The sequence below is a fragment of the Gemmobacter sp. genome (genome assembly GCF_046292685.1).
GTDB lineage: Bacteria > Pseudomonadota > Alphaproteobacteria > Rhodobacterales > Rhodobacteraceae > Wagnerdoeblera.
The window spans coordinates 1-52,255 of record NZ_JBKBQM010000013.1 but is presented as its reverse complement, the minus strand read 5'-3'; the positions used below and the strand labels follow the sequence as shown (position 1 = coordinate 52,255).

The following is a 52,255-nucleotide window of genomic DNA, read 5'->3' as shown; positions in this document are numbered from 1 at the left end:
GGGTCGAAATCGGGGCGGATCAGCCCCTTGGAAGGGCTTGCCTTCTTGATTTCGGCGATCAGCCCCCAGCCTTGCGCGGCAGCCCGGGTCAAGGCGGCGGCAAAACCCCGGGGCGCCGGTGCCGCGGCTGCCTGGGCCTGCAGGTCCGACAGCGGAAGCGCGGCCTTGGCGGCGGCGATTTCCTCCAGCTTGTAGGCCTTGATGCGGTCGAGGATGGTGGTCATGGCGGGCCTCCTTTCGATCAGTCGTAACCCGGGCGCCGAGCGAAGGAAAGGCGCGGTCGCCAGGCGTTTTCCCGGCAGGCTCAGGCCGACCAGTCGATTTCGGCTTGCCCGCGCGCGGCCAGCCAGCGGTTCGCCGCGCTGAACGGGCGCGAGCCGAAAAAACCCCGCCGGGCCGACAGCGGCGAAGGGTGCGCGCTTTCCACGAACAGGTGGCCATTGCGCGGCAAGGCACGGCACAGCCGCTGGGCCGGCGCCCCCCACAGCAGAAAGGCCCGCGGCCCGGTTGCGGCCAGATGGTGCAAGACCTGTTCGGTCAGCGCCTCCCATCCCCAGCCCTTGTGGCCATGCGCCTGCCCTAGCGGCACGCTGAGCACGGTGTTCAGCAGCAGCACGCCTTGCCGTGCCCAGCCGGTCAGTTCCGGGTTCGGGGTGGCGCCGGTGTCGGCCGCGGCCTCGATCAGGATGTTGCGCAGCGAATCGCGCGGCGGTGTGCCGGGCGGGAAGGCAAAGGCCAGCCCGGTGGCGCGCCCCGGCGTGTGATAGGGATCCTGGCCCAGGATCACCACGCGGACCGCGGCAGGCGGGGTCAGCGCCAGCGCCCGAAACAGCCGGTCGGGGGCAGGGGCCCAGGGCGGCGCCGCCTCCAGCCGTTGCCAAAGCGCGGGCCAGGTGTCGTGAAAGAACGGCAGATGCGCCCAGGGTGCAGGCGGCTCGGGCCGCGTCATGCCGCTGGCGCGATCTGGCGCAACAGCTCCAGCCGGCTGCGGGCCGCACCCGAATCGAGGGACTCGCGCGCGATTTCGACCCCTTCCTTCAGGTCGCCGGCGCGCTCGGCCACCACCAGCGCCGCCGCGGCATTCAGCAGCACCGCATCGCGGTAGGCGCCGGTCTGGCCTTGCAGCAGCGCGCGCAAGGCGGCGGCGTTCTCTGCCGGCGTGCCGCCCAGCAGGTGTTCGAACGGGTGCCAGGGCAGGCCGGCGTCGTCGGGCGCAACCGTGAATTCCCGCACCACGCCGCCGTGCAGTTCCGCCACATGCGAGGGCGCGGCAATCGACAGTTCGTCGGTGCCGTCGCCGCCATGCACGATCCAGACCCGGACCGACCCGAGTTGCCCCAGCGTTTCGGCCATCGGACGAATCAGCTCGGCCGAAAACGCGCCCGACAGCTGGCGGCGCACGCCGGCCGGGTTGGTCAGGGGGCCGAGAATGTTGAAGATCGTGCGCGTGCCAAGCTCCAGCCGAACCGGGGCGACGTGGCGGGTGGCAGGGTGGTGCATCGGCGCCATCATGAAGCCGATGCCGGCCTCGCGCAGGCAGCGTTCGACCACATCGGGGCCGACCATCACGTTCAGCCCCAGCTCTGTCAGCGCATCTGCCGCGCCGGATTTGGAACTGAGGTTGCGATTGCCGTGCTTGGCCACCGGAACGCCCGCCCCTGCCACCACCAGCGCGGCCGCGGTGGAAATGTTCAGCGTGCCCTTGCCGTCGCCCCCGGTGCCGACGATGTCGATGGCGTCTTCGGGCGCGCGTACCGGCACGCATTTGCTGCGCATCACATGGGCGGCGGCGGCGTATTCGTCCACCGTTTCGCCGCGGGTGCGCAAGGACATCAGCAGCCCGCCGACCTGCGCCGGCGTCGCCTCGCCGCCGAACAGGATGGTAAAGGCCTGCTCGGCTTCGGCGCGCGACAGCGGGCGGGTGCAGGCGGCGGCGATCAGCGGTTTCAGGGCAAGGCTCATGCCGGGATGCTCGTCTGGGTCAGGAAATTGCGCAGCATGGCGTGGCCATGTTCCGAAGCGATGGATTCGGGGTGGAACTGCACGCCCTCGATGGGCAGGTTGCGGTGGCGCAGCCCCATGATGAGCCCGTCGCCGGTTTCGGCGGTGATTTCCAGACAGTCGGGCAGGCTGGCCCGTTCGACGACCAGCGAGTGATAGCGGGTTGCGCGCACCGGCGTCGGCAGGCCGGCGAACACGCCCTGGCCCTTGTGGTGCATCAGGTCGGTCTTGCCGTGCACGATCTGCGGCGCGCGCACGACCTTGCCCCCGAAGGCCTGGCCGATGGTCTGGTGGCCAAGGCACACGCCCAGCAAGGGCACCCGCGCCTCGGCCGCGGCCAGCGTCAGCGGCAGGCAGATGCCGGCCTGGTCGGGGTCGCACGGCCCGGGCGACAGCACGATGGCGTCGGGGCGCAGGCCCATGGCCGCCTGCACATCCAGCGCGTCGTTGCGCACGACGCGCACCTCGGCCCCCAGTTCGCCGAAATAATGCACAAGGTTGAAGGTGAAGCTGTCGTAGTTGTCGATCAGCAGGATCATGGACCGGGCCCCGTGGTATGGCCGCCTTGCGCGGCGTTTTCGGGGGGTGAACCCCGCAACATGACGCGCTATAGATGCGCGGAGCGCGGGGCGGGCGTCAAGACCGGCCGGCACCGAACCCGGCGGCATCGACCGGGCAGGCGGGCAGAAGGAGTGCAGGGTGATCCGGGGTGTGCTGTCGGGGGTATTCTGGGGACTGGTTTCCTTGGTCGTCGTGGCGGCGTCGGCCTCGTTGCTGACACCCTTGCCCGGCGCCAGAGGCCCCGCCCCCGAAGCCGCCACGGCCCCGGCCTCCGGGCAACCTGTCGCACCCCCCGCGTCTTCGGCGCCGGAAGCGCCCGAAGCCTCGGCACCCGAACCCGCGGGCGCAGAACCCGAGGAAACCGAGGCCGCCGTAACCGAGGCGCCCACGGCCCCGCCACCCGTGGTCGCGGCGCTGCCCGAACCCAGGCCGGAACCTGCCCCCCCGGCCGAAACCGCGGCGCCCGATCAGGGGCCGCAGCCCACGCCCGGCACAGCACCGGCGGTGCTGCCCGGGCCCGATGCCCTTGCGGCGCCTGCGCCGGCTGCCGCACCGCCCACGGCGCCTGTTGCCGAGGCCGTGCCTGGTGCGGCCGAAGCGCCCGGTCTGCCGGCGCAGGCGCAGACAGCGCCCGAACCGGCACCGCCCGCGCCGCAATCCCCGCCTGCGCCCGCGCTGCCGCGGCCCGATGCCGCAACCGCCCCGACGCTGCCGGCGGTGCCGCCTGCCGTTGCGGGGGCCGATCCGGCACCGCGCGGGCCGCAAGTCCTGCCGCCGGCCCCCGAATCTGCGCTGCCCGAAACCGCCGAAGCATCGCCGCCCGCCGAGGCCCCCGCCCCCGCCTTGCCCCCCGCACGCCCGCAACCGGGGTTCGGGGGGGCGGTGGATGGCGTGCGTGCCGACCGCCTGCCGCGGATCGGTGCCAGCCCGGCCTTGCCCGAAGGTGCTGCGCCGGAAACCGCCGAGGTTTCGGCGGCGCTGGTGCGCAATGCCCGCGCGTTTTCCAACCCTGATGGCAAGCCGCCCTTCGCCATCCTGTTGCTTGACGACCCGGGCGCGCCGGTCGATCTGCCGGCGCTGGCCGCTGGCGACCTGCCCATCACGCTGGTGATCGACCCGACGGCCCCCGATGCGGCGGCGCGCGCAAGCCTGTGGCGCGCGGCGGGGCAGGAGGTCGCCTTGCTGGCCAGCGCCTTGCCGGCGCGCGGGCGACCCGGCGATTACGAGGTCGCGCTGGAGGCGCTGGGTTCTGCCTTTCCACAGGCGCTGGCGCTGGTCGATCCCGCCACCGGCGGCCTGCAAGGCGACCGCAGCGCTGCCGCGGCGCTGGTGCCGGCGCTGCAGGCACGCGGCTTCGGGCTGGTCACCTGGGATCGCGGGCTCAATGCCGCCGACCAGGTGGCCCGGCGCGAAGGCCTGCCCGCCGCCACGATCTTTCGCGATCTCGACGCCGCGGGCGAAGCCGTGCCGGTGATGCGCCGCTATCTGGACCGCGCCGCGTTCAAGGCGCAGCAAGACGGCCTGGCGGTAGTGATCGGCCGGTTGCGCCCCGAAACGGTTACGGCCTTGCTGGAATGGGCGCTGGAGGGGCGCGCAAGCCAGCTGGCGCTGGCGCCGGTTTCGGCGGTGCTGGCCGCGCGCTGACGCTCAGCGCCAGAAGGCCGCCCATTCGACCAGATCGGCGAACCGCCGCGCCAGGAACAGCGCGATGCCCAGCCCGAAGGTCAGGTCCAGCACCAGCCCGCCGAGGATCAGCAGGCCGAGGATGATGGCAAGTCGGTCGGTCATCAGGGCAGCCCTTTGCCGGCGAAATCCTGCCCGAGTTAGACCGCAGCGAAAAGGGGGCCGCAAGGGCCCCCTTCTTCCGTGGATGCGGAAAGGTTCAGATCAGCCGGCCCATCGCGGCGGCCACATCGGCCATGCGCGCCGAGAAACCCCATTCGTTGTCGTACCAGGCCAGCACGCGCACGGTGCGCTTGCCCACCACCTTGGTCTGGTCGGGGGCAAAGATCGACGACTGCGTGGTGTGGTTGAAATCGATCGAGACCTTGGGTTCGGGGTCATAGGCCATCACCATGCCCATGTAGCCGGACGCCGCCTCGCGCACGATGCTGTTCACATCCTCGACCGTCACGTCCTTGCCGGCGACAAAGGTCAGGTCCACCGCCGAGACGTTCGGGGTCGGCACGCGGATCGCGCTGCCGTCCAGCCGGCCGGCCAGTTCGGGCAGCACTTCGCCCAGGGCCTTGGCCGCGCCGGTCGAGGTCGGGATCATCGCCATCGCGGCGGCGCGGGCGCGGTACAGATCCTTGTGGCGACGGTCCAGCGTGGGCTGGTCGCCGGTGTAGCTGTGGATCGTGGTCATGATCCCGGATTCGATGCCGATGGTGTCGTTCAGCACCTTGGCCAGCGGGGCAAGGCAGTTGGTGGTGCACGACCCGTTCGACACCACCAGGTGTTCGGGCAGCAGCTGGCGGTGGTTGACGCCGTAAACCACGGTCTTGTCCGCGCGCTTGGCCGGGGCCGAAACCAGCACACGCTTGGCGCCGCGGGTCAGGTGAACGGCGGCCTTGTCGCGGTCGTTGAACTTGCCGGTGCATTCCAGCACCACATCGACGCCCGACCAGTCGAGCTCTTCGGGGTTGTAGGTCGACATCACCCGGATCGGGCCACGGCCGAGGTCCAGCGTGTTGCCCTCGACCCGGACGGTTCCGGGAAAGCGGCCGTGCACGCTGTCGTATTTCAGCAAGTGGGCGTTGGTCTCGATCGGGCCGGTGGCGTTGATCGCCACCACCTGCACGTCGTTGCGCGCGGCTTCGGCGATATGCGCCAGGGTGCAGCGGCCGATGCGGCCAAACCCGTTGATCCCGATGGTAATGGTCATGCGCGACTCCGACGGCTTGTGGAACCCGCATCGCATACACCGGAACACCGCGCGCCGAAAGGCCGAAAACCGCACGTTTTCATGGCGTTAACGCAAACAGTTCCGTTGAGGCTGCGGTTTGCGCTAACGTTCGTGCGCTAACATCGGGCGCCTTCGCCCGGGTCAGTTCTTGCGGCGCTGGCCTTCGACGATCTGGCGCATGCCGTCCAGCGGCACATAGCCGCGCACCATCGTTTCCTTGATGACGAAGGTCGGGGTGCCGTTGATGTCCAGCTTGCTGGCCAGTTCGTGGTTGGCACGGATGATGCCGGCCACCGCCTCGCTGCCCATTTCGGCGCGGACGGCCGCCATATCCAACCCCTGCGCCGCGGCCAGTTTCGACAGCGCCGCATCGTCCACCGGGCCCTTCAGCGCGATCAGCACGTCGTGCACCTGCTTGTAGGCATCGTCGCCCGCCAGGCGCCGCACCGCGATGGCAAAGCGCGACGAGGTCAGCGAATCCTCGCCCAGGATCGGAAATTCCTTGAGCACGAAGCGGATGTTGCCATCGCCCGCGACCAGTTGCGCCACCTCGTCATGCGCCTTGCGGCAATAGCCGCAGCGGTAGTCCACGAACTCGACGACGGTGATGTCGCCGGCCAGGTTGCCGCCGGCCCAGTCGTCGGTGCTGTTGAAGATGGCCTGCGCATTGTCGCGCAGCAGCGCAAGGTCGCGCGCGGCGCCATCGGCCTCGCGCTGCTGTTCCAGAACGGCGATCGCCTCCATCAGCACGCCCGGGTTTTCCAGCAGATAGCTGCGCACCGCTTCGCCGAAGGCCGCGCGCTCGGTATCGGACATCGCCGAAAGGTCCAGCGCCGCGGCGGGGCTGGCAAGACCAAGGCACAAGGCGGCGGCGGGCAACAGACGCATCGGGAAACTCCGGCAAGATGTGCGGCCCTTGACCCGCACCCGCGGTGCAGGCAGGAAGCCGCCGTTGCGCGGCACCATGGGAGAAGTCGATGCGGGTTTCAAGCCGGGGCGAAGTCGATCCCTTCATCGTGATGGATGTGATGGAGGCCGCGCGTGCGCTGGAGGCGCAGGGGCGCCGGATCATCCACATGGAAGTCGGCCAACCCGGCACCCCGGCGCCCGCCGGCGCCCGGGCCGCCGTGGCCGCGGCGCTGGAGCGCGACCCGCTGGGTTATACCGTGGCGCTGGGGTTGCCGGCCTTGCGGCAGGGCATCGCGCAGCTTTACCGCCGCTGGTATGGCGTGGACCTGAACCCCGACCGGGTGATCGTCACCGCCGGGTCGTCGGCGGCCTTCCTGCTGGCGTTTTCCGCCTTTTTCGACGCCGGCGACGCGGTGGGGCTGGGCCTGCCGGGGTATCCGAGCTATCGCCACATCCTCAAGGCGCTGTCGGTGCAGGCGGTCGGCATCCCGACCGGGCCGGAAACCCGGTTCCAGCCGACGCCCGACCTGCTGCCGGCAGGGCTGTCCGGGCTGATCGTGGCCTCTCCGGGCAATCCGACCGGCACGATGCTGGGGCAGGCGGAACTGGCGGCGCTGGCCGGTGCCTGCGCCGCGCGCGGGCTCGCGCTGATTTCGGACGAAATCTATCACGGCCTGCATTACGGGGCGCCTGCGGTTTCGGCGCTGCAGGTTACCGACAATGTCTGCGTCATCAACTCGTTCTCGAAATATTTCTCGATGACAGGCTGGCGGATCGGCTGGATGGTGGTGCCCGAGGCGCAGATCCGCCGGATCGAGCGTCTGGCCCAGAACATGTTCATCTGCCCGCCGCACGCCAGCCAGGTGGCCGCGCTGGCCGCGCTGGACTGCACGCCCGAGCTGGAGGCGAACCGCGCCGTCTATGCCGAAAACCGCCGCCTGATGCTGGAAGGGCTGCCGCGCGCCGGGTTCGCACGTATAGCGCCGCCCGACGGCGCGTTCTACATCTATGCCGATGTTTCGGACCTGACATCCGACAGCCGCGTGCTGGCCGCCGATATCCTGAACCGCGCCGGCGTCGCCGTGACCCCGGGGCTCGACTTCGACCCTGCCCGGGGGCGCACGACCTTGCGGTTTTCCTATGCGCGCAGCACTTCGGACATCGCCGAGGGGCTGGAGCGGCTGGCCGGCTTCATGCAGCGGCGCTGAGCGCCGGCGCGCGGCCCCACGACGCTTACAGGCCCTGACGCACGAACTGCCCGGGGTTGAAGCGGCCCAGGTTGCCCATCAGCTGCCGGATCAGGCCGATGCCCTTGATGTTGGTATCGGTCACGCGACGCGACAGCGCCACAACCTGCCCGTCGGCCAGCCCGAACCGTTCGATGTTGCTGACGCGGCCGCGCGGATCGAAGCTGACGGCGACGACCTGACGGTCGACCTCTTTCGGGGCGCTGGCACCGCGATGAGACCAGCGGCTTTGCACGTAATACCAGCCGCCATCCTGCATCAGCCCACCGGCGGAAGGGCGCCCGACCTTGAAGGCCACCGTATCGCGCGTGTCCTTGCCCACGGCGATCGTAGCCAGGTCTTCTTCCGAAGGGGTGTAGCCGTGGTTCCGCACGATTTCCGTGCAGGCGCCCAGGGCGACCAACGCAAGCCCAAACAGTGCCATGCGCACACGCGGTGCCGCCGATCCCATTGCGTCCTCTTGCCTTGCCCGCCGAAGCCTCCTATCCGGCTTACAGAAGGATGCGCCCTGGTTCAAGCCGCCGCCGCATGACAGCGCAGGACACCGCCACAGCGAGGCCCCCGCATGACCGACCCGACCCTGATCCGCACCGCCGAGCTTGCCGGGAACCGGCGCCGCAGGTTCGACCTTGCTCCCGATGCGGCGGCGCGGGCGGCACTGGCGGAGGATCTGGGTTTGCTGGCGCTGGACTCGGTGCGCCTGGCGGGCGAGCTGCGCCCGGTCGGCCGGTCGGATGTGGCGCTCGACGCGCGTCTGCAGGCCGAGGCGGTGCAGGCCTGCGTGGTGACGCTGCAGCCGGTTCCGGCGCGCATCGACGTGCCGGTGACCCGGCATTATGTCGCCGACTGGGTCGAACCCGAAGGCGACGAAATCGAGATGCCCGAGGACGACACGCGCGAACCGATGCCCGAGGTGCTGGACCTGAACGCCGTGCTGGCCGAGGCGCTGGCCCTGGCGCTGCCCGATTACCCGCGCGCACCCGGCGCCGAACTGGGGCAGGCGGTCTTTGCCGCCCCCGGGGTCGAGCCCTTGCGCGACGAGGCGTTGAAGCCCTTTGCCGGCCTGGCCGCCTTGCGCGGCAAGCTTGGCGGAGGCGACGCGGATTAGGGCTTGCGCCCGGCCAGAATCCGGCTATTTTCCGCGCCTCGCAAGACAGGTCGCACCGGCCCCGTCCGACTCGGGGCCTGGTGTGATTTTCGCAAGAAGATCAGGGGCGTGTCCCTGACAAGCCCGAGGTTGTAAAATGGCCGTTCCGCAGAACCGTACCACCCGCTCGCGCCGCAACATGCGCCGCGCCCATGACGCGCTGGTCGCCGCGAACCCCAACGAATGCCCGAACTGCGGCGAACTGAAGCGCCCGCACCACGTCTGTGGCGCCTGCGGCTACTACGATTCGCGTGAAGTCGTGGCCTCGGCGACCGAAGTGGACCTGGACGAGGACGCGGCGTAAGGCGCACGTGCCCCGCGCCTGCTGACCGCGTTGCATCATGGGCCCTGCCGCACTGCAAGTCCCCTCACCTGCCGCTGACCGGCAGCGGGTGGTGATTTCGGTGGATGCGATGGGCGGGGACCGTGGCCCGGCGGTCGTGGTTGCTGGAGTAGCGGCTGTTGTCGCCGCGAACCCGGACGTTCACATCCTGTTGCATGGCGACAAGTCCGTTCTGGCTCCGCTTCTGGACAAGAAGCCGGAGCTTTCGGCTTTTGTCACCCTGCGCCACGCCGAACGCGTGGTCACGATGGAAGACAAGCCCAGCCACGTGATGCGGCATGGCATGGGCACCTCGATGTGGTCCTGCATCGATGGCGTGCGCAGCGGCGAGGCGTCGGCGGCGGTGTCTTGCGGCAATACCGGCGCGCTGATGGCGGTCAGCATGCTGCGGTTGCGGCGGCTGCACGGCGTGGCGCGGCCGGCCATCGCCTGCCTCTGGCCCAGCCGTAACCCGGGCGGCTTCAACGTGATGCTGGACGTCGGCGCCGATGTGAAGGCCGACCCTGAGGATCTGTTGCAATATGCCACGATGGGGGCGTCCTACGCCCGCAACGGCCTGGGGCTGGCGCGGCCGCGTGTGGGCTTGTTGAACGTCGGCACCGAGGAACACAAGGGGCGCGCCGAACTGAAGGTCGCGCACGACCTGATCGCCTCGGCCACCGGGCCGGGCGGCTTCGATTTCGTCGGGTTCGTCGAAGGCGGCGACATTCCCTCCGACCGGGTCGATGTAATCGTGACCGATGGCTTCACCGGCAATGTTGCGCTCAAGACCGGCGAAGGCACCGCAAAGCTGGTCGGCGAGTTTCTGAAACAGGCGTTCAACGCCACCTTCCTGTCCAGGATTGCGGCTCTGCTGGCGCTCAATTCGCTCAAGCGCCTGCAAGCCCGCATCGACCCGCGTCGGGTGAACGGCGGCGTGTTCCTGGGGTTGAACGGCACCGTCGTCAAGTCGCACGGCTCGGCCGATGCCACCGGGGTCGAGGCTGCGATCCATCTGGCGACCCGCCTTGCGCGGGCCGGGTTCATCGAGCGGTTGGCGGCACGGGTTGCATCCGCGCAAGGCGCGGGGCAGGATACCCCCGGGCAGGGGGAAGGAGCCGGGGCACAACCATGACAATCCGCGCCGTGGTCCGGGGCGTAGGCCATTGCCTGCCCGACCGGATCGTCACCAACGCCGATCTGGAATCGCTGGTCGAAACCACCGACGAATGGATCCGCTCGCGTTCCGGGATCGAGCGGCGGCATTTCGCGGCCGAAGGCGAAACCACCTCGATGTTGGCCACCAAGGCGGCTCGGGCGGCGCTGTCCGATGCCGGGCTTGACGCGGGCGATGTCGATGCGATCATCGTCGCCACCTCGACCCCCGACCTGACGTTTCCTTCGGTCGCCACGATGGTGCAGGCCGGGCTCGGCATGACGCGCGGCTTCGGCTACGACGTTCAGGCGGTCTGCGCGGGCTTCGTGTTCGCGCTGGCCAATGCCGATGCGATGATCCGCGGCGGGTTGGCGCAACGGGTGCTGGTCATCGGGGCGGAAACCTTCTCGCGCCTGATGGATTGGTCCGACCGCAGCACCTGCGTGCTGTTCGGCGACGGTGCCGGGGCGCTGCTGCTGGAGGCCGCCGAAGGCGTGGGCACCGCCGCAGACCGTGGCATCCTGTCGGTGGACCTGCATTCCGACGGGCGGCACAAGGATATCCTGTATGTCGATGGTGGCGTCTCGACCGGGGTCACCGGCCATCTGCGCATGGAGGGCAAGGAGGTGTTCCGCCATGCCGTCGAAAAGCTGGCGGCAACCGCGGGTGCTGCGCTGGACAAGGCCGGCCTCGGCCCCGGCGATGTCGACTGGATCGTGCCGCATCAGGCCAATATCCGCATCATCGAAGGCACCGCCCGCAAGATGCAGTTGCCGATGGAACGGGTGGTCGTGACCGTGCAGGATCATGGCAATACTTCGGCGGCCTCGATCCCGCTGGCGCTGTCGGTGGGCAAGGCGCGCGGCCAGATCCGCCGAGGCGACCTGCTGGTGACCGAGGCGATCGGCGGCGGTCTGGCCTGGGGTGCGGTGGTTCTGCGCTGGTAGGCGCGAAACGCGGGCACAAGCCGTTGATATTGACTCGGAAATTGCCCTGACGCATGCTTGCGGGCAAATCCGGGGGGACAGAATGGGTGAAAAGACGCTGACGCGCATGGACCTCAGCGAGGCGGTGTTCCGCGAGGTGGGGCTGTCGCGCAACGAATCTGCGGCATTGGTCGAATCCGTGCTGCAACACGTGTCCGACGCGCTTGTGGCCGGCGAGACGGTGAAGATTTCGTCCTTCGGCACGTTTTCGGTCCGCGGCAAGGCCGCGCGGGTCGGGCGCAACCCCAAGACCGGCGAGGAGGTTCCGATCAGCCCGCGCCGCGTGCTGTCGTTCCGGCCCTCGCACCTGATGAAGGATCGTGTGGCCGCCGGGGCCAAGGGCTGAAAGGCGAAGGGCGGATGGAAAAGTCGCCCGAGGCGTTTCGAACGATCAGCGAAGTCGCCGATCTGCTCGAAACGCCCGCGCATGTGCTCCGGTTCTGGGAAAGCCGGTTCCCGCAGGTGCGCCCTGTCAAGCGGGCCGGTGGCCGACGCTATTACCGGCCCACCGATGTTGCCTTGCTGGCCGGCATTCGCCTGTTGCTGCACGAGCAAGGCATGACGATTCGCGGGGTGCAGAAAATCCTGCGCGAACACGGTGTTCGCCACGTCTGCGCCTTGGTCGAGGCGCGCGATCTGGTGGCCGAGGCGCAGCAGGAATGGGCCGGCGAGGATGCGCTGGACCTGTCGGCCGTGGTGCCTGCCGAACCGGCCGAACGGGTGATCGCATGGCCCGGCCCCCGGCCGCGCGCAGCGTCCGATGCGGTTTCTGCATCCGAGGGGGCCGGGGGCCCCATCGCCGCTGACCCGCCGGTTCAGGTGCCGGAGGTGCCGCAGGAAACCGTTGCCACAGCGGCCGTCGCGGGTGGCCCCGGCGGGCCAGAGGCGGTTCCTGACGCGTCGCCAGCGTTCACCCCCGCAGCAGAACCCTCGCCGCCCCAGGAGGCGCCGCCGGCGCCCGATGCCCTGGACGGTTTGCCACTGTTCCAGTTTGTGGCCGACAAGCCGGCCAAGGGGCCCCTGCCGCCCGACGAATCGCAATCGCAATCGCAAGCGCCTGAGCCGCAGCCGATGGCGTTGCCCGAGACCCCCGGAGCAGCGCACGCGCTGGCCAGGCGGTTGCGCGCCCTGCCGCCGGGTCGGTTTGCACCTGCGAACCTGCTGCCCCTGGTGGCCGCCTTGCGCGGGCTGCGCCATCGGCTGCATGCAATGCCGAACAGCGCGCTTTGATCGCAGGTCCGATGCGTTTTCGCGCTTGCCCCGGCCCGGAATATGGGTATGTATCCGCCTCGTCGGGCCGTGGCGCAGCCTGGTTAGCGCGTCCGTCTGGGGGGCGGAAGGTCGTGAGTTCGAATCTCACCGGCCCGACCAACACCGAAATCGCCCGCCTGCCGCATGGCAGCGCGGGCGATTCCGTTTCCGGGAGAAGGCTCATGGCTGACGGTGTTTTGCCGGCACAGGCGATTCGCGCGATGCTGGCACAAGGCATCATCGCGGCCGAGTTTTCTGCGGTGGCGGGTCAGGTGCAGCCTGCCAGCCTGGACTTGCGGCTTGGAACCGTGGCCTATCGCGTGCGCGCCTCGTTTCTGGCCGGGCAGGGGCGCCCGGTGGCCGACCGCATCGCCGAGTTCGAGATGCACCGGGTGGACCTGACGCAAGGGGCGGTGCTGGAAAAGGGCTGCGTCTATGTCGTGCCGTTGATGGAGCGTTTGGCGCTCCCGCCCGATGTGTCGGCGGTGGCCAATGCCAAATCCTCGACCGGGCGGCTCGACCTGCTGACGCGCACGATCACCGATGGCGGGGTCGAGTTCGACCGCGTTCCTGCAGGCTACCGGGGGCCTCTCTATGCCGAGATCTGCCCGCGCAGTTTTTCGGTGCTGGTCCGGCCTGGAATGCGATTGAACCAGCTGCGTTTGCGCCGCGGCGATGCCATGCTGGACGATGCGGCGCTGGCCGCCTTGCACGCGCGCGAGCCGTTGGTGGATGGCGTGCCGCTGATTGCGGGGGGCTTGGGCTTTTCGGTGGACCTGCGGCCGCAATCGGGCGACCTGGTGGGGTACCGGGCCAAGCCGCATGCCGGCGTCATCGATCTGGACCGGATCGGTGCCTATGACCCGGCCGAGTTCTGGGAGGATGTGCGCAGCGCGCATGGCCGCATCATCCTCGATCCCGGCGCCTTCTACATTCTGGTCAGCCGCGAGGCGGTGACGATTCCGCCCGACCACGCGGCCGAAATGGCGCCCTACCTGGCGATGGTCGGCGAATTCCGCGTGCATTACGCGGGCTTCTTCGACCCCGGTTTCGGGCATCGGGCGGCCGGCGGCGCCGGCAGCCGCGGTGTGCTGGAGGTGCGCTGCCACGAGGCGCCCTTTGTGCTGGAGCATGGGCAGGTCGTGGGCCGGCTTGTGTACGAACGAATGGCCGAGGTGCCCGATACGCTGTATGGCGCTGGCATCGCCTCGAACTATCAGGGGCAGGGGCTGAAACTTTCCAAGCACTTCCGGGCCTGACCCGGAATGCCGAAAGCGGGCCCGATGCGGCCCGCCTTCTGGTTTCGACCCGGCTTCGGTCAGTTGGTGCAGGGGATCGGGATTTCCACCACTTCGCCGCCCTTGCGGGTCTTGATGGTGCAGACCTTGGCGGCTTCGGCCGGCGCGGCCTCCTGGGTCACGATGCCCAGCAATCCGCGCTTGTCCACGTCGATCGCGGCGGCTTCGGTATCGTCGGCGATCCCGACCAGCGACAGGGCCAGACGCCCGGTGACCTGCGCCTGCGCCAGCCGGGCGACCTGCTGCGGCGTCGCCTCTACCGTCACGGTGCGCGATGCGCCGATGCTGTCGCTGTTGGTCGAGGAGTCGACCGCCGCAACGCTGATGCCCGACTCGATCAGCTTGGTGATTTCGCCTTGCACCGAGTCGCTGATGCCCGAGGCGCTGCCGGTCCAGTAGATATCCACCCGGTCGCCGGCGCGCAGGAAGCCGGAAATGCCGGTCGAGGCATCGACCTTGAAGGTAAAGGCGCGCATGCCGCGCCCCAGCCGGGTGTTCAGCCCGGCATCCTCGCCCGGTTCGGTGACCTTGGAGGCCAGCAGGGGCTCGAACTTTTCCATCTGGCGGATCACGGTCCGCTGCCCGCGCGCGCCTTCGGGGAACAGCAGCGCCTTGTCGATGAAGGCGCTTTCGGGAACGGCGGCCTTGGGCCAGGAAATGGCAACCACGTCGTCGGGGGTCAGCACGTGGCCGAAGGGAAGCGGCTTGTTGGCGACAAACACCTCGACTGTCGGCACGATGCGTTTCAAGGCCGCCTGTTCGCGGGCCTTGGTGACCGAGATGTATTCCGACGTCTTCATGGCCCCGAAACCGGCAAGGCCCAGGCCAACGGCTGTCACCACGATAGCAATCAAGCGCATCTGCGTTTTCCTTCAGGTGCCGACCAGCCCCCATGGCCGCGGCCGTATTCGTTACACTCGTCTCAGTTGCCGAGATTGCGCGAGGCAAGGTCGGCAATTGCCTGGCCCCAGTTCACCGCCTCTGCCAGCACCGGCAGGATGAACAGCATGGCCAGACCGATCACGCCGGCGGTCAGCACCACGAAATCGACGGTGACGGCACCGTCTTCGCGCGACAGAAAGGACTTCCATTTTCCACGCATACCGCACTCCGCTTGGTGTGGTTTGGTTGATGCCCGCCCAGTCTGACCCTGCGCCGCGATTGTGGCATTTCGTGGGTCGTCCAGGGGAAGATTGAAGGCACCGCAAGTCCTTGTGCGCCGACGACAAAGGCCGCGCCTTGCGGGCGCGGCCTTGCCGGTTCGGCGCTGGCGCGACCGATCAGTTGCCGTAGCCGACGGTGGTGGATTCGATCTTGGTCGCCATTTCGCCGGCGACAGTTTCGATCGAGCCGCCCACGACGTTCATCACGACGACGCCCAGGCCGACGATGGCGGCGGTCAGCACGACCCAGTCCACGGTCACGGCGCCGGATTCGTCGTTGCGGAACTTCTTGATCAGCGAAAACAGTTTCATGGTCTTGTCCTTTGCTTGGTCTGCGGGCTGATGGTCAGGCCGCGGGGTTCAGGTTGTCAGGCAGCGATCAGTTGCCGTAGCCGACGGTGGTGGATTCGATCTTGGTCGCCATTTCGCCGGCGACAGTTTCGATCGAGCCGCCCACGACGTTCATCACGACGACGCCCAGGCCGACGATGGCGGCGGTCAGCACGACCCAGTCCACGGTCACGGCGCCGGATTCGTCGTTGCGGAACTTCTTGATCAGCGAGAAGAGTTTCATTTCGTGTCCCTCCATAGGGTTTGCTCGGTTCGTTTCGCCGCTTCGGTCCGCATCATCCCGGCCTCTGTTCCGGTCCGCCTTCCGTCCTGACTTGAGGATATATGGCCCCCGAATCGTGGCAGCACTTGGGCGGGGTCGGGGTATTTTCAGTTCTTTAAGGAATTGTCGGAACGGATTTAAGTATCTGAAAATCAATAATACTTTTTCTCCGCCTGCCTGGTGTTGCAACCGCATCGCGGCAGTTTTGCCGCGATTCGCCTCCAATTCGGCCCGGGCGCGCGCATTGCTTGGGAATGCCGGCGTTTTCTGGCAAACTGCCGCAAAAGCCGGATCACAAGGCAGAGCAGACATGCAGGATCATCGACCGAACCGGGCGCCTGGCGCGGCCCGTGCGTTGGGCGCGGCGCTGGCGCTTGCTGCCGGCCTGCTGGCCACCCCGGCGGCCGCCGAGGCGCCGGCCAACGATTTCAGCTTCAAGCGCGTCAAGGCACCGGCACGCGGCGAACGGCCGACCATCGTGCAGATCGACCCGGCGGAACAGGCACGGCTCCTGGCCATTCCCGCCGCACGGCCCATGCCCGAGGCACCGGCTGCGCCCGGCGCCCCCGCAGGGCCGCCCCCTGCCCAGACCGCAAGCCTGTTCGACTGGTACTGGGCCGAGGTTTCGCCCGGTCTGGGGCCGGTGTCCGGCCGGTTCGGCAAGGCGCTGGAGATGCTGAGCAAGGGCCCCGAGGGCGCCCGGGTGCCGTCGCCCCGCATGCAGACGATGCAGGACATGGCGAGCCGTTTCGGCACCGAGATCCTGAAGGCCACCATCGGCACCCGCGTTTCGCCCGCCCTGGTTCTGGCGGTGATGGGCATCGAAAGCGGCGGGCGGGCCGATGCGGTATCCAGCGCCGGGGCCGTCGGGCTGATGCAGCTGATCCCGGCCACAGCCGCGCGGTTTGGCGTGACCGACAGCAAGGATCCGGTGCATAACCTGAAAGGCGGCATCGCCTATCTCGATTGGCTGATGAAGGAATTCGACGGCGACCCGGTCATGGTTCTGGCCGCCTACAACGCCGGCGAAGGCGCGGTCAGAAAGAACGGCGGCGTTCCGCCCTATGCCGAAACGCGCGCCTATGTGCCCAAGGTGCTGGCGGCCTGGCAGGTGGCGCAAGGGCTGTGCCAGACCCCGCCGGAACTGGTCAGCGACCCTTGCGTGTTCAAGGTGATCGCTGCCGGCGGCTAAAGCTCGACCTCGCCTTCGGGGGGCTCGGGCGGCGGGCCCGGCTTGCGGCGGATGAGGATATCGCCGTTCGGCAGCTTTTCGGGCGTGTCGTAGTTGCGGATGTCGCCGATCATTTCGGCCAGCGACCGCAGCATCGGCTCCATCGCCTTCAGCTGTTGGCCCATGTCCTGCAAGGCCGGTTCCATTTCTGCCATCAGGCCGCGAAACAGCAATCGGGCGCCTTCGCCCAGCAGATCCAGCCCTTCGCTCAGGTCCGACGGCGGGTCGGCCTGTTCGGCCTGCTGCGCTGCGGCCGGGGCGGAAAGGGCCAGACACAAGACAAGGGTCAAGACACGCATGGTGCCAGTTTAGCGCCGGGGCAGGGCGCCTGTCACGCGGCTTGTCACGGCGTGAAATCCAGCGTCACCGGGAAGTGATCCGACGCATCCAGCAAGGCCTGGCGCAGATCGGGCGTGGACCAGCATTCCGGGTCGTCGAACGGGTGCCAGATGCGCCAGCGGGGGCCCTGGGCCGCCAGATCGGGCGATACCAGCACGTAATCCAGCAAGGCCGGAAAGAACCGCCGTTCTCCGGCGTGATAGAACCGTGCCGTGCTGTGCCCGCCGCTGAGCGGGTGGCGCAAGGCGGCGATGGCATGCGGGTCGCAAAGCCGCAGCGCCGGGTCGCCATCCAGCCCCATCACCACCTCGACCCCGGAGCGGCCGAAGGGCCCTTCGAAACTGTCCAGCCCCGGGCCATCGTTCAGGTCGCCCAGCACGACCAGCCGGTCGCCGCGGCGCAAATGATCCTCGACCCTCAGCCGCAGCCACTGGCACTGCGCCAGCTGCTTTCGCCGGTTTTCCAACGTGATCTGGTGCACCTGTTCGGCGCTGCGGGCGCCATGCGGGGCCTTGGACTTGGCGTGCACGCCGATCAGGCGGAACGGTGCGCCGGTGGCCGGGGTGACGGCCAGTTCCAGCGGCGGCTTGGAAAACTGCGCCCGTTCGCTGCCGGCGCCATTGCCCAGCGATACCTCCATCGTGCCATCGAAGCGGGGCACGCTTGCGCTACCTTGCGGATCGTGCCGCACCATCATTGCGTCGGGGTCGTAAAGCAGGGCGATTTCCTGTTCCGTGTGGCTGGCAAAGCCGATGGTCGCGCGACGGGTGCGCAGGCCGCAGGCGTCGGCGAAGCCTTCCAGCGCCTCGACCGTGCTGCGCCGGCGCCCTTCGTCCGGCGCCTCGACGATCAGCACGGCATCGGCGTCCAGCGCGGCCAGCACGCGCCCGATGCCCAGCAGTTGCGCGCGCTTGCTGACGTTGTAACGCGCCGAGGGCGTGTCATCCTCAATCGGGCGGTTGTCGTCGTCGAACAGGGCGGTGAACCATTCGACGTTCCAGGTGGCCAGCCGCATCAGGCGGCCCGGGCGCGGCTGATTTCCTCCCACGCCGCATTCACCGCGATCAGGCGGCGTTCGGCCAGCCGGACGGCCTCGGGCGGCACGCCGCGGGCCTGCATCCGGTCGGGGTGGCTTTCGCGCACCGCGCGTTTCCAGGCGGCGCGCACCTCGTCCAGCGAGGCGGTCGGCGCCACGTCCAGCACGTCGTAGGGGTCGTGCGGCTGGTCGGGGGCATAGCGTTCGCGCAGGCCGCGAAAACAGCATTCGCGCAGGCCGAATATGCCGGCAACCTCGCGCAGAAAGGCGTCTTCCTTGGCATGATATTCGCCGTCGGCCAGCGCGATGTGGAACAGCCCTTCCATGATGTCCATCAGGGTCTCGCGGTCGTCGCGGAACATGGCGGCAATCTTGCGGGCATAGGTTTCGAACCCCGCCACGTCCTGACGGGCAAGGTTGAACACGCGGGCGGCGTTGCCTTCCTCCTCCGGCGGGATGGCAAAGACCTGGCGAAAGGCGGCGACTTCGGCGCGCGTCACCTCGCCATCCGCCTTGGCCATCTTTGCCCCCAGCGCGATGATGGCGATGGTAAAGGCGACCGAGCGTTCCGGCGGCGTGCGCAGGCGGTCGAACACGGCAGCCAGCCCTTCGCCTTTGGCAAGGGCGGCCAGCGCGTCGGCAATGCGGGTCCAGATCGACATGGGGCCCACCATAACGAGGCGCAAAGGCGCTGTCAGGACAGAAGTTTCTGCATCAGCACCAGATCCCAGTAGCGGCCGAACTTCCAGCCCACCTGCGGCACCACCGCCACTTCGGCATAGCCGATCGCGGCATGAAACCTGCGGCCTTCCGGGTTGCCGCCCGATACGCCGGCAATCATGCTGTGAACCCCGCGGGTGCGGGCATGATCCTCGATCCCGGCCATCAGCGCCCGGCCGATGCCGCGTCCGCGGGCGGCGGGCGCCAGGATGATGGTATGCTCCATCGCCCGGATGTATCCTGCGCCGGCCCGGAATTGCCCGTAACTGGCAAAGCCCAGGATCGCGCCATCCACCTCGGCAACGAGAAAGCCGTGGTCGGCAGCGGCCTTGGCGGCGATGCTGTCGGCCACCTCGGCCGCCGTCTTTTCCTGCGGGTTGAAGGTGACCATCGTTTCCCGGATCAGCGGGTTCCAGAACGCGACGATTTGCGCCGCGTCATCGGGGCGGGCCGGGCGGATCACAGGCACACCTCGCCTTTGGGGGTCGAAAGGGTGGCGCGCAGCATCGGCGCGCCGGTGGCAAAGCTCAGGCGCGGGTCGCGCAGCAGCGGTGCCAGGGCCGCGGCCAGCGCCTCGGCTTCGGGGTGGGTCAGGTGCAGGCCGGTCAGCCGGATGCCGCGGTCGGGCAGGCGCGGGGCAGGGTGGGCGCTGCCGTGCCACTGGATCGGCGCAGGAAACAGGCCGTCGAACGGCAACAGGCCATCGGCCGGCACTGCCATCGTCCAGCGCAAATCGCCGCGTGCCAGCGCCATCGGCGCGCCTGTGCCCGGCGGGCAGACGGCCAGCGCCGCGGCGATATCGTCGCAGGCGGCAACCCAGTTGGTCAGCCGGGGCGGCCCCGCAAAGCGGTCGAGGTCGAACCAGCGCGGCCGGCCCGGAGCCGGGGCGCCCGGGTCGATGGCTATGACTTCAAGGTATTCCGCCGGCCCCAGCGACAGCAGCCGGTTGTGCGTGCCGAAGGCGGCATGCTGCCCGCCCGGGGCCAGCGGAACCCCCAGCGCCTGTTCGACCGCCGCGACGCCTTCGGCCAGGGTGCCGCAGGCCACCGCCAGGTGGTCGAGCCGCAGCAGGCTCACAGGTGGCCCCCGAAAAATGCCAGCAGCCGCGCCCAAAGCTCGGGCTCGCGGTCGAAGTCGTAGCCGTGGCCCTGACCGGCGGCGACCAGCAGGTCTACCGGCGTGCCTTGGGCGCGCAAGGCCGCGGCCACGTTCAGCGTCTGCTGATGCGGCCAGATCGGGTCGGCATCGCCGACCGACAGGAACACCGGCACGGTCAGACGATCCAGCGGCAAGGGGGCGCCCGGGGTCAGCGCCGCCTCCTCGCCCGGCCACAGAAAGGCGCGCGGGGCATCGGGGGCCGGGTCGCGCAGACGGTGTCCCTTGCGGAAATCCTCGGGGTCGAAGGCTGCGGTCACGAAATCGGCGCCCGCATGGCTGGCCACGGCGCGAAAGGGCCCGCCCGCCCCTTGCAGCGCCGCGACCGTCAGCGCCATGCCCCCCCCGAACGACCAGCCGAACAACCCTGCCCCGCGGCACCGCGGATGCGTGGCCAGGCGCGCGCCGGCCGCCACCACGCCGCGCAGGTCCACGCCCGCAATGCGCCCCGCTGCCCAGAAATCGCCGGTGCCGTAGCTGTAGGGCAAGGCCAGCATGCCGTGCGCGGCCAGGATGGCGGCAAAGCGGTGGGCCCAGCCGGCCATCGGCCCTTCGGACCCGTGCAGGATCACCACGCCGGGCAGGCCGGTGCCATCTGCCGGGCCATAGACCGGCCATTCTCCCATCATCTCCAGGCTCAATGCCATTGCCGCCCCCCTGCCGGATTCGCTGCGCCAGCCTGCCTGCAAGCCGGGGCGCCCGCAAGCGGTCGGTGCGCGCTTGCCCAAGGCTTGCGGGCGCAGATGCAGGCGTCGTCGTCAGGGCATCTCGACGCAGGTGGTGGCCTGGCGACCGGGCTCTTGCCAGCTGACCTGCCGGGGCGAGCCTTGCAGGCTCATCCCGCCGAAGGCCGGCGAGGTATAGTTGATCGGCGGGCCCCCTGCGCGCTTGCCGAGGTAAAGGATGCGCCCGGCCTTGTTGACCACCTGCGCATCCTGCGTGGCCGCCCGCAGCGTCACCACGATGCGGGCCGCGTTCGTGCAGGAAAACCTGTGCACCGGGTCGATGGTCGGCATCGGCAAAGGGTCGATCGGCGGCCGTGTTCCGGGCGGCAGATGGCATCGGTGGCGGCCGGCAGACCGGACAACATCCGCAGCAGAAGGCTTCGCAACAGCCGCACGGTGACACCTTGCAAAAGGTTTCCCGCCTGAAGTGTGCCTCTGCCGGTCCATTGCACTTAGCGTCTTGTGACCCGCGCCCGGCCCCGGGGCGCGGCTGCCGCGGCACCCCGGGGCCGGGCGCGGGGGGGGTATCAGCCGCGCGCCTCGCGGATCAGCCGCAGGATGTCGCGCGCCGCGTCGGGAATGTTGGTGCCAGGCCCGAAAATCGCCTTGACCCCGTGGTCGTAGAGATACTGGTAGTCCTGCTGCGGAATGACCCCGCCGCAGATCACCAGGATATCCCCGGCGCCCGCATCCTTCAGCGCCTGCACCAGCTTGGGGGCCAGCGTCTTGTGGCCGGCGGCCTGGGACGAGATGCCGACCACATGGACGTCGTTGTCGATGGCGTCCTGTGCGGCTTCCTCGGGCGTCTGGAACAGCGGGCCGACGTCCACGTCAAAGCCGATGTCGGCAAAGGCGGTGGCAATCACCTTGGCGCCGCGGTCGTGCCCGTCCTGGCCCATCTTGACCACCAGCATGCGCGGGCGGCGGCCTTCGGATGCGGCGAACTCCTCCACATCCTTCTGGATTGCCGCAAAGCCTTCGTCGCCTTCGTAGGCGGCCCCGTAAACCCCTGCCAATGTCTTCACCTCCGCCCGGTGCCGGCCAAACGTCGCTTCCATGGCCAGACTGATTTCGCCCACCGTCGCACGCGCCCGTGCCGCCTCGACCGCCGCTTCCAGCAGGTTGCCGCCTTCGACGCAGCGCCGGCCCAGTTCCAGCAGCGCCGCGTCGCACGCCGCCTGATCGCGCGCGGCGCGCACCGCGGCCAGCCGGGCAATCTGGGCGTCGCGCACGGCGACGTTGTCGATTTCCAGAATGTCGATGGGGTCTTCCTTGTCTTTCCGATACTTGTTGACCCCGACGATCACTTCTTCGCCGCGGTCGATCATGGCCTGCCGGCGGGCGGCGGTTTCCTCGATGCGCAGCTTGGGCATGCCGCTGGCCACCGCCTTGGTCATGCCGCCCATCGCCTCGATTTCCTCGATCAGCGCCCAGGCCTTTTCGGCCAGTTCCGCCGTCAGGCTTTCGACGTAATACGACCCTGCCAGCGGATCGACCACATGGGTGATTCCGGTTTCTTCCTGCAGGATCAGCTGAGTGTTGCGGGCGATGCGGGCGGAAAACTCGGTGGGCAGGGCAATCGCCTCGTCCAGCGCGTTGGTGTGCAAGGATTGCGTGCCCCCCAGCGCCGCAGCCATCGCCTCGTAGGCGGTGCGGATGACGTTGTTGTAGGGGTCCTGTTCCTGCAAGCTCACGCCCGAGGTCTGGCAATGCGTGCGCAGCATCAGCGACCCGGGTTTCTTCGGGTTGAACTCCGACATGATCCGGTGCCACAGCAGGCGCGCCGCGCGCAGTTTTGCGGCCTCCATGAAGAAGTTCATGCCGATCGCAAAGAAGAAGCTCAGCCGCCCGGCGAAATCATCCACGTTCATGCCGCGGGCAATGGCCGCGCGCACGTATTCGCGCCCGTCGGCCAGGGTAAAGGCCAGTTCCTGCACCAGGTTCGCCCCGGCTTCCTGCATGTGATAGCCGGAAATCGAGATGCTGTTGAACTTGGGCATCTCCTTCGAAGTGTATTCGATGATGTCGGCGATGATGCGCATCGATGGCTCGGGCGGATAGATGTAGGTGTTCCGCACCATGAATTCCTTCAGGATGTCGTTCTGGATCGTGCCCGACAGCACCGAACGCGGGTGGCCCTGTTCTTCGCCCGTCACGATGAAGTTGGCCAGGATCGGGATGACCGCGCCGTTCATCGTCATCGACACCGAAACCTTGTCCAGGGGGATGCCGTCGAACAGGATCTTCATGTCCTCGACGCTGTCGATGGCGACGCCCGCCTTGCCGACATCGCCGACCACGCGCGGATGGTCGCTGTCATAGCCGCGGTGGGTGGCCAGGTCGAAGGCGACCGAGACGCCTTGCTGCCCGGCCGCCAGCGCCTTGCGGTAGAAGGCGTTCGATTCCTCGGCGGTGGAAAAGCCGGCGTATTGCCGGATGGTCCAGGGGCGGCCGGCATACATCGTGGCCCTGACGCCACGGGTAAAGGGCGCCAGCCCCGGCAGGCTGCCCATGTGGGGCAGGGCGGCGGTATCGGCCTCGGTGTAAAGCGGCTTGACGGCAATGCCTTCCAGCGTGTTCCAGGTCAGGCTGTCGGGGTCGGCGCCTTTCAGTTCCTTTGCGGCAAGGGCGCGCCACGCGTTCAGGTCTGCGGCCATCGGCCTTCTCCTTTTGTCGTCGGGGAAGTCCCCGGTTTGCCTTGGGTTTCCGCGCCGCCCGCCCTATGTAGGGTGCAAAGGGAGGCGCCATGAAACCGCTTCATGTTCTGTTCGCGGCCTTGTTGCCGCTTGCGGCCCAGGCCGCCGATGCACCGCCGGTGCTGGCGCCGGTGGCCGCGGCCGAGATCGGCTTTGACGCGCAGCTGTATGTCGCGCGCCCTGTTGTGGTGTTTGCCGACAGCGCCGCCGACCCGAACTTCCACCGCCAGCTGGAATTGCTGGCCCGCGACCCGGCGGCCCTCGCCGAAAGGGATGTCGTCGTCGTGACCGACACCGACCCTGCCGCGCGCAGCGAATGGCGCCAGAAACTGCGCCCGCGCGGGTTTTCGCTGGTGATCCTCGACAAGGATCTGAAACCCGTGACGCGCAAGCCGCTGCCCTGGGACGTGCGCGAGATCGTGGCCGCCATCGACAAGCTGCCCAGCCGCCGGCAGGAAATCCTCGAACGCAACCCGGGGCGCGTGCAGTAAATCATCGCCTGCCCCCTGTTGCGGCCAGTGCGAACAGCCCGAAGGCCAGCGTTGCGGCGGTTGCCCCTGCCAAGGCAACCGCAGGGGCGGCGTGGCCGGTCAGCGCCACGGCCACCCCCAGCGTCCACAGGCTTGCGGCGACCGGCCCTGCCACCGCCCAGAACCGCCAGCCGCGCCAGCGCCCCGTCAGGCCGGAAAACACCAGCTGAAACAAGGCCAGCGCCAGCAGCGGCGCCATCGCATAGATCATCGGCAACCGCGTCGGCCCCACGGCAAAGGTCGCGCCCCCGACCAGCGCCCAGAACGCCCAGACCCCGGCCAGGGCGGCCAGCGTGGCAGACAGGAACGGGCCGAAGGCGCGGACCATGGGTTATTCGAACTCCATGATGATGTCGTCCACCTTCAGGCTGGCACCGGGGGCGGCGTTGATCTTTTTCACCATGCCCTTCCTTTCGGCCTTGAGGATGTTTTCCATCTTCATCGCCTCGACGGTGGCCAGGGCCTGACCTTCCTGCACCTCCTGGCCTTCCTCGACGCTGATCTTCACCACCAGACCCGGCATCGGGCACAGCAGGAACTTCGACGTGTCGGGCGGCAGCTTTTCGGGCATCAGCCTCGCCAGCTCTGCCGCGCGCGGACTGCGCACATGCACCTTCAGATCCGCGCCGCGCACCCGGATGCGGAAGCCCATTGGCACCTTGCCCACCTTCAGCACCAGCGGGTCGCCCCCGACCGTGAGGCGGGCCAGCGTATCGCCCGGGGTCCAGTCGCTGGACACCCGCAAGGACGTGCCGTCGGGGAAATGCACCGTCGAACCTTCGTGGTCTGCCGCCACGCGCACGGGGTGATCCTCGCCTTGGAGGGTTACCACCCAGTCGTCGCCGACGCGGCGGGTGTGGTTGTCCATCGTGCCGGAAATGCGCGTGCGCCGGATTTCCGCCACCCGGTGCATCGCCGCCACCGCCGCCACGACGCGGCGCAGCACGGTGGGCGAAAGGGTGACGCCCTGAAAGCCTTCCTTGTATTCCTCGGCGATGAAGGCGGTGGTGATGTTGCCCGAGACGAACCGCGGATGGTCCATCACCGCCGAACAGAACGGCAGGTTGTGCCCGATGCCTTCCACCTCGAACGTGTCCAGCGCCAGGCGCATTTCCTCGATCGCATCCGCCCGGGTCGGCCCCCAGGTGCAGAGCTTGGCGATCATCGGGTCGTAATACATGCTGATCTCGCCGCCTTCGTAGACGCCGGTATCGTTGCGCACGATGCCCCCGCCCAGGGTGCGCCCCTCGACCGGGGGGCGATAGCGCGTGAGCCGCCCGATCGAGGGCAGGAAGTTGCGATAGGGATCCTCGGCGTAGAGCCGGCTTTCCATCGCCCAGCCGTTGATCTTCAGATCCGGCTGTTTGAAGGGCAGCGGTTCGCCCGCGGCCACCCGGATCATCTGTTCCACCAGGTCAACCCCGGTGATGAGCTCCGTCACAGGGTGTTCCACCTGAAGGCGGGTGTTCATTTCCAGGAAATAGAAGTTGCGGTTGCCGTCCACGATGAATTCCACCGTGCCCGCGGATGTATACCCCACCGCCCGTGCCAGCGCGCAGGCCTGTTCGCCCATCGCCTTTCGGGTCGCCTCGTCGAGGAATGGCGAAGGTGCTTCCTCGATGACCTTCTGGTTGCGGCGCTGGATGCTGCATTCGCGTTCGTGCAGATAGACGCAGTTGCCGTGCTTGTCGGCCAGCACCTGGATTTCGATGTGGCGCGGCTGCGTCACGAACTTCTCGATGAAGATGCGGTCGTCGCCGAAGCTAGCCGCCGCTTCGTTCTTGGAGGACTGGAAGCCCTCGGCCGCCTCGGCATCGTTCCAGGCGATGCGCATCCCCTTGCCGCCGCCGCCCGCCGATGCCTTGATCATCACCGGATAGCCGATGTCGCGGCTGATCTTCACCGCCTCGTCGGCATCGGCGATCAGGCCCATGTAGCCCGGAACGGTGGAAACCCCTGCCTCGGCCGCGATCTTTTTCGAGGTGATCTTGTCGCCCATCGCCTCGATCGCAGGGCTCGGCGGGCCGATGAACACCACGCCTTCGGCCTCCAGCGCGGCTGCGAAATCGCGCCGTTCCGACAGGAAGCCGTAACCGGGGTGCACCGCCTCGGCGCCGGTCTGGCGGATGGCGTCCATGATCTTGTCGATCACGATGTAGGACTGGTTCGCAGGCGGCGGCCCGATGTGCACGGCTTCGTCCGCCATCTTGACATGCAGCGCGTTGCGGTCGGCGTCGGAATAGACCGCGACCGTCTTGATGCCCATCTTGCGCGCCGTCTTGATGACGCGGCAGGCGATCTCGCCCCGGTTTGCGATCAGGATCTTCTTGAACATCGGTCCTCCTCAGGCGCGGGCTGGCGCGCAAATGCGAACGGCCACCCGGGGGGAACTCCCTCGGGTGGCCGCGGATGGGTTCGGGTGCCGCCCGAAGGCGGCGGTCAGGTCAGTAGCGCGGGCGGCAGGGCGGCAGCCCGAGGTTGACGCCGCAGGTTGCAGCGCCTGCAAGGCCACCGATGACGGCACCCGTGATCGCATTGCCGCCGGTCGCGTCGGCAATGACTGCGCCGGCAACGGCGCCGCCGGCGCCACGCGACAGCGGATCCTGCATGCAGCCGGCCAGCGGCAGCAGAAGAACGGGAACGAGAAGAAGCTTGCGCATTTGGAACTGCCTCGGCGGGTTGTTATTCTGAAGCCAGAGTCTATCGCATGTGCCTTTGGCGCGAAAGCCCCCGAGGGGGAAATCCGCCGAAGGTTGCAGGCCCGGCGCCCGGCAGCTGCCGCAGACCGCGCAGCGATGCCGCGCGCGGGGAACCGTCGCAAGGGGGGGCAGGCGGGCGCGAACATGCTCAGTCCTCGTCCCAGTCGTCGCCCTCGGCCTCGGGCGACCACGGCGCTTCGGCCGGGGCGAACACTTCGGGAAACGCGGCGCGCGCGCGCTTGACGTCGATCTTCAGCAGCGCCTCGTAGGAACAGGGGTCGAACGGGTCTTCGGCCGGCACCACCTCGCGGCCGAACAGCCAGGACAGGCGCCCGGCATCGAGGTTGCCGCGTTCGAACGGTTCTTCGCCGAAGTGGTTCCAGAGCGCCTGCATGAAGCCCAGATCGGCCATGCGGTCGGCGTGGGCGCGGTCGGCATAGCGTTCGCGCCGGATGATTCGCGTGGCGCCGCCCTTTACGTTGGCGCGCCGGATGGTGAACTGGTAGTCCGTGCCGGGCAAACGGCCCGGAAATCCGCGATGCTTCAGCATGCGATGCTCCTTCCGGCCACGGCGCGCGGAAGGGCGGCCCCGGGCAGGCAGGCGCCTGCCCGCGGGCTGTGACCTGCTGTCAGATCACTTGTACTTGCCGGTGTAGGTCGGCGGGGGCGCCACCGGCTCGGTGACGTAGACGGGCTCTTGCTTGGGCGCGCAGGCGGCGACAAAGGCAACGAGCATGAGCGCCGAGGCGGCGCGAACGGTGAGAGACATCCACTGCTCCTGTTTTCCGAAATCGTCCGAGCGGATGCATTGCCCGGCGACGGTTGCACTAACACGGCCGCACAGCGCCCGCGAGACGTCAGTTTATCGCATCCGCAGGATTTCGCCCATGCAGCAATCGCGGCTTTTGGCGTTTGTGGCCGGGTTGCATCACTGGGGCCGCGCATCAGAACGCCTCCCACACGCAGGTGCCATCCTCGATGGAATAGGCTTCGAAGAACTGCGTCGCCTCGGGCGTGATCACCCCGAACTCCACCGGCCGGTCCGACAGCGAAATCACCACCTGGGCCGGTTGCGGCCCGGTGACGGTTTCGATGCGGGGCAGGGCAAAGGTCTGGCACAGGTGGTCCATGTCTTCGGCGGCGGTGTCGAAATCGATGGTGCCCCCCTCGCGGGCGATCCGGGGGGCGATGAAGCGGAAGCGCACGGTCAGCCCGGCCGGACCGGGTTCGTTCCAGATGACATCCTGCAAGCTGACCGGTTGGCCTGACGGAACCTCGATCAGGTCCTGCCCGAGGGCAGGGCCAGCCAGCAGCAGCAGCACCGCAACCGCGCGCATCGGCGGGTCACAGCGGGATGTTGTCGTGCTTCTTCCAGGGGCGTTCCTGGCGTTTGTTGCGCAGCGAGGCAAAGGCCCGCGCCACGCGCCGCCGGGTGGAATGCGGCATGATGACCTCGTCGATGAAGCCCTTTTCCGCCGCGACGAAGGGGTTGGCGAACCGATCCTCGTAATCCTTGACCCGTGCCGCGACCTTGTCCTTGTCGCCCAGTTCGCTGCGGTAAAGGATTTCGACCGCGCCCTTGGCCCCCATCACCGCAACCTCGGCCGTCGGCCAGGCATAGTTGAAATCGGCCTTCAGGTGCTTGGATGCCATCACCACATAGGCCCCGCCATAGGTCTTGCGGGTCAGCACGGTGACCTTGGGCACCGTCGCCTCGCCATAGGCGAACAGCAGTTTCGCACCGTGCTTGATGACGCCGCCGTATTCCTGCCCCGTCCCGGGCAGGAAGCCGGGCACATCGACGATGGTCAGGATCGGAATTTCGAAGGCATCGCAGAACCGCACGAAGCGCGCGGCCTTGCGCGATGCGTCGATGTCCAGGCACCCGGCCAGCACCATCGGCTGGTTGGCCACCACGCCCACCGTCTGCCCTTCCAGTCGGATGAAGCCGGTGATGATGTTGGCCGCGAAATCCTTCTGGATCTCGAAGAAATCGCCTTCGTCCGCGACCTTCAGGATCAGTTCCTTCATGTCGTAGGGCTGGTTGGGGTTGTCGGGCACCAGCGTGTCAAGGCTCATCTCCACCCGCGCGGGATCGTCGAAGAACGGGCGCATGGGGGCCTTCTGCCGGTTGTTCAGCGGCAGGAAGTCGAACAGACGGCGAATTTCCGACAGCGCCTCGACATCGTTCTCGAACGCACCATCCGCGACCGAGGACTTGCGGGTATGCGTGACGGCGCCGCCCAGTTCCTCGGCCGTCACCACCTCGTTCGTGACGGTCTTGACCACATCGGGGCCGGTCACGAACATGTAGCTCGTGTCCTTCACCATGAAGATGAAGTCGGTCATCGCCGGCGAATAGACCGCCCCCCCGGCGCAAGGCCCCATGATGAGGGAAATCTGCGGCACCACGCCCGAAGCTTCGATGTTGCGCTGGAACACCTCGCCATAGGCGGCAAGGCTGGCCACGCCTTCCTGGATTCGCGCGCCGCCCGAATCGTTGATGCCGATGACGGGGGCACCGTTCTGCATCGCCATGTCCATGATCTTGCAGATCTTGGCGCCGTGGGTTTCCGACACCGACCCGCCCATCACGGTGAAGTCCTGGGAAAACACATAAACCTGACGGCCGTTGATCGTGCCCCAGCCAGTCACCACGCCATCGCCGGCGGGGCGGTCGTCCTGCATCCCGAAATCGGTGCAGCGGTGGGCCACGAACATGTCGAATTCCTCGAACGACCCGTCGTCCAGCAACAGCTCGATCCGCTCGCGCGCGGTCAGCTTGCCCTTGGCGTGCTGCGCATCGATGCGGCGCTGGCCGCCGCCCAAGCGTGCCACGGCGCGGCGGTCTTCGAGCTGGCTCAGGATGTCCTTCATTCCGGTCTCCCCCTTGGTCGGAGCGCACGATAAGTCAGACGGTGCACCGCGCAAAGCGGAAACGCGAAAATTTGCAAAGCTTGTGCAATGACGGCGATGCGAAATGCAAAACTGCTAATGCCAGCCTCTTTTCAGCCCAGGCGCTTCGCGATACGCCGGATGCAAGACCTGTCTTCGGAGATCGAGATGTCCTTGCCTGTTCCCGTTCTGACCATCGGCTTGCTGCTGGCCTCCAACGTCTTCATGACCTTTGCATGGTATGGCCACCTGAAATACAAGACCGCGCCGCTCCTGACCGTCATTCTGGTCAGCTGGGGCATCGCCTTTTTCGAATATGTGCTGCAGGTTCCGGCCAACCGGATCGGCCACGGCCATTTCAGCGCCGCCGAACTCAAGACCATCCAGGAGGTCATCACCCTCTCGGTCTTTGCCGCCTTCTCGGTGCTGTATCTGAAAGAGCCGCTGGCCTGGAACCACCTCGTCGGCTTTGCCTTCATCGCCGGCGGGGCGTTCTTCATCTTTCACAAATGGTAAAGGGGCGCCCGACGCGCCCCTTCCTCTGTTCGGTCATATCCGGCGGGCAGCGCCCCCGTGCGCCGGGTCAGGCCAGCGCCAGGTTCGTCGCGGATTCGCGGCCGTCGCGCGACTTTTCGATGTCGAAGGTCACCGGCTGGCCGTCCTTCAGCGCCCGGATGCCCGCCCGCTCCAGCGCGGTGATGTGGACGAACACGTCCTTGCTGCTGCCTTCAGGGGCGATGAAGCCATAGCCCTTGGTGGTGTTGAACCATTTCACGGTGCCCTTGGCCATCGTGAAGTCTCCTGTCAGAAACGCCGCCCACACCATTGCGGCGGCCCGGCGCAGTCAAGTCAGGTCGATAACTGGCGCCGTGCGGCAGACAGGGGGTCGATAGAAAGACGTCGCAGAAAAAGAATATGCGGGACGTTGCACTTTGCAAGGAAAATTCGCGCCCGCTTGACCTTTTGTCCGCCGCATCCTAACGCCGCAGGCATGGCGCGCGCACCCCTTCTTCAACTCTCCTCGATTTCGCTGACCTTCGGCGGGAACCCCGTGTTCGACGCGCTCGACCTTGTGGTCCAGCAAGGCGACCGGGTCGCCCTGGTCGGGCGCAACGGGTCGGGCAAATCGACGCTGATGAAGGTGATGGCGGGGCTGGTCGAACCCGACAGCGGCACACGGGTGGTGCCGCCCGGCGTGACCGTGGGCTACATGGAGCAGGATCCCGACCTTTCGGCCTTCGAGACGCTGGGTGCCTTCGCCGCCGCCGGCCTGCCCGCGGGCGAGGACTGGCGCATCGCCGCCGTGGCCGAGGGGTTGCACTTCAACCCCGATACGCCGGTTGCCACCGCCTCGGGGGGCGAGCGGCGGCGCGCGGCACTGGCGCGGCTGATGGCGGCCGAGCCCGAGCTGATGCTGCTGGACGAGCCGACCAACCACCTCGACATCGCCGCGATCGAATGGCTCGAGGCCCGGCTGACGGAAACCCGCGCGGCCTTCGTGCTCATCAGCCACGACCGCGCCTTTCTGCGCCGGTTGACGCGCGCCACGCTGTGGCTGGACCGCGGCGTTGCGCGGCGGCGCGAGTCCGGCTTCGACGGGTTCGAGGAGTGGCGCGAACAGGTCTGGGCCGAGGAGGATGCCGCCCGCCACAAGCTCGACCGCAAGATCAAGGCCGAGGCGAAATGGGCGGTCGAGGGGATTTCGGCGCGGCGCAAGCGCAACCAGGGCCGTGTCCGTGCGCTGGCAGCCTTGCGCGCCGAACGCGCGGCCCAGATCCGCCGGCAAGGCACCGCCGCGCTGGAACTGGAGGCCGGCGCCCAATCGGGCAAGCGGGTGATCGAGGCGCAGCGTATCGGCAAGGATTTCGGCGCGGGCCCGGTGATCCGGGATTTTTCGCTGCGGGTGATGCGCGGCGACCGGGTGGCCTTCGTCGGGCCGAATGGTGCCGGCAAGACCACGCTTCTGCGACTTCTGACCGGCGACATGCAGCCCGATACCGGCACCGTCACGCTGGGCACCGGCATCGAGATGGCGGTGTTCGACCAGACCCGTGCCCAGCTCGACCCCGAGGCGACCTTGTGGGATTCGCTGACCAACGACCCGCAGATGCGCGTGTCGGGCGCCTCGGATCAGGTGCTGGTGCGCGGTGTGCCGAAACATGTCGTCGGCTACCTCAAGGACTTCCTGTTCGACGAAGCGCAGGCCCGCGCGCCGGTCAAGTCGCTGTCGGGCGGTGAAAAGGCGCGGTTGCTGCTGGCACGGCTGATGGCGCGCGAAAGCAACCTGCTGATCCTCGACGAACCGACCAACGATCTGGATGTCGAGACGCTGGACCTGTTGCAGGACATCCTCGGCGACTATCCCGGCACGGTGCTGCTGGTCAGCCACGACCGCGATTTCATCGACCGTGTGGCCACCCAGACCGTGCTGCTGGAAGGGCAGGGTCGCGCGACGGTTTACGCCGGCGGCTGGTCCGACATGCAGGCGCAGCGCGCCCAGGCCCCGGCGACCGCTACTCCGGCCCCTGCACCGGCGGCTGCAAGGCCAGCCGCGGCGGCGGCGACCCGACCTGCGACCGCCTCCGCGAAGCCCGGCCTGAGCTTTACCGAACGCAAGCGGCTCGACGACCTGCCGGGGGTTATCGCCAAGCTCGAAGGCGAAATCGCCAAACTGTCCGAACTGCTGGCCACGCCCGACCTGTTCGCCCGCGACCCTGCCAAGGCGCGCCGTGCGACCGACCTGCTGGCCGAACGGCAGGCCGCGCTGGCAGCCGCCGAGGAAGAATGGCTGGCGCTGGAAGAAAAGGCAGGCTGAGACAGTCCGCCGCCGGGCGTCGCGGCGGCGACCGGCGCTCAGCTCGATACCTGTTCGCGCAGGATCGACGCGGTCAGCGCGACCATCAGGTAGATTGCGGCAAAGATCAGGAAGGCCACCGCGGTATTCTCGAAGGCGCGCGGATAGCTGGCCACGTCGGGCGCCACGGGCGAAACCGACAGCGAAAGATAGCGCTGCTGGCGGTTGGCCTCGATCCGGGCGGTTTCCAGTTGCTGCGCCGCCTGTTGCAACAGCAACTGCCGCGTGGTCACCTCGGTCTGTGCCACCACCAGTTCCGACTGGACCTTGGCCAAAGACCGCCCGCCGGCGCCATCTTCGGTCAGGCGCGCGCGCAGCAGGCGGATTTCCTCCTCCAGCGTGGCGATGCGGCGTTGCACGGGCTCTACCCTGGCGCGGTTGGGGTTGGGGTTGGACAGCATCTGCGCAAGTGCCAGCCGATCCTGGCTCAGCTGGTTTTCCAACCCGGTGATCCGGCTGGAAATCAGCGTGACCTCGACCTCGGAAGACAGCACCTTGTTGGCTTCCTGCAATTGCAACACCCGGTCCTGCGCGGCCAGCAATTTGCGTTCGGCCTCGTCATAGCTTGCGCGGGCCCCCGACATCGCGTCGGCCCGCAACCGTTCGGACAGGTGGTTCACCTGTTCCTCGGCATAGGAGATCAGCTCGCGGCTCCAGGCTTGCGACACCTTCGGGTCGGGGGCCGACACCTCCATCTTGATGATGCCTTCGGTGGGGTCGTAGGCGATCTTCACGTTCTTCTGGTAGATCCTGTAGGCCGCCTCGATCGAGTTCGGGTCCTCCAGCCGTTGCAGCGGATCCACCGACGGGTCGGCGAAGGCGGCGCGAAAGCCCAGCGAACTGTCCAGCCGCAGCATGGCCTCGCGCGATTGCAGATAGCCCTGCACCGCGATGGAATCCTGCGAGGTGGCGAACTGCGTGCCGGAAAACAGCCCGCCCAGCCCCCCCGCGGCCGGGTTTTCCGCCTGCTGGATCACGAATTCCGATTTCGTGGCGTAAAGCGGGGTGGCCAGCACCGTATAGTAAAAGGCCGCAATCAGCGTCGGCAACCCGACGAACACCGAAAGCCGCACCCACAGCAACATCAGCTTTCGCCGCCGGCGGCGGGCAATGTCGCGCTGGATGCGCTGGATATCGGCCATGTGGCTTTGTTCGGCGCGCTGTTCGGGTGCCAGCAGCCGCGTCGGCCCGGTGGTTTGCGGCAAGGCAGTCTGCGGCATCGTGGTCAGCGCACGCGAGCCACCGGCCGCCGGCGGTGCGCCATCGCTGCGGGTCACCATGTCCAGCATGTTGCTGCGCACGAGCGGGTCGATTCCGGCCTTGCGCAGCTGGCGCACCGCGTCGAAATCCGACGTGGTCGCAAGCCCGTGCTTTTCCGCCATGCGGCGCGCCAGGCGCAACTGGCGCCCTGTCAGCCCTTCGCGGCGGATCGCGTCGATTTCGGCATCGCGGGCCAGATCCTGCGGCGTCGTCACCTCGGTCGCGGGGGCGGCGGTCTCGGTCATCAGCAAGTCGGGCTGCGGTGCGAACAACGTGTCGTCGGGGTGGGTGGCCGGTTTGGCCGCGCGCCGCTCGGCCTGGGCCGGTGCCGGCGACGCCGGCCGGATGCGATAGCGCGGCGCCTTAAGCAGAGTAGTCATAAAGCCGCTTCGCCTCTTCCAGGGTGTCGAACATGTAAAGCTGCCCGTTGCGCAGCACCGCGGCCGAGCGGCAGAACTTTTCCAGTATGTCGGCCTGATGCGACACGATCACCACCGTGGCGTTCTTCAGCCGTTCGCGCAGGATCGACCCGGCCTTGCGATTGAACGCCACATCGGTGGTCGTCGGCATGCCTTCGTCGATCAGATAGATGTCGAATTCCATTGCCAGCATCAGCGAAAACGAGAACCGCGCCCGCATGCCTTGGCTGTAGGTGCCCACCGGCATGTCGAAATATTCCTCGATCCCGCACAGCCAGCGGCAGAACGCCTCCACATAATCGGGATCGAGGCCATAGAGCCGGGCGATGTAGCGTGCGTTTTCCGTGCCGGTGTGCTTGTTGACGACCCCGCCCATGAACCCCAGCGGAAAGGATATCCGGCTGGTGCGGGTGATCTTGCCTTCGTCGGGTTTTTCCAGTCCGGCCATCATGTTGATGACGGTGGTCTTGCCGGTGCCGTTGGGCGCCAGGATCCCCAGCGAATTGCCCGGTTCCACCCGGAACGAGGCCCGGTCGAGGATGACCTTGCGCGTCTTTCCAGTCCAGAAGCTTTTCGAGACGGATTCGAACTCGATCATCGCACTGCTCCGAGTGTCATCGGGCACCCGTTCCCCGCCTTGCCGGTCTGGCAAAGGTTCGTGAAGATGGCGTTTACAGAACCAATGCGGCGTCATTATGGCTTTCGCCTTACGGCGCGACAATGCCCAAACCGGCGCCGTCGCCGCGATGTGAGCTTTGGCCGCTTGCGCCGGCCGCGCCCGGGCCCTAGGGCTGCGCCACACCCCCTGCTGCCGGAGCCCCGGATGTCCTTGCTCGATGCTGCTCATGCCGCCATGCTGGCCGACCCCGAAGACGATCTGGCGCGGTTGCGCTATTACCGCACTCTGGCCGACAGCGACCTGTGCCTGATGCTGGCCGAGGAACCGCAGGGCGATACGCTGACCCCGCGCGTGTTTGCGCTGGAAGACGGGCCCGTGGTGCTGGTTTTCGATACCGAGGAGCGGCTGGCCGGCTTTTCGTCGGTGCCGGTGCCCTATGCGGTGCTGCCGGGGCGGGTGGTGGTGGCGCGCATGGCCGGGCAGGGGATCGGCCTTGGCGTCAACCTTTCGGCGCCCGAGGCCGCCTGGCTGATGGCGCCGCATGCGGTGGACTGGCTGGCGGGCGTGCTGGAAACCGCACCGGCCGAAACCCGCGGCCGTCCGGTAGCGATCCATTCGCCTGGCCCCCTCGACCCCGCCTTGTCCGAGGCGCTGGCCTTTGCCTTGTCGGGGGCGGGCGGGCTTGCGGCGGCGGCGGTGCTGGCCCAGGTGGCTTGGGCCGATGGCGCGCGTGGGTTGATGCTGGCCTTCGTGGGCGCCGATGCGGCGGCCGAGGCGCCCTTGTCGCGCGCGCTGGCCGAGGCGCTGGCCTTTTCGGGTTTCGAAGGCGGGGCGGTGGACCTTGCCTTCCTTGCGGCCGATGATGCGCTGGTGCGCAGCCTGATGGCGCTGGGCCAGCCCCTGACGCTGCCGGCCCCGCCGGCGGCCCCGCCCGAACGCGCCCCGCCGCCGCCGCCGGGCATGAACCCGGATCGCCCGCCCCGGCTGCGCTGACACGGCCCGCCCGGCGGCGCGCAGGCGGCACCGCGGCCCGGGCGCCTCAATCCTCGTCGTCGCGCCCGCCCTTGCCGGTGACCACACCCAGCGACTTCAGCTTGCGGTGCAGCGCGCTGCGTTCCATGCCGACGAAATTCGCCGTGCGGCTGATGTTGCCGCCGAACCGCTGGATCTGGGTCAGCAGGTATTCGCGTTCGAACAGCTCGCGCGCCTCGCGCAGGGGCAGGGTGACAAGCTGGCCGCCGATCACCAGCCGGCCTTCTTCGGTGCCCGGCTCGGCCTGGCCTTGCAATTCGCGCACCCCGATCGGTTCGGCCGTGTCGCCCAGGATCAGCACCCGCTCGATCAGGTTGCGCAGCTGGCGCACGTTGCCGGGCCAGGCCATTGTCTGCAACATCGCCTCGGCCTCGGATCCGATGTCGCGCAAGGGCAACCCTTGCGACTTGTGGAAACCTTCGATGAAATGCCGCGCCAGCAAGGGAATGTCCTCGCGCCGTTCGGCAAGGCCCGGCACCGCGATCGGCACCACGTTCAGCCGGTCGTAAAGTTCCTGGCGAAAGCGGCCGGCCGCGATCTCGTGGCGCAAGTCCCGCGTGGTCGAGGAAATCACCCGCAGGTCCACCCGCACCCGGTCCGACCCGCCGACGCGCAGAAAGGTCTGGTCCACCAGCACCCGCAGGATCTTCGACTGCGTGCCGGGCGGCATGTCGGCCACCTCGTCCAGATAGACCACGCCGCCGTGTGCCTGTTCCAGCAGCCCCTTTTCCACGCCCCGCCCGGCGGTTTCGCGGCCGAACAGCACTTCTTCCATGCGGTCGGGCTCGATCGTGGCCGAACTGACCGAAACGAAAGGCGCCGCGGCGCGGGCGGAATTGGCGTGAATGTAGCGGGCGACCACCTCCTTGCCGCTGCCCGAAGGCCCGGTCAACATCACGCGGCCGTTGGATTTGGTTACCTTGTCCAGCTGCGATTTCAGGTTGCGGAACGCCGCCGACTGGCCGATCAGGTCCGAGGTCGTCAGGTCGCGCCGGCGCAGTTCCACGTTTTCGCGCCGCAGGCGGCTGGTTTCCATCGCCCGGCCCACGACCACCATCAACTGGTCGATGTTGAAGGGCTTTTCGATGAAGTCATAGGCGCCCTGCTTGATCGCGGCCACCGCCAGCTCGATGTTGCCGTGCCCCGAGATGATGACCACCGGAATGCCCGGGTTGTCGCGCTTGACGGCCTTGAGGATGTCGATCCCGTCCATCCGGCTGTCCTTCAGCCAGATGTCCAGGATCATCAGCGCCGGCGGTTCGGCGTTGATCGCCGCCATGCATTCATCGGAATTGGCGGCCAGCCGGGTGTTGTAGCCTTCGTCCTTCAGAATGTCCGACACCAGTTCGCGGATGTCGCGTTCGTCGTCCACGATCAGGATATCTGCCATCTCGGTCCCCCCTTACTGTCCGCGCCGGGCCCTGCGCGCGGCAGGCACCCCCAGCGGCAGGCGGATCACCGCCATTGCGCCGGGCCGGTCGCTGCCCCCGTGCGGGGGGGCATCTTCCAGATCCAGCGTGCCGCCATGTTCTTCGATGATCTTCCTGACGATGGGCAGCCCCAGCCCCGTGCCCTTTTCGCGCGTGGTCACGTAAGGCTCGAACAGGCGCGCGCGGTCTTCGGGCAGGCCGGTGCCGTTGTCGGCGATGCGCAGCACCGCCGCGCCATCCTCGGTGGTCAGCGTCACCCGGATTTCCGGCGCGTGCCCGGGCGGTGCGCCCCTTTCCCGAAACGCCTCGATCGCCTCGCCCGCGTTCTTCAGCAGGTTGGTCAGCGCCTGCCCGATCATGGTGGCATCCAGCGGCAGCACCATCGGGTCTTGCGGCAGGCTGACGGCAAAGGTCACGCCCGGCTGGCCGCTTTCCTGCAGCAGCACGGCGCCGCGCACCAGTTCTACCAGATCCTCGTCGCGGGTTTCGGGCTGCGGCATCCGGGCAAAGCGCGAGAACTCGTCCACGATGCGGCGCAGGTCGCCGGTCTGGCGCACGATCACATCCACCAGTGATTCCATCGCCTGGCTGTCGTCCTCGGACAGGCGGGGGCCGAAGCGGCGGCGGATGCGTTCGGCCGAAAGCTGAATGGGGGTCAGGGGGTTCTTGATCTCGTGCGCGATGCGGCGCGCCACGTCGCCCCAGGCGGCCATCCGCTGCGCCGACACCAGGTCGGTCACATCGTCGAAGGCCACGACAAAGCCTTCGCGCGCGCCGTCCGCGGCCGATCGCCCGGCCATGCGAACCAGCAGGCTTTCCATCTTGCCCTTGCGGGTCACGCGGATTTCCTCCTGCACGGCGGTGCCGGCAGACTGGGCGCGTTCGAACAGCGGGGCGAATTCGGGCACCACCAGCGAAAGCGGGTCGCCGGCGCCCGCGTCTTCGGCGATGTCAAGCAACCGGCGGGCCGAACGATTCAGAAACACCACCCGGCCGTCGGCACCCAGCCCGATCACCCCGGCCGTCACCGAGCCCAGCACCGAATCGAACAGCCGCCGCTGCGCCTCGGTTTCCCGGTGCCCCTCGACCAGCGCATCGCGCTGAGCCTTCAACTGGCGCGTCATGCGGTTGAAGGCCTGACCAAGGGTTGCGATTTCGTCGCCGGTGTCGGGAGGGGTGACCTGCACGTCGAAATCGCCGCTCCCCACCCGCGCGACGGCCCCGGCAAGTTCGCCCACCGGCTGGGCCAGCCGCTCGGCAATCCACAGCCCCATCCAGACTGCGGCAAGGATCAGGATCAGCGCAAAGCCGAGGTAGAGCAGCCCGAATTCGAACAGCTGGCGCCCGCGCTCGGCCTCGAGCTGGTTGTAGAGCCGAACGGATTCCTGCGTTTCATCCAGAAGTTGCAGCAGCGCGCCATCCACGCTGCGCGACACATACAGCAGCCGGTCGGGGTATTGTGCCAGCGCGACCAGGGCGCGGAACTCGTTGTTGGGCCAGTCGCGGATCACCACGGTTTCGCCCGCGGCGGCGCGGGCGAGTTCTTCGGGGGCGGGGGCCTCGAAATCGAACAGATAGGACCGTTCGCCGCGCGCGCGAATCTCGCCCGTGCCGTCCACCACGAAGGCTTCGCGCAAGCCGCGCTGCACCTGCGCCTGGCCTTCGGTCAGGAACTGGCGCAATTCGCCGTCGCCGGCCACCAGCCCGGCCTGCCAGGCCAGCCCCAGCCGGGCGGCCAGCCCCTCGGCATCGGCGATCAGGTCGCGGCGCTGTTCGAACTCGTAGGCTTCGGCCGCCGCGCGCGAGGCTCCGACCACGTTGCGCACCCGGTCGGAGAACCAGCCTTCGAGCCCGATGTTGATCGTCAGCACGGCAAAGATCGCCACGAGCACCGTCGGCACCAGTGCCACCGCCCCGAAGATCGCCGACAGCCGCAGATGCAGGCGCGACCCCGAAGATTGTGCGCGCCGCGCCGCCAGAACGCGCATGACCGTGGCCGCGACCAGCGCCGCCAGCACCAGCACATACACGAGGTCGGCCAGGATAATCAGCCGCAGCAGATGCGAAGTGGCGCCCAGGCCCAGCGGACCCAGCGCCAGAAAGGTGGCCAGCGCCAGCAGCGGCCCCAGCGCCACCAACCCCAGCCGCGCGCCGGTCTGCACCGCGCGGGCGTGGCGCAATGCATAAAGCCTGTCCCAGAACCCCAACAGCGCGGTTCCCTGCACCGCCCCAATCCTTTCGATCCGGCCACAGCCGGGCAGAACACCTTGCGCAGGTCTGGGGGCTGCGCCCGGGTCAGACCGCAACATCTCGGGGCATGGCGAGGGGTCATGCAACCCTGCCACGCCTTGTGTTGCGGTTTTACATCAACTTGCGACGCCGTGTCACGCGGATATCGAGATCGGTGATCTTCTTGCGCAAGGTATTGCGGTTGATGCCCAGCAGGTCGGCACATTTGGCCTGGTTGCCGCCCGTGGCATCCAGCGCAATCTCGATCAGCGGGGTTTCCACCTCGCGCAGGATGCGTTGGTAGACGCCGGGCGGCGGCAAGGCGCCGCCGTGCAGGTCGAAATAGCGCTGCAGATGCCGGCTGACCGACACGGCCAGCCTTTCGCCTTCGCCGCCGCCGCGCAAGGGCTCGGCCGCAGGCTGGCTGCCCAGCACGGCATCCACGTCGGCACGGCCGATATCCTCGCCTGTGGCAGTCACCGACAGGCGGCGGATGGCGTTTTCCAGTTGCCGCACGTTGCCCGGCCAGGAATAGGCCCGCATCAGATCGCGCGCCTCGGCCGACAGGCGGCGCTGCGGCGTGCCATCGCGGCTGGCGCGGCCCAGAAAATGTTCGGCCAGCAGCAGGATATCCTCGACCCGTTCGCGCAAGGGCGGCACCGGAATGGTCACCCCGCCCAGACGATAGAACAGATCCTGCCGGAAGCGGCCTTCCTCGATCCGGCGGGTCAGGTCCACCTGGCTTGTCGCCATCAGGCGCGGCGCGCCATCGCCGAAGGTGTCGATCAGCCGCACCAGCCTGGCTTGGGTTTCGTCGTCGTAATCGGCGACCTCGTCGAACACCAGCGTGCCGCCGCGGGCGCGCGACTTCAGCGCCGCGATGCCGTCGGCGGTGGCCAGGTCGGCCGCCTGCGCCACCACGAAGGGCTGGTTGCGGCGGTCGGAAAAGTCGTGGATCGCGCGCGCGATCAGCGATTTGCCGGTGCCCGATTCCCCGGTGATCAGCACGGGCAGGTCGGTGTTCATCACCCGCGCCACCAGCCGGTAAAGCGCCTGCATCGCGCTGGTCCGGCCGACCAGCGGCAAATCCTCGGTCACCTCGCGCGCCGGGGCGGTGGTGGCAGGGCGCACCGGAGCCTTGCGCTTGGCGTCAAGCGCGCGGGCGGCGCGTTTCATCAGGTCGGGCAGGTCGAAGGGCTTGGGCAGGTAATCCCAGGCATCGGCCTCGGTCGCCTGGATGGCGGTCATGATGGTGTTCTGCGCCGAAATCACGATCACCGGCAGGCCCGGCCGCAGCCGCCCGATGCGCGGCAGCGCCTCGATGCCGTTGCCGTCGGGCATGATGACGTCCGAGATCACAAGATCGCCCTTGCCCTCCTCGATCCAGCGCAACAGCGTGATGAGCGACGAGGTCGCATGCACCTTGCACCCCGCCCGCGTCAGCGCCTGGGTCAGCACCGTGCGGATCGTGCGGTCGTCGTCGGCAACCAGAACCGTGCCATCCATCAGCTTTTCCTCCGTTCCTTCGGCACCATCGGCAACGAGACGCGGAACACGGTGCGCCCGGGCACCGAATCCACCGCGATCCAGCCGTCGTGGTCGGATATGATCTTGGACACCAGCGCGAGCCCCAGCCCGGTGCCGTTGGGCCGGCCGGACACGAAGGGCTCGAAGATGTCGGCGGCAATGGCCGGGGGCAGGCCGGGGCCGTCGTCGATGACCTCGACGGTCAGCGGCAAGGCCGAACCGCTGCCGTCCGGGCGGCGCAGGCGCAAGGCGTGGTCGTAAAAGCTGCGCAGCCGGATCGTGCCGCCTTGCGGGCCGGCTGCCTCGGAGGCGTTCTTCAGCAGGTTCAGGAACACCTGCTGCAACTGGTCGGGGTCGGCCCAGGCGGGGGGCAGCGAGGGGTCGTAATCCTCGACGAACCGCATCCGGCTGCCGAACCCCACCAGCGCCGAACGTCGCGCCCGGTCCAGCACGTCATGCAGGTTCACCGGCTGGCGTTCGGGGGGGCGCAGGTTGCCGAACTGTTCGACCTGCTCCAGCAGTTTCACCACGCGGCGGGTTTCCTCGACGATCAGGTCGGTCAACTCGCGGTCTTCGGGCGACAGGTTCATCGACAACAGCTGCGCCGCACCCGAAATGCCGGCCAGCGGGTTCTTGATCTCGTGCGCCAGCATCTCGGCCATGCCGATGGCGGATTTCGCGGCCGTCTTGGCGCCCGACCCGCGCCCCAGCCTGTCGGCCAGCTCGCGCGGCGAAATCAGCAGCAACAGCCGGTCGGGCGCATCCTGCATCGGCGCCACCTGGATGGTGCATTGGACCGGCGGGCGTTCGCCGCTGGTGACATCGACATCGTTGACGAACAGCGCCGCCTGATTGGCGCGCACCCGGGCAAAACCTTCGTCCAGCGGCGCATCGATCGACAGGGCGTCCAGCACCGGCTGCCCCTTCAGGCTGCGCGCCGAAGCGTTCAGGAACAGCTCGGCCGCAGGGTTGATCTCCTCGATCCGGTTGTCGGGCGCGATCAGCAAGGCCGGAATCGGCAGCGAGGCCCAGATGATGCCGGGGGCAGGCAGGTTCATGCCGCGCGCCTTTCCTGTAGGGGGCCCGGCGCATCGGCCAGCACGGAACGCAAGGATCTGCGCACGGTGGCCGCATCGGTCATGGTCAGTATGCGGGCACGGTCGGCTGCGGCGGCGCGGGCCTCGTCCAGATACCAGCCCAGGTGCTTGCGGGCCACCCGCAGGCCCAGATCGGTGCCGTAAAAGGCCAGCATGCTGTCATGGTGCGCCACCACCAGGTCGGCCAGCGCAGCACCCTGCGGCACCTGCGGCGTCGGTGCCCCCCACAACTCGGCCGCCACCTGCGCCAGCCGCCAGGGCCGCCCTTGCGCGCCGCGCCCGATCATCACGCCGGCCGCGCCGCTGGCGGCCAGCGCCGCCCTTGCCGTCGCCGCATCGGTGATGTCGCCGTTGGCGATCACCGGAATGCGCACCGCCTGCACCACCGGCGCGATCGCCGCCCAGTCGGCCTGCCCGGTGTAGAACTGGCAGCGCGTGCGCCCGTGCACCACCACCATGCGCACCCCCGCCGCCTCGGCGCGGGCGGCGATCTGCGCGGCGTTGTGGCTGGCGTCGTCCCACCCCAGGCGCATCTTGACGGTCACCGGAACCTGCACCGCCTGCACCACCGCCTCGATCAGCCGCAGCGCAAGGTCGGGTTCGCGCATCAGCGCCGATCCGCAGGCGCCGTTGCCGCTGGCCGAGGTGACCTTCTTGGCTGGGCACCCCATGTTGATGTCGATGATCCGGGCGCCCTGGCCTTCGCACCAGCGCGCCGCCTCGGCCAGCCACCAGGGGTCGCGCCCGGCCAGCTGAACGCTGGTCGCGGACTCGCCAAAGCCAAGCTCCGCCTTGGCGCGCGCCAGCGGGCGACCTTGCACGACCTCCTGGCTGGCGATCATTTCCGACACGACCAGCCCGGCGCCGAAGCCCGCCACGATGCGGCGGAACGGCAGGTCGGTGATTCCCGCCAGCGGGGCCAGGAAAACCGGCGGGTCCAGGCTTGCGTCTGCCAGTGCGATGGTCACGTGCCTTTTCCTTGTGCGATTGGTTTCGTGGTAAGCATGGGGTCGCCAATCGTCCATGCGCCCGCGCAACCTTGGGTGACATTCCCCGGATATGCTGTCTGAACAGGCGACGGCAAGGCGGATGTGGTGAAAAAATAGGCAATCGCTGCGATGGACGCGCCGGCGAATTGGTCGTAGCAAAAGCCCGGGCGGATGCGAAAGGGGCAAGGGCGCATGACGGTGGCAGCGATCGTGGTGGCGGCCGGGCGCGGCACCCGCATGGGTGGCGGCGCGCCAAAGCAATGGCGCCTGCTGGCCGGCCGCCCGGTGCTGGCGCATGCCGTGGCCGACCTGCGGGCCGCCGGCGTCGCACGCATCGTTCTGGTGCTGCACCCCGACGAACTGGCACACCCGCTGGTGCCGGCCGGCTGCTCGGTCGTTGCCGGCGGGGACAGCCGCGATGCGTCGGTCCGTGCCGGGTTGGCCGCGCTGGCCGCCGACCCGCCCGACCATGTGCTGATCCACGATGGCGCCCGCCCCTTTCCGGGCGCGGCTCTGGTGGGGCGGCTGGTGGCGGCGCTGGCCGACAGCCCCGGCGCGGCGCCGGCGCTGCCGGTGTCGGATGCCTTGTGGCGCGGGGTGGGCGGGCGCGTTTCGGGGGTGCAGGATCGCACCGGGCTTTACCGGGCGCAGACCCCGCAGGCGTTCCGCTATGGCGCCATCGTGGCCGCCCATGCCGCCCACCCGGGCGGGGCGGCCGACGATGTCGAGGTGGCCCGCGCCGCCGGGCTTGACGTGGCCATCGTCGAAGGCGACGACGACAACCTGAAACTGACCTGGCCGGCCGATTTCGACCGGGCCGAACGCATACTGAAAGGGCGCAGCATGGACATTCGCATCGGCAACGGGTTCGACGTGCATGCCTTTTGCGAAGGCGACCATGTCTGGCTGTGCGGGGTTGCGGTGCCGCACAGCCGCGGCCTGCTGGGGCATTCGGATGCCGATGTCGGCATGCACGCGCTGACCGACGCGATCTACGGCGCGCTGGGCCTGGGCGACATCGGCGTGCATTTCCCGCCCAGCGACCCGCAGTGGAAAGGGGCGGCCAGCCGCATCTTTCTGGCCCATGCCATCGAACAGGCGCGGGCGGCGGGCTTTCGCCTGGCCAATTGCGACGTGACGCTGATCTGCGAACGCCCCAAGGTCGGCCCGCACCAGGCCGCGATGCGCGCAGCACTTGCCGCCATCCTGGACGTGGAGCCGGGCCGGATTTCCGTCAAGGCGACCACTTCGGAACGCCTGGGCTTTACCGGGCGCGAAGAAGGCATCGCCGCCATCGCCACCTGCGCGCTGGTGCCCGCATGATCCGCGGCATCGTCACCTTCGGCTTCGTCGGGCTGCTGCGCCCGGCGCCGGGCACTTGGGGGTCGCTGGCGGCGGTCCTGCTGGCACTGGCGTTGCACGAGGCAGGGGGCACCGCGCTGTTGCCGCTGGCGCTGGCGGTGGTGGTGGCGCTGGGGTTCTGGGCGGTGCCGCAGGCCATCGCGGGCAGCCCCGACAAGGATCCCGGCGAAATCGTGATCGACGAGGTGGCGGGGCAGTGGCTGGCGCTGTGCTTCACGCTGTTGCCCTTGTGGTGGCACGGCGTTTCGGCGCTGGCGGCCTGGCCGGGGATCGTGGCCCCCTTCGTGCTGTTCCGCCTGTTCGACGTCTGGAAGCCCTGGCTGGTCGGCCGGGCCGACCGGCGCGGCGACGCGGCCGGCGTGATGCTGGACGACCTGTGGGCGGGGCTCTTTGCCGGCGTGGTGTCGGTGGTGCTGGCGGGCGGCTATCATGCCGTGCTGCAACCGGCGATGGGGCTTTGACATGCTGCTGAGCGCTGCCCGACTGGTCCGCGAAGCCACGGCCCAAGGCATCACCCTGGCCACCGCCGAAAGCTGCACCGGCGGCATGGTGGCGGCGGCGATCACCGATGTGCCGGGGTCTTCGGTGCCGTTCCTGGCCGGCTACGTCACCTATTCCAACGCCGCCAAGCGCGTGACCCTGGGCGTGCCCGCCGCGTTGCTGGACCAGTTCGGCGCCGTGAGCGAGCCGGTGGCGGCCGCGATGGCGACGGGCGCACGCGCGGCCTCGGGCGCGCTGGTCGCGGTATCCACCACCGGCATCGCCGGCCCCGGCGGGTCCGAGTTCAAGCCCGAAGGCCGGGTCTGTTTCGGCCTTGCCACGCCTGCGGGGGTCGAGACCGAAACCATCGACTTCGGCGCGCTGGGCCGCGACCGGGTGCGGGCGGCCGCGCGCGACCACGCGCTTGCGCTGCTGCTGCGGGCGGTCGGCGCATGACCCCGCGGCTGGAGACCCCGCGGCTGGTGCTGCGCGCGCATCGGCTGGAGGATTTTGCGCCGATGGCCGCCATGTGGGGCGACCCCGAGGTCACGCGCTTCATCCTCGGCCCGCCTGCCAGCCCCGAAACCACCTGGGCGCGGCTGATGCGCTATGCCGGGCATTGGCAGATGCTGGGTTTCGGCTATTGGGCGGTGGAGTGCCGGGAAACCGGCGCCTTCCTGGGCGATGTGGGCCTGGCCGACTGGCACCGCGCCTTCGACCCGCCCGAAGCTTTCGTGCCCGAAGCGGGCTGGGTGCTTGCGCGCGCCGCCCATGGCCGCGGACTGGCGACCGAGGCGATGGCCGCGGTTCTGGCCTGGGCCGATGCCCGGCCGGGGATGGAGCGGATAAGCGCGATCTTCGACCCCGCGCATGCGCGTTCGCTGGCGGTGGCGCGCCGCCTGGGCTTCGGCGCCGACCGGATGACGCGCTACATGGGCAACGCCACCCTGCGGCTGGAACGCGCGCGTCCCGTCACGGCACCCTGACCGGGCGGCGGCGGCGCAAGGCCGAAGGGCGCAGGCTTTCCAGCTGCGCGGCGTCGGGTTCCACGCCGAAATGCTGGCGCTGGGTCAGGCCCGGCAGGTTCTGGCGCACGGCCTCGGCCAGTTCCTGCGGCAAGGCGGCCACCGTCGCCTCGTTCACCATCAGGCTTTCCACCGGAATGCCTTCGGCATAGATGATCTCGTGCCGGTCGAAGACCAGGCTGAAGTATTCGGCAAAGCCGCCTTCGCGGCGGAACACCGCCTCGCCATCGACCAGGTGCTGCGCCTGCACCAGCAGTTCCGCCGCCGCCACGCCAGGCAGCCGGTCGCGCCGATACAGGAACAGCCGGTGATGCGGCCCGACGATCAGGTCGGCCTCGTTGCCCAGCGTGCCGCGCGCGATCACCACCGGGGCAAAGGCGCCGCGCGCGCGCAAGGTGGTGCGCCCGATCCAGCGCACCGGTTGCGGCCCGTGGTCGCGCGTCAGCACCCGGGTGCCGGGGGTCAGGTTCTCGATCTCGATCTGGGCGCCCGAGGCCAGCGCGATGCGCGTGCCGCGGTGGAAGGACAGGCAGATCAGATCCGACAGGCGCAGATCCTCGGGCGGGTCTTCGGCGGCCAGAAGGGTATATTCGGTGCGCGGCGCGATGGGCGTCAGCGGCAGGACATACAGCGCCGATTGCGCCGCCCGCCCGGCGGCCCGGTGGCGCAGCAGCACCAGGTCCACCTTCTGCCCGTCCGGGGCCATCATCATCAACCGCGCCGACAGGATCACCGGGTCGCCGGGCTTGCCCACCTCCGACCCGGGCGCCACCAGCTGCTGGCGGGCGGGCGGTGCCCCCGCCTGCGGGCGCGCCAGCGCCAGCCGCAAGGGGGCTGCGCCGGGGTCCAGTTCGTAGATGTCGCCCGGGCACAACTCGTCGCGCTCGGCCATGCCGTCGCCCAGGTTGGCGCCTGCGGTGACGAACAGGTCCGCCGCCGCGAACACCCGCGCCACATGCGCGGCCTGGCCGGAAGCGGGTTGGAACGGATCGGTCACGGAACTTTCCCTTGTCAGGATTCGGCCCGGAGCTTGGCCTTTGCACCCGACAAGGTATATCAGAACGCGGCGCGACAAGTGGGCGCAATGGTGGCCGTTTCGCGGCACGCGGGCAGAAAGGGGCAGGCAGAACATGGATCTGGGGATCAGGGGCAAGACGGCGCTGGTATGCGCGGGGTCCAAGGGGCTGGGGCGCGGCTGCGCCGAGGCGCTGGCCGAAGCCGGCGTCGATCTGGTGCTGAACGCCCGCGGCGCCGAGGCGCTGGAGGCGACCGCGGCCCATATCCGCGCCGCGCAGGGCGTGCGCGTCACGGCCGTGGCCGCCGACATCACCACCGAGGCCGGCCGCGCCGCGGTGTTGCAGGCGGCCGGCGGCCCGGTGGACATCCTCGTCACCAACGCCGGCGGCCCGCCCCCCGGGCTCTGGTCGGACTGGAGCCGCGAGGATTTCATCAAGGCGCTGGACGCTAACATGCTGACGCCGATCGCGCTGATGCAGGCGCTGTTGCCCGGCATGATCGCGCGCAAGTGGGGCCGGGTGGTCAACATCACCAGCCAGTCGGTCAAGGCGCCGATCCCGCAACTGGGCCTGTCGAACGCCGCCCGCGCCGGGCTGACCGGCTTTGTCGCCGGCACCGCGCGGCAGGTGGCCGAACATGGCGTGACCATCAACAACCTGCTGCCCGGCATCCACGCCACCGACCGCGCCGATGCGCTGGATGGCGGCGTGGCCCGGGCGCAAGGCATCTCGCTGGACGAGGCGCGGCGCCGGCGCGAGGCGACCATCCCCGTGCGCCGCTATGGCACAGCGGCCGAATTCGGCGCCGCCTGCGCCTTCCTGTGTTCGGTTCATGCCGGGTTCATCGTCGGGCAGAACATCCTGCTGGATGGCGGCGCGGGCAACGCCACGCTCTGACCGGCTTGCACAGCGCGCGCCCGGCTGCTACCTGCAGCCGGTAAATCCTTGTCTTTCGCTCGGGAAAGGGGCCTGCCGTTGCCCGACACGCCGCGCCTGGAAACGCTTGGCCTGATGCGCCGGTTCGGCGGCAAGCCGGTGGTCGACGACGTGTCGCTGCGCGTGGCGCCGGGGCAGGTGACCTGCCTGCTGGGCCCGTCGGGTTGCGGCAAGTCCACCACGCTGCGCATGATCGCCGGGGTGGAAACGCCCGATGCCGGAACCATCCGCATCGACGGGCACACGGTCTGGGGCGACGGTGCCGATGTGCCGCCCGAGGCGCGGTCCGTCGGGCTGATGTTTCAGGATTTCGCGCTGTTTCCGCACCTGACGGTGGCGGGCAACATCGGCTTCGGTCTGACGCGCCTGCCGGCAGCCGAACGTGCGGCGCGCGTGGGCGAGCTTCTGGAGCGGGTGAACCTGGCAGGCTATGCCGCCAAGCACCCGCACGAGCTGTCGGGCGGCGAACAGCAGCGCGTCGCCCTGGCGCGGGCCCTGGCTCCGCGCCCGCGCGTGATGCTGATGGACGAGCCGTTTTCCGGTCTCGACAACCGGCTGCGCGACGGGATCCGCGATGCGACGCTGGACCTTCTGAAGGAATCGGGCACCGCCGTGCTGCTGGTGACCCACGAGCCCGACGAGGCCATGCGAATGGCCGACGAGATCGCGTTGATGCGCGGCGGCAGGATCGTGCAGCGCGGCGCGCCCTACAACGTCTACAACGCTCCGGTGGACAAGGCCGCGGCCGCGTTCTTCAGCGACATCAACGTGATCCGCGGCGTATCCCGCGGCGCGCTGACCGAAACGCCCTTCGGCGCCTTTCTGACCCCCGGCCACCCCGACGGCGGGCGTGTGGATATCGTCATCCGCCCGCAGCACCTCAAGATCGACTTCGACCGCGGCGGCCGCGGCCCCAACCCCACCCCGCAAGAGGGCACGCCTGCGCGCGGCACGGTGGCCCGCGCGCGGTATCTGGGGCGCGAAAGCCTGGTAGAGTTCCGCATGGATTTCGACGGCTCGACCCTGACCGCAGCCGTGCCGGGCGTGTTCCTGCCGCGCCCGGGCACCGTCTTGTGGCTGATGATCCGCCGCGACCGCTGCTTCGTCTTTCCGGCAACGGGCTGAGCCGGCTGGGGCAGCCCCCCACCTTCAGGCTTTCGGCACGAACCGCAGCGCCACCCCGTTGATGCAGTAACGCAGGCCCGTGGGCGGCGGCCCGTCGGGGAACACATGCCCCAGATGCGCATCGCAGCGGGTGCAATGCACCTCGGTCCGGCGCATGCCATAGCGGGTATCCTCGGTATAGCCGACTTCATCCTTGCCGGCGGGCGCGGTGAACGAAGGCCAGCCGCAATAGCTTTCGAACTTGGTATCCTGATCGAACAGCGGGGCGTCGCAGCAGACGCAATGATAGGTGCCCGGCACGGTCGGAAAGCCTTCGTGGCTGCCCGCCCGTTCGGTTCCGTGGCGCCGCGTCACCTCGTAGGCCAGCGGAGAAAGTTGCGCCTTCCACTCGGCATCGGATTTCACCACCTTGTCCATCGCACAGCCTCCTTGCCTGCTGTCACATTGCCGCCCCAAGATGGGTGTATCGCCCGATCCGGCAAGGGACGGAACAGGTTCATGCTGGCAATGACAAGGGGCAAATACACCGCGCGGCTCGCGGTGTCGGCGCAGGATGTGGCGGCCGCGCAACGGCTGCGGCATCAGTGTTTTTTCGGGCGCCCCGGGGTCGATGCCGACGGTTTCGACCCGCTGTGCCGGCATGTGCTGATCGACGATGCCCAAGGCGCCCTCGTGGGCTGCTACCGCCTGCTGGTGCTGCGCTCGGGCGCCGAGGTGGCGCGCAGCTATTCGGCGCAGTTCTACGACCTGTCGGGCCTGGCGCGCCTCGATGCGCCGATGGCCGAGGTGGGGCGGTTCTGCACCGCGCCCGGGCACGCCGACCCCGATATCCTGCGCATCGCCTGGGGGGCCCTGGCCGGGCAGGTCGATGCGCTGGGGTTGGGGCTGCTGTTCGGCTGTTCGTCGTTTCGCGGCACCGCGCCCGAGCCCTATGCCGATGCCTTCGCCGCCTTGCGCGCAGGCCATCTGGCACCGCCGCACCTCGCGCCCGGGATGAAGGCACCGCATGTCTATGCCTTTGCCCGACACCTGGCCGACCGCCCCCCCGACCCGCGCCGCGCCGCGCAGACGTTGCCGCCGCTGCTCAAGACCTACCTGCTGATGGGGGCTGGGTTTCGGACCATGCGGTGATCGACCGGGCGATGAACACGCTGCACGTGTTTACCGCGCTCGATATCGCCGGCATTCCTCCGGCCCGGGCCCGCGCCTTGCGGGCGATCGCAGGCTGAGTCCCGCGCGCCACAGTCGCTGTCAATGTCTGGGGGGGGCGGAGCACGCGCTTAGCAGGGGTGCGGTCTTGCGCTAGTGTCTGGGGCAGAGCAGCAAGAAACCACAAGGAACACCCCCATGCGTTGCCCATTCTGCGGCAATATCGACACGCAGGTCAAGGATTCCCGGCCTGCCGAAGATCACGTCTCGATCCGCCGTCGCCGGTTCTGCCCGGCCTGCGGTGGCCGTTTCACCACCTACGAACGGGTGCAGTTGCGCGACCTTGTCGTGGTGAAGTCCTCGGGCAAGCGCGAGGATTTCGACCGCTCCAAGCTCGAACGTTCGATCCGCATCGCCATGCAGAAGCGCCCGATCGAACCCGAACGCATCGACCAGATGATTTCGGGCATCGTGCGCCGGCTGGAAAGCCTGGGCGATACCGACATCCCCTCCAAGGTGATCGGCGAGATCGTGATGGAAACGCTCGCTCGGATCGACACGGTGGCCTACGTCCGCTTTGCCAGCGTCTACAAGAACTTCCAGGAGGCCGGCGACTTCGACCGTTTCGTGAGCGAGCTGCGCCCGAAGCCGCGCGACGAGGAATGAGCCCCGAGGACGACCGCCGCCACATGGCCCATGCGCTGGCGCTGGCGCGGCGGGGTCTGGGCCGGGTCTGGCCCAACCCGTCGGTTGCTTGCGTGATCGTGCAGGGCGGCCGCGTGGTCGGGCGCGGTGTGACTGCGCCGGGCGGGCGGCCCCATGCCGAACCGCAGGCTCTGGCCCAGGCCGGGGCGGCCGCGCGGGGGGCCACGGCCTATGTCACGCTGGAGCCTTGCGCCCATCACGGCCGCACCCCGCCTTGTGCGGCGGCGCTGGTGGCGGCGGGTGTGGCGCGGGTGGTCAGTGCCTTGCAGGATCCCGACCCCCGGGTGTCGGGGGGCGGGCATGGGATGCTGCGCGCCGCCGGCATCGCAGTGACGACCGGCGTGCTGGCGGCCGAGGCCGCGGCGCTGCAGCGGGGGTTCCTGACCCGTGTCACACAAGGCCGGCCGATGGTCACGCTGAAGCTGGCGCTGAGCCTTGATGGCCGCATTGCCACCGCCACGGGGGAATCGCGCTGGATCACCGCGGCGCCGGCCCGCGCCCGGGTGCATCTGATGCGCGCGTGCCACGATGCCGTGCTGGTGGCCGGCGGCACGGCCCGAGCCGACGACCCGGAGCTGACCGTGCGGGGGCTCGGGGTGGCGCACCAGCCGCTGCGCCTGATCGCCTCGCGCGGGTTGGACCTGCCGCTTGCGGGGCGGCTTGCGGCCTCGGTCGGGCAGGGCCCGCTCTGGCTGTTGCATGGCGCCTCGGCCCCGGCCACGGCGCGCGACCGCTGGCAGGCGCTGGGCGCGCGGCTGATCGCGGTGCCGGAAACCGGCACCGGGCTCGACCCTGCCGGATTGCTGGCGGCGCTGGGGGCCGAAGGGCTGACGCGGGTGTTCTGCGAAGGCGGCGGGCAGTTCGGCGCCGCCTTGTTGCGCGCTGGTCTGGTGGACCGGCTGGAGGTCTTCGGCGCAGGGCTGGCGCTGGGCGCCGACGGGCGCGCCGGGATTGGCGCGCTGGGCCTGTCGGCGCTGGCCGATGCGCCGCGCTGGCGGCTGGTGGCGGCGCAACCCGTCGGCCCCGACCTGTGGTCGAGCTGGGAGCTGCCTGCACCCTGGCGCCATGACGCCCTGACGCCCTGACGCCCTGACACCCCCCGCCTCTTGCGGCCCGCCGGTGCCCGTTCCGGGCACCGCCCGGCCTTGGGCCGGGCCGGGGGACGCCCCCCGGACCCCCGGCGGCGTCCGCGCGCCCGGCCTGATGCGGCAACGCTCGGGGGCAGTGCGCCGCCGGTTCCCGCAAGGCGGGAGGACCGGAGGGGCCGGCGGCCCCTCCGGCGGCGTGCGGGGCCGGCGGCCCCTCCGGCGGCGTGCGGGGCCGGCCCCGCGGCGGCGGCGGCCCCCCCCCCCGGGGGGCCCGGGGCGCGCGCGGGCCCCCACCCCCCGGGGCGCGAAGGATGCCGGCCCAGGCCCC

59 protein-coding genes, 1 tRNA gene and 1 pseudogene (1 of these 61 cut by a window edge) are annotated in these 52,255 nt (G+C 68.9%); 24 read left to right on the top strand and 37 right to left on the bottom strand.

From position 1 onward, the window contains the following. The 4 genes from trpC to ACK4S2_RS05635 all read right to left on the bottom strand — a co-directional run. Positions 1–224, bottom strand: partial view of an indole-3-glycerol phosphate synthase TrpC gene (gene trpC / locus ACK4S2_RS05650; protein ID WP_409621338.1) — the start only. It extends 589 nt beyond the left edge of the window; only the first 224 of its 813 coding nucleotides appear in the window; the start codon lies at positions 222–224; its stop codon lies off the left edge, out of view. A gap of 80 nt (positions 225–304) precedes the next feature. Then, a complete protein-coding gene (locus ACK4S2_RS05645) occupies positions 305–949 on the bottom strand; it encodes a uracil-DNA glycosylase (protein WP_409621335.1) in 645 nt (214 codons plus the stop codon). After that, positions 946–1,962 carry an anthranilate phosphoribosyltransferase gene (gene trpD / locus ACK4S2_RS05640; RefSeq protein ID WP_409621332.1) on the bottom strand — a complete coding sequence of 339 codons (1,017 nt, stop codon included), beginning with the start codon at positions 1,960–1,962 and terminating at the stop codon, positions 946–948. The genes ACK4S2_RS05645 and trpD overlap by 4 nt, the downstream gene beginning before the upstream one ends. Beyond that, entirely contained in the window at positions 1,959–2,540 is a 582-nt protein-coding gene (locus tag ACK4S2_RS05635; RefSeq protein WP_409621329.1) for an anthranilate synthase component II, read from the bottom strand. The genes trpD and ACK4S2_RS05635 overlap by 4 nt, the downstream gene beginning before the upstream one ends. Before the next feature lie 160 nt (positions 2,541–2,700). Between ACK4S2_RS05635 and ACK4S2_RS05630 the strand changes: the two genes are divergently transcribed. Then, the gene (locus ACK4S2_RS05630) at positions 2,701–4,206 is read left to right on the top strand and encodes a divergent polysaccharide deacetylase family protein (protein WP_409621327.1); all 1,506 of its coding nucleotides are present in this window, start codon (positions 2,701–2,703) and stop codon (positions 4,204–4,206) included. A 3-nt stretch (positions 4,207–4,209) separates the two neighbouring features. Here ACK4S2_RS05630 and ACK4S2_RS05625 read toward each other — a convergent pair whose 3' ends face one another. The 3 genes from ACK4S2_RS05625 to ACK4S2_RS05615 all read right to left on the bottom strand — a co-directional run bounded on the left by ACK4S2_RS05625 (position 4,210) and on the right by ACK4S2_RS05615 (position 6,355). Further along, a complete protein-coding gene (locus ACK4S2_RS05625; RefSeq protein WP_409621325.1) occupies positions 4,210–4,350 on the bottom strand; it encodes a hypothetical protein in 141 nt (46 codons plus the stop codon). A gap of 94 nt (positions 4,351–4,444) precedes the next feature. Then, positions 4,445–5,446: a type I glyceraldehyde-3-phosphate dehydrogenase gene (gap, locus tag ACK4S2_RS05620; RefSeq protein ID WP_409621323.1), complete on the bottom strand. Its 1,002-nt coding sequence runs from the start codon at positions 5,444–5,446 to the stop codon at positions 4,445–4,447. A gap of 162 nt (positions 5,447–5,608) precedes the next feature. Then, positions 5,609–6,355, bottom strand: a complete 747-nt coding sequence (locus tag ACK4S2_RS05615; protein WP_409621321.1) for a DsbA family protein — start codon at positions 6,353–6,355, stop codon at positions 5,609–5,611. Between the two features lie 89 nt (positions 6,356–6,444). Between ACK4S2_RS05615 and ACK4S2_RS05610 the strand changes: the two genes are divergently transcribed. After that, a complete protein-coding gene (locus tag ACK4S2_RS05610) occupies positions 6,445–7,584 on the top strand; it encodes a pyridoxal phosphate-dependent aminotransferase (protein ID WP_409621318.1) in 1,140 nt (379 codons plus the stop codon). 25 nt (positions 7,585–7,609) lie between these two features. Here ACK4S2_RS05610 and ACK4S2_RS05605 read toward each other — a convergent pair whose 3' ends face one another. Further along, complete coding sequence (locus ACK4S2_RS05605; protein ID WP_409621316.1) at positions 7,610–8,047, bottom strand: outer membrane protein assembly factor BamE; 438 nt, start codon at positions 8,045–8,047, stop codon at positions 7,610–7,612. Positions 8,048–8,188: 141 nt separating this feature from the next. On the opposite strand from ACK4S2_RS05605, the gene ACK4S2_RS05600 reads away from it, so the two are divergent. The 8 genes from ACK4S2_RS05600 to ACK4S2_RS05565 all read left to right on the top strand — a co-directional run bounded on the left by ACK4S2_RS05600 (position 8,189) and on the right by ACK4S2_RS05565 (position 13,744). After that, entirely contained in the window at positions 8,189–8,731 is a 543-nt protein-coding gene (locus ACK4S2_RS05600; protein WP_409621314.1) for a YceD family protein, read from the top strand. Positions 8,732–8,867: 136 nt separating this feature from the next. Continuing rightward, positions 8,868–9,074: a 50S ribosomal protein L32 gene (gene rpmF / locus ACK4S2_RS05595; RefSeq protein ID WP_409621311.1), complete on the top strand. Its 207-nt coding sequence runs from the start codon at positions 8,868–8,870 to the stop codon at positions 9,072–9,074. Between the two features lie 37 nt (positions 9,075–9,111). Continuing rightward, positions 9,112–10,227, top strand: coding sequence for a phosphate acyltransferase PlsX (plsX, locus tag ACK4S2_RS05590; RefSeq protein ID WP_409621308.1), 1,116 nt, complete (start codon positions 9,112–9,114; stop codon positions 10,225–10,227). Further along, positions 10,224–11,195 carry a beta-ketoacyl-ACP synthase III gene (locus ACK4S2_RS05585; RefSeq protein ID WP_409621306.1) on the top strand — a complete coding sequence of 324 codons (972 nt, stop codon included), beginning with the start codon at positions 10,224–10,226 and terminating at the stop codon, positions 11,193–11,195. The genes plsX and ACK4S2_RS05585 overlap by 4 nt, the downstream gene beginning before the upstream one ends. A gap of 82 nt (positions 11,196–11,277) precedes the next feature. After that, positions 11,278–11,580: an integration host factor subunit alpha gene (gene ihfA, locus ACK4S2_RS05580; RefSeq protein ID WP_409621304.1), complete on the top strand. Its 303-nt coding sequence runs from the start codon at positions 11,278–11,280 to the stop codon at positions 11,578–11,580. 14 nt (positions 11,581–11,594) lie between these two features. Beyond that, the gene (locus tag ACK4S2_RS05575) at positions 11,595–12,464 is read left to right on the top strand and encodes a MerR family transcriptional regulator (protein ID WP_409621302.1); all 870 of its coding nucleotides are present in this window, start codon (positions 11,595–11,597) and stop codon (positions 12,462–12,464) included. Positions 12,465–12,527: 63 nt separating this feature from the next. Beyond that, positions 12,528–12,605 (top strand) — tRNA-Pro (locus ACK4S2_RS05570). Positions 12,606–12,667: 62 nt separating this feature from the next. Beyond that, the gene (locus ACK4S2_RS05565) at positions 12,668–13,744 is read left to right on the top strand and encodes a 2'-deoxycytidine 5'-triphosphate deaminase (protein WP_409621301.1); all 1,077 of its coding nucleotides are present in this window, start codon (positions 12,668–12,670) and stop codon (positions 13,742–13,744) included. A 59-nt stretch (positions 13,745–13,803) separates the two neighbouring features. Here ACK4S2_RS05565 and cpaB read toward each other — a convergent pair whose 3' ends face one another. The 4 genes from cpaB to ACK4S2_RS05545 form a co-directional block, all read right to left on the bottom strand. Next, positions 13,804–14,643, bottom strand: a complete 840-nt coding sequence (cpaB, locus tag ACK4S2_RS05560; RefSeq protein ID WP_409621299.1) for a Flp pilus assembly protein CpaB — start codon at positions 14,641–14,643, stop codon at positions 13,804–13,806. Positions 14,644–14,705: 62 nt separating this feature from the next. Continuing rightward, positions 14,706–14,885 carry a hypothetical protein gene (locus ACK4S2_RS05555; RefSeq protein WP_409621296.1) on the bottom strand — a complete coding sequence of 60 codons (180 nt, stop codon included), beginning with the start codon at positions 14,883–14,885 and terminating at the stop codon, positions 14,706–14,708. A 178-nt stretch (positions 14,886–15,063) separates the two neighbouring features. After that, on the bottom strand, positions 15,064–15,258 hold the full coding sequence (locus ACK4S2_RS05550; RefSeq protein WP_409621293.1) for a hypothetical protein: 195 nt from the start codon (positions 15,256–15,258) through the stop codon (positions 15,064–15,066). A gap of 67 nt (positions 15,259–15,325) precedes the next feature. Beyond that, on the bottom strand, positions 15,326–15,520 hold the full coding sequence (locus ACK4S2_RS05545) for a hypothetical protein (protein ID WP_409621293.1): 195 nt from the start codon (positions 15,518–15,520) through the stop codon (positions 15,326–15,328). A 349-nt stretch (positions 15,521–15,869) separates the two neighbouring features. On the opposite strand from ACK4S2_RS05545, the gene ACK4S2_RS05540 reads away from it, so the two are divergent. Next, positions 15,870–16,751 carry a lytic transglycosylase domain-containing protein gene (locus ACK4S2_RS05540; RefSeq protein ID WP_409621291.1) on the top strand — a complete coding sequence of 294 codons (882 nt, stop codon included), beginning with the start codon at positions 15,870–15,872 and terminating at the stop codon, positions 16,749–16,751. Here ACK4S2_RS05540 and ACK4S2_RS05535 read toward each other — a convergent pair. The 8 genes from ACK4S2_RS05535 to scpA all read right to left on the bottom strand — a co-directional run bounded on the left by ACK4S2_RS05535 (position 16,748) and on the right by scpA (position 23,422). Further along, entirely contained in the window at positions 16,748–17,089 is a 342-nt protein-coding gene (locus tag ACK4S2_RS05535) for an AAA+ family ATPase (RefSeq protein WP_409621288.1), read from the bottom strand. The two genes, ACK4S2_RS05540 and ACK4S2_RS05535, sit on opposite strands and share 4 nt — an antisense overlap. 44 nt (positions 17,090–17,133) lie before the next feature. Beyond that, positions 17,134–18,144, bottom strand: coding sequence for an endonuclease/exonuclease/phosphatase family protein (locus ACK4S2_RS05530; protein WP_409621285.1), 1,011 nt, complete (start codon positions 18,142–18,144; stop codon positions 17,134–17,136). Beyond that, positions 18,144–18,827 carry a TerB family tellurite resistance protein gene (locus ACK4S2_RS05525; protein ID WP_409621282.1) on the bottom strand — a complete coding sequence of 228 codons (684 nt, stop codon included), beginning with the start codon at positions 18,825–18,827 and terminating at the stop codon, positions 18,144–18,146. The genes ACK4S2_RS05530 and ACK4S2_RS05525 overlap by 1 nt, the downstream gene beginning before the upstream one ends. A 32-nt stretch (positions 18,828–18,859) precedes the next feature. Continuing rightward, positions 18,860–19,348 carry an N-acetyltransferase family protein gene (locus ACK4S2_RS05520; protein WP_409621279.1) on the bottom strand — a complete coding sequence of 163 codons (489 nt, stop codon included), beginning with the start codon at positions 19,346–19,348 and terminating at the stop codon, positions 18,860–18,862. Next, positions 19,345–19,956, bottom strand: coding sequence for a VOC family protein (locus ACK4S2_RS05515; protein WP_409621374.1), 612 nt, complete (start codon positions 19,954–19,956; stop codon positions 19,345–19,347). The genes ACK4S2_RS05520 and ACK4S2_RS05515 overlap by 4 nt, the downstream gene beginning before the upstream one ends. 2 nt (positions 19,957–19,958) lie before the next feature. Next, positions 19,959–20,687, bottom strand: a complete 729-nt coding sequence (locus ACK4S2_RS05510) for an alpha/beta hydrolase family protein (RefSeq protein WP_409621276.1) — start codon at positions 20,685–20,687, stop codon at positions 19,959–19,961. Between the two features lie 111 nt (positions 20,688–20,798). Beyond that, positions 20,799–21,056 carry a hypothetical protein gene (locus ACK4S2_RS05505; protein WP_409621273.1) on the bottom strand — a complete coding sequence of 86 codons (258 nt, stop codon included), beginning with the start codon at positions 21,054–21,056 and terminating at the stop codon, positions 20,799–20,801. Positions 21,057–21,292: 236 nt separating this feature from the next. Further along, positions 21,293–23,422, bottom strand: coding sequence for a methylmalonyl-CoA mutase (gene scpA / locus ACK4S2_RS05500; RefSeq protein ID WP_409621270.1), 2,130 nt, complete (start codon positions 23,420–23,422; stop codon positions 21,293–21,295). Between the two features lie 89 nt (positions 23,423–23,511). Here scpA and ACK4S2_RS05495 point away from each other — a divergent pair, with 89 nt between their 5' ends. After that, positions 23,512–23,952: a DUF4174 domain-containing protein gene (locus ACK4S2_RS05495; protein ID WP_409621267.1), complete on the top strand. Its 441-nt coding sequence runs from the start codon at positions 23,512–23,514 to the stop codon at positions 23,950–23,952. 1 nt (position 23,953) lies between these two features. Here the strand turns inward: ACK4S2_RS05495 and ACK4S2_RS05490 are convergent, their stop codons facing one another. The 7 genes from ACK4S2_RS05490 to ACK4S2_RS05460 form a co-directional block, all read right to left on the bottom strand. Beyond that, a complete protein-coding gene (locus ACK4S2_RS05490; protein WP_409621264.1) occupies positions 23,954–24,319 on the bottom strand; it encodes a hypothetical protein in 366 nt (121 codons plus the stop codon). A gap of 3 nt (positions 24,320–24,322) precedes the next feature. After that, positions 24,323–26,326: an acetyl-CoA carboxylase biotin carboxylase subunit gene (locus ACK4S2_RS05485; protein WP_409621261.1), complete on the bottom strand. Its 2,004-nt coding sequence runs from the start codon at positions 26,324–26,326 to the stop codon at positions 24,323–24,325. A 109-nt stretch (positions 26,327–26,435) separates the two neighbouring features. Then, a complete protein-coding gene (locus ACK4S2_RS05480) occupies positions 26,436–26,651 on the bottom strand; it encodes a hypothetical protein (protein ID WP_409621258.1) in 216 nt (71 codons plus the stop codon). Between the two features lie 187 nt (positions 26,652–26,838). Then, positions 26,839–27,240 carry a hypothetical protein gene (locus ACK4S2_RS05475; protein WP_409621255.1) on the bottom strand — a complete coding sequence of 134 codons (402 nt, stop codon included), beginning with the start codon at positions 27,238–27,240 and terminating at the stop codon, positions 26,839–26,841. Positions 27,241–27,324: 84 nt separating this feature from the next. Continuing rightward, positions 27,325–27,459 carry a hypothetical protein gene (locus ACK4S2_RS05470; RefSeq protein ID WP_409621252.1) on the bottom strand — a complete coding sequence of 45 codons (135 nt, stop codon included), beginning with the start codon at positions 27,457–27,459 and terminating at the stop codon, positions 27,325–27,327. A 175-nt stretch (positions 27,460–27,634) separates the two neighbouring features. Further along, entirely contained in the window at positions 27,635–28,027 is a 393-nt protein-coding gene (locus ACK4S2_RS05465) for a DUF6497 family protein (protein ID WP_409621249.1), read from the bottom strand. A 7-nt stretch (positions 28,028–28,034) separates the two neighbouring features. Beyond that, positions 28,035–29,567: an acyl-CoA carboxylase subunit beta gene (locus ACK4S2_RS05460; protein WP_409621247.1), complete on the bottom strand. Its 1,533-nt coding sequence runs from the start codon at positions 29,565–29,567 to the stop codon at positions 28,035–28,037. Between the two features lie 186 nt (positions 29,568–29,753). Here ACK4S2_RS05460 and ACK4S2_RS05455 point away from each other — a divergent pair, with 186 nt between their 5' ends. Continuing rightward, the gene (locus ACK4S2_RS05455) at positions 29,754–30,101 is read left to right on the top strand and encodes a DMT family protein (protein ID WP_409621244.1); all 348 of its coding nucleotides are present in this window, start codon (positions 29,754–29,756) and stop codon (positions 30,099–30,101) included. Between the two features lie 67 nt (positions 30,102–30,168). Here ACK4S2_RS05455 and ACK4S2_RS05450 read toward each other — a convergent pair whose 3' ends face one another. Next, positions 30,169–30,375, bottom strand: coding sequence for a cold-shock protein (locus ACK4S2_RS05450; RefSeq protein WP_409621241.1), 207 nt, complete (start codon positions 30,373–30,375; stop codon positions 30,169–30,171). Positions 30,376–30,576: 201 nt separating this feature from the next. Here ACK4S2_RS05450 and ACK4S2_RS05445 point away from each other — a divergent pair, with 201 nt between their 5' ends. Next, the gene (locus ACK4S2_RS05445) at positions 30,577–32,400 is read left to right on the top strand and encodes an ABC-F family ATP-binding cassette domain-containing protein (protein WP_409621238.1); all 1,824 of its coding nucleotides are present in this window, start codon (positions 30,577–30,579) and stop codon (positions 32,398–32,400) included. Between the two features lie 38 nt (positions 32,401–32,438). Here ACK4S2_RS05445 and ACK4S2_RS05440 read toward each other — a convergent pair whose 3' ends face one another. Further along, positions 32,439–34,079, bottom strand: coding sequence for a capsule biosynthesis protein (locus ACK4S2_RS05440; protein ID WP_409621235.1), 1,641 nt, complete (start codon positions 34,077–34,079; stop codon positions 32,439–32,441). Continuing rightward, complete coding sequence (locus ACK4S2_RS05435) at positions 34,063–34,716, bottom strand: ABC transporter ATP-binding protein (RefSeq protein WP_409621233.1); 654 nt, start codon at positions 34,714–34,716, stop codon at positions 34,063–34,065. Before ACK4S2_RS05435 ends, ACK4S2_RS05440 begins: the two co-directional genes overlap by 17 nt. 225 nt (positions 34,717–34,941) lie before the next feature. Between ACK4S2_RS05435 and ACK4S2_RS05430 the strand changes: the two genes are divergently transcribed. Beyond that, complete coding sequence (locus tag ACK4S2_RS05430) at positions 34,942–35,730, top strand: SseB family protein (RefSeq protein ID WP_409621230.1); 789 nt, start codon at positions 34,942–34,944, stop codon at positions 35,728–35,730. Positions 35,731–35,776: 46 nt separating this feature from the next. Here ACK4S2_RS05430 and ACK4S2_RS05425 read toward each other — a convergent pair whose 3' ends face one another. From ACK4S2_RS05425 to dusB, 5 genes are all read right to left on the bottom strand, one after another. Next, on the bottom strand, positions 35,777–37,159 hold the full coding sequence (locus ACK4S2_RS05425; protein WP_409621227.1) for a sigma-54-dependent transcriptional regulator: 1,383 nt from the start codon (positions 37,157–37,159) through the stop codon (positions 35,777–35,779). Between the two features lie 12 nt (positions 37,160–37,171). Then, positions 37,172–39,424 (bottom strand): ATP-binding protein, encoded by a 2,253-nt coding sequence (locus tag ACK4S2_RS05420; RefSeq protein ID WP_409621224.1) that lies wholly within the window; start codon positions 39,422–39,424, stop codon positions 37,172–37,174. A 136-nt stretch (positions 39,425–39,560) separates the two neighbouring features. Beyond that, entirely contained in the window at positions 39,561–40,934 is a 1,374-nt protein-coding gene (locus ACK4S2_RS05415) for a response regulator (protein ID WP_409621222.1), read from the bottom strand. Then, the gene (locus ACK4S2_RS05410) at positions 40,934–42,013 is read right to left on the bottom strand and encodes a two-component system sensor histidine kinase NtrB (protein ID WP_409621219.1); all 1,080 of its coding nucleotides are present in this window, start codon (positions 42,011–42,013) and stop codon (positions 40,934–40,936) included. Before ACK4S2_RS05410 ends, ACK4S2_RS05415 begins: the two co-directional genes overlap by 1 nt. After that, positions 42,010–43,020 carry a tRNA dihydrouridine synthase DusB gene (dusB, locus tag ACK4S2_RS05405; RefSeq protein ID WP_409621216.1) on the bottom strand — a complete coding sequence of 337 codons (1,011 nt, stop codon included), beginning with the start codon at positions 43,018–43,020 and terminating at the stop codon, positions 42,010–42,012. Before dusB ends, ACK4S2_RS05410 begins: the two co-directional genes overlap by 4 nt. A gap of 213 nt (positions 43,021–43,233) precedes the next feature. Here dusB and ACK4S2_RS05400 point away from each other — a divergent pair, with 213 nt between their 5' ends. The 4 genes from ACK4S2_RS05400 to ACK4S2_RS05385 are packed head-to-tail and all read left to right on the top strand — an operon-like array spanning position 43,234 to position 45,869. After that, on the top strand, positions 43,234–44,364 hold the full coding sequence (locus ACK4S2_RS05400; RefSeq protein ID WP_409621213.1) for a bifunctional 2-C-methyl-D-erythritol 4-phosphate cytidylyltransferase/2-C-methyl-D-erythritol 2,4-cyclodiphosphate synthase: 1,131 nt from the start codon (positions 43,234–43,236) through the stop codon (positions 44,362–44,364). After that, a complete protein-coding gene (locus ACK4S2_RS05395; RefSeq protein ID WP_409621210.1) occupies positions 44,361–44,864 on the top strand; it encodes a phosphatidylglycerophosphatase A in 504 nt (167 codons plus the stop codon). Before ACK4S2_RS05400 ends, ACK4S2_RS05395 begins: the two co-directional genes overlap by 4 nt. A gap of 1 nt (position 44,865) precedes the next feature. After that, positions 44,866–45,339 carry a CinA family protein gene (locus tag ACK4S2_RS05390; protein WP_409621207.1) on the top strand — a complete coding sequence of 158 codons (474 nt, stop codon included), beginning with the start codon at positions 44,866–44,868 and terminating at the stop codon, positions 45,337–45,339. Further along, complete coding sequence (locus tag ACK4S2_RS05385; protein WP_409621204.1) at positions 45,336–45,869, top strand: GNAT family N-acetyltransferase; 534 nt, start codon at positions 45,336–45,338, stop codon at positions 45,867–45,869. The genes ACK4S2_RS05390 and ACK4S2_RS05385 overlap by 4 nt, the downstream gene beginning before the upstream one ends. Here the strand turns inward: ACK4S2_RS05385 and ACK4S2_RS05380 are convergent. Then, positions 45,856–46,905, bottom strand: coding sequence for a Hint domain-containing protein (locus ACK4S2_RS05380; RefSeq protein ID WP_409621201.1), 1,050 nt, complete (start codon positions 46,903–46,905; stop codon positions 45,856–45,858). The two genes, ACK4S2_RS05385 and ACK4S2_RS05380, sit on opposite strands and share 14 nt — an antisense overlap. A 133-nt stretch (positions 46,906–47,038) precedes the next feature. On the opposite strand from ACK4S2_RS05380, the gene ACK4S2_RS05375 reads away from it, so the two are divergent. Together ACK4S2_RS05375 and ACK4S2_RS05370 are read left to right on the top strand one after the other, a co-directional pair. After that, entirely contained in the window at positions 47,039–47,821 is a 783-nt protein-coding gene (locus ACK4S2_RS05375) for an SDR family oxidoreductase (RefSeq protein ID WP_409621198.1), read from the top strand. 114 nt (positions 47,822–47,935) lie between these two features. Then, on the top strand, positions 47,936–48,985 hold the full coding sequence (locus ACK4S2_RS05370; protein ID WP_409621371.1) for an ABC transporter ATP-binding protein: 1,050 nt from the start codon (positions 47,936–47,938) through the stop codon (positions 48,983–48,985). A gap of 24 nt (positions 48,986–49,009) precedes the next feature. Here the strand turns inward: ACK4S2_RS05370 and msrB are convergent, their stop codons facing one another. Then, positions 49,010–49,402, bottom strand: a complete 393-nt coding sequence (gene msrB / locus ACK4S2_RS05365; RefSeq protein ID WP_409621195.1) for a peptide-methionine (R)-S-oxide reductase MsrB — start codon at positions 49,400–49,402, stop codon at positions 49,010–49,012. Between the two features lie 81 nt (positions 49,403–49,483). On the opposite strand from msrB, the pseudogene ACK4S2_RS05360 reads away from it, so the two are divergent. The 3 genes and pseudogenes from ACK4S2_RS05360 (at position 49,484) to ribD (ending at position 51,924) form a co-directional block, all read left to right on the top strand. After that, a pseudogene (locus ACK4S2_RS05360) lies at positions 49,484–50,214 on the top strand (GNAT family N-acetyltransferase). 118 nt (positions 50,215–50,332) lie between these two features. After that, the gene (gene nrdR, locus ACK4S2_RS05355) at positions 50,333–50,800 is read left to right on the top strand and encodes a transcriptional regulator NrdR (RefSeq protein ID WP_409621192.1); all 468 of its coding nucleotides are present in this window, start codon (positions 50,333–50,335) and stop codon (positions 50,798–50,800) included. Next, entirely contained in the window at positions 50,797–51,924 is a 1,128-nt protein-coding gene (ribD, locus tag ACK4S2_RS05350) for a bifunctional diaminohydroxyphosphoribosylaminopyrimidine deaminase/5-amino-6-(5-phosphoribosylamino)uracil reductase RibD (RefSeq protein WP_409621189.1), read from the top strand. The genes nrdR and ribD overlap by 4 nt, the downstream gene beginning before the upstream one ends. The last annotated feature ends 331 nt before the right edge of the window (positions 51,925–52,255 follow it).

What these genes read in the sequence shown, in the direction of transcription:
- ACK4S2_RS05485 (WP_409621261.1), bottom strand. Translation starts at nt 26,326, where the DNA reads ATGTTCAAGAAGATCCTGATCGCAAACCGGGGCGAGATCGCCTGCCGC.
- ihfA (WP_409621304.1), top strand. Translation starts at nt 11,278, where the DNA reads ATGGGTGAAAAGACGCTGACGCGCATGGACCTCAGCGAGGCGGTGTTC.
- ACK4S2_RS05495 (WP_409621267.1), top strand. Translation starts at nt 23,512, where the DNA reads ATGAAACCGCTTCATGTTCTGTTCGCGGCCTTGTTGCCGCTTGCGGCC.
- ACK4S2_RS05540 (WP_409621291.1), top strand. Translation starts at nt 15,870, where the DNA reads ATGCAGGATCATCGACCGAACCGGGCGCCTGGCGCGGCCCGTGCGTTG.
- ACK4S2_RS05395 (WP_409621210.1), top strand. Translation starts at nt 44,361, where the DNA reads ATGATCCGCGGCATCGTCACCTTCGGCTTCGTCGGGCTGCTGCGCCCG.
- ACK4S2_RS05465 (WP_409621249.1), bottom strand. Translation starts at nt 28,027, where the DNA reads ATGCGCGCGGTTGCGGTGCTGCTGCTGCTGGCTGGCCCTGCCCTCGGG.
- ACK4S2_RS05510 (WP_409621276.1), bottom strand. Translation starts at nt 20,687, where the DNA reads ATGGCATTGAGCCTGGAGATGATGGGAGAATGGCCGGTCTATGGCCCG.
- ACK4S2_RS05445 (WP_409621238.1), top strand. Translation starts at nt 30,577, where the DNA reads ATGGCGCGCGCACCCCTTCTTCAACTCTCCTCGATTTCGCTGACCTTC.
- ACK4S2_RS05575 (WP_409621302.1), top strand. Translation starts at nt 11,595, where the DNA reads ATGGAAAAGTCGCCCGAGGCGTTTCGAACGATCAGCGAAGTCGCCGAT.
- ACK4S2_RS05555 (WP_409621296.1), bottom strand. Translation starts at nt 14,885, where the DNA reads ATGCGTGGAAAATGGAAGTCCTTTCTGTCGCGCGAAGACGGTGCCGTC.
- ACK4S2_RS05440 (WP_409621235.1), bottom strand. Translation starts at nt 34,079, where the DNA reads ATGACTACTCTGCTTAAGGCGCCGCGCTATCGCATCCGGCCGGCGTCG.
- scpA (WP_409621270.1), bottom strand. Translation starts at nt 23,422, where the DNA reads ATGGCCGCAGACCTGAACGCGTGGCGCGCCCTTGCCGCAAAGGAACTG.
- ACK4S2_RS05530 (WP_409621285.1), bottom strand. Translation starts at nt 18,144, where the DNA reads ATGCGGCTGGCCACCTGGAACGTCGAATGGTTCACCGCCCTGTTCGAC.
- ACK4S2_RS05430 (WP_409621230.1), top strand. Translation starts at nt 34,942, where the DNA reads ATGTCCTTGCTCGATGCTGCTCATGCCGCCATGCTGGCCGACCCCGAA.
- ACK4S2_RS05415 (WP_409621222.1), bottom strand. Translation starts at nt 40,934, where the DNA reads ATGGATGGCACGGTTCTGGTTGCCGACGACGACCGCACGATCCGCACG.
- plsX (WP_409621308.1), top strand. Translation starts at nt 9,112, where the DNA reads ATGGGCCCTGCCGCACTGCAAGTCCCCTCACCTGCCGCTGACCGGCAG.
- ACK4S2_RS05455 (WP_409621244.1), top strand. Translation starts at nt 29,754, where the DNA reads ATGTCCTTGCCTGTTCCCGTTCTGACCATCGGCTTGCTGCTGGCCTCC.
- ACK4S2_RS05535 (WP_409621288.1), bottom strand. Translation starts at nt 17,089, where the DNA reads ATGCGTGTCTTGACCCTTGTCTTGTGTCTGGCCCTTTCCGCCCCGGCC.
- ACK4S2_RS05435 (WP_409621233.1), bottom strand. Translation starts at nt 34,716, where the DNA reads ATGATCGAGTTCGAATCCGTCTCGAAAAGCTTCTGGACTGGAAAGACG.
- ACK4S2_RS05425 (WP_409621227.1), bottom strand. Translation starts at nt 37,159, where the DNA reads ATGGCAGATATCCTGATCGTGGACGACGAACGCGACATCCGCGAACTG.
- rpmF (WP_409621311.1), top strand. Translation starts at nt 8,868, where the DNA reads ATGGCCGTTCCGCAGAACCGTACCACCCGCTCGCGCCGCAACATGCGC.
- ACK4S2_RS05610 (WP_409621318.1), top strand. Translation starts at nt 6,445, where the DNA reads ATGCGGGTTTCAAGCCGGGGCGAAGTCGATCCCTTCATCGTGATGGAT.
- ACK4S2_RS05475 (WP_409621255.1), bottom strand. Translation starts at nt 27,240, where the DNA reads ATGCTGAAGCATCGCGGATTTCCGGGCCGTTTGCCCGGCACGGACTAC.
- nrdR (WP_409621192.1), top strand. Translation starts at nt 50,333, where the DNA reads ATGCGTTGCCCATTCTGCGGCAATATCGACACGCAGGTCAAGGATTCC.
- ACK4S2_RS05550 (WP_409621293.1), bottom strand. Translation starts at nt 15,258, where the DNA reads ATGAAACTGTTTTCGCTGATCAAGAAGTTCCGCAACGACGAATCCGGC.
- ACK4S2_RS05505 (WP_409621273.1), bottom strand. Translation starts at nt 21,056, where the DNA reads ATGCCGACCATCGACCCGGTGCACAGGTTTTCCTGCACGAACGCGGCC.
- ACK4S2_RS05615 (WP_409621321.1), bottom strand. Translation starts at nt 6,355, where the DNA reads ATGCGTCTGTTGCCCGCCGCCGCCTTGTGCCTTGGTCTTGCCAGCCCC.
- ACK4S2_RS05450 (WP_409621241.1), bottom strand. Translation starts at nt 30,375, where the DNA reads ATGGCCAAGGGCACCGTGAAATGGTTCAACACCACCAAGGGCTATGGC.
- ACK4S2_RS05490 (WP_409621264.1), bottom strand. Translation starts at nt 24,319, where the DNA reads ATGGTCCGCGCCTTCGGCCCGTTCCTGTCTGCCACGCTGGCCGCCCTG.
- ACK4S2_RS05545 (WP_409621293.1), bottom strand. Translation starts at nt 15,520, where the DNA reads ATGAAACTCTTCTCGCTGATCAAGAAGTTCCGCAACGACGAATCCGGC.
- ACK4S2_RS05470 (WP_409621252.1), bottom strand. Translation starts at nt 27,459, where the DNA reads ATGTCTCTCACCGTTCGCGCCGCCTCGGCGCTCATGCTCGTTGCCTTT.
- ACK4S2_RS05645 (WP_409621335.1), bottom strand. Translation starts at nt 949, where the DNA reads ATGACGCGGCCCGAGCCGCCTGCACCCTGGGCGCATCTGCCGTTCTTT.
- gap (WP_409621323.1), bottom strand. Translation starts at nt 5,446, where the DNA reads ATGACCATTACCATCGGGATCAACGGGTTTGGCCGCATCGGCCGCTGC.
- ACK4S2_RS05635 (WP_409621329.1), bottom strand. Translation starts at nt 2,540, where the DNA reads ATGATCCTGCTGATCGACAACTACGACAGCTTCACCTTCAACCTTGTG.
- ACK4S2_RS05460 (WP_409621247.1), bottom strand. Translation starts at nt 29,567, where the DNA reads ATGAAGGACATCCTGAGCCAGCTCGAAGACCGCCGCGCCGTGGCACGC.
- ACK4S2_RS05585 (WP_409621306.1), top strand. Translation starts at nt 10,224, where the DNA reads ATGACAATCCGCGCCGTGGTCCGGGGCGTAGGCCATTGCCTGCCCGAC.
- ACK4S2_RS05565 (WP_409621301.1), top strand. Translation starts at nt 12,668, where the DNA reads ATGGCTGACGGTGTTTTGCCGGCACAGGCGATTCGCGCGATGCTGGCA.
- ACK4S2_RS05605 (WP_409621316.1), bottom strand. Translation starts at nt 8,047, where the DNA reads ATGGCACTGTTTGGGCTTGCGTTGGTCGCCCTGGGCGCCTGCACGGAA.
- ACK4S2_RS05410 (WP_409621219.1), bottom strand. Translation starts at nt 42,013, where the DNA reads ATGAACCTGCCTGCCCCCGGCATCATCTGGGCCTCGCTGCCGATTCCG.
- ACK4S2_RS05400 (WP_409621213.1), top strand. Translation starts at nt 43,234, where the DNA reads ATGACGGTGGCAGCGATCGTGGTGGCGGCCGGGCGCGGCACCCGCATG.
- msrB (WP_409621195.1), bottom strand. Translation starts at nt 49,402, where the DNA reads ATGGACAAGGTGGTGAAATCCGATGCCGAGTGGAAGGCGCAACTTTCT.
- ribD (WP_409621189.1), top strand. Translation starts at nt 50,797, where the DNA reads ATGAGCCCCGAGGACGACCGCCGCCACATGGCCCATGCGCTGGCGCTG.
- ACK4S2_RS05480 (WP_409621258.1), bottom strand. Translation starts at nt 26,651, where the DNA reads ATGCGCAAGCTTCTTCTCGTTCCCGTTCTTCTGCTGCCGCTGGCCGGC.
- ACK4S2_RS05625 (WP_409621325.1), bottom strand. Translation starts at nt 4,350, where the DNA reads ATGACCGACCGACTTGCCATCATCCTCGGCCTGCTGATCCTCGGCGGG.
- cpaB (WP_409621299.1), bottom strand. Translation starts at nt 14,643, where the DNA reads ATGCGCTTGATTGCTATCGTGGTGACAGCCGTTGGCCTGGGCCTTGCC.
- trpD (WP_409621332.1), bottom strand. Translation starts at nt 1,962, where the DNA reads ATGAGCCTTGCCCTGAAACCGCTGATCGCCGCCGCCTGCACCCGCCCG.
- ACK4S2_RS05370 (WP_409621371.1), top strand. Translation starts at nt 47,936, where the DNA reads ATGCGCCGGTTCGGCGGCAAGCCGGTGGTCGACGACGTGTCGCTGCGC.
- ACK4S2_RS05385 (WP_409621204.1), top strand. Translation starts at nt 45,336, where the DNA reads ATGACCCCGCGGCTGGAGACCCCGCGGCTGGTGCTGCGCGCGCATCGG.
- ACK4S2_RS05375 (WP_409621198.1), top strand. Translation starts at nt 47,039, where the DNA reads ATGGATCTGGGGATCAGGGGCAAGACGGCGCTGGTATGCGCGGGGTCC.
- ACK4S2_RS05600 (WP_409621314.1), top strand. Translation starts at nt 8,189, where the DNA reads ATGACCGACCCGACCCTGATCCGCACCGCCGAGCTTGCCGGGAACCGG.
- ACK4S2_RS05390 (WP_409621207.1), top strand. Translation starts at nt 44,866, where the DNA reads ATGCTGCTGAGCGCTGCCCGACTGGTCCGCGAAGCCACGGCCCAAGGC.
- ACK4S2_RS05525 (WP_409621282.1), bottom strand. Translation starts at nt 18,827, where the DNA reads ATGTCGATCTGGACCCGCATTGCCGACGCGCTGGCCGCCCTTGCCAAA.